Raw genomic sequence first — 43,184 nt, forward strand, 5'->3', positions numbered from 1 at the left:
TCAGTAGCTTGCTAAAAAAGAAAAAACAGCGAGCTTATTAAAGTACGCCTTAAAACAGGTAGCTGGCATTTTTCACGAAAATGAAAAATGCCAGCTATTGTGTTAGTTATGGGAAAGAAGGAAGGCTGCAACAAAATGAGCAAAAAAACTCATTTTGTTACAGCCCCTTTTTCTAGAAAAATCGTCCGATAAGGGGCATTTTGGCTGCGTCTTCTTTGGTGACACCGCCGTTGAGGACCATGCAGCCGATGTAGATGGCCGACCCGACGATGCAGGTCAGGAAGAGGTCCAGGAAGAGTCCCAGGTAAGGGAAGAGGAAGGCGTACATGAAATACATGGCCACGCCCATGATGGCGGCAGAGACGATGTTTTTCATGACGACTTTGATGTCGATAACGTAACCGATTTTACGGTAAATGAAGAACATGTTGAGGACGGCAGCGACGCCGATGTCGGCCACTGTCGCATAGGAAGCCCCGGTGATGCCCAGGGTCGGGATGGCGACTAAGAACCAGTTGCACAGGACCTTGGCGACACAGGCGACAGCCATGTTGATGACCGGGATCTTCGGTTTCTTCAGGCCCTGAAGGATAGCCGTCGAAATCTGGTGCAGGCCCAAGAAGCAGATGGCGATGGCCACGGCCCGCGTGGCATCCGTAGCGGCCGGCGCGTTGTAGATGAAGGTGACAATCGGTTCGGCCATGACGTAGAGGATGACGCTGAAGGGAATGGTGACCAGGAAGGAGATGCGCATGGACGTCGCCGTCCGTTCGCGGATTTCATCGTATTCCTTCAAGGTGAAACTGTGGCTGATGGCCGGCACCAGGCTCAGGGCCATGGCTGCCGTCAGGATCGTTGCCAGGTTGATGAGCGGTACGGACATGCCCGTCAGGTAACCGAACAGCTCCGTGGCCTGATGGGTCGAATAACCGGCTACTTCCAGCCGCCGCGGTACGATGAGCAGGTCCAGGTTGGATACGACGGGGAGCATGATGCTCGACAGGGAAATGGGGATAGCCAGGATGACCAGGCGCTTGAGGATGTGCTTGATGCTTTCCTGCTCGAATGTCGGCCCGTCGACGGGGAGGGTCCGCTTCAACTTATAATAGTAATAGACCAGGACCAGCCAGGCTGCAAACCCACCGGCGCCGGCGCCGAGACTGGCACCGCCGGCGGCATAATCGAGGCCGTACGGCAGGAGGAGCGCGGCGAAGCCGAGCATGACGACGACGCGGACCAGCTGTTCAACAATCTGGGAAATGGCTGTCGGTGTCATCTGCTGCCAGCCCTGCAGATAGCCGCGGTAGCCGGCAATGATCGTCGTAAAGAAGATGGCCGGTGCCAGGGCGATGAGCGAATAATAGGCCCGGCTTTCGCGGATGATGTGTTCATCGATGAGGAAGCTGGAACCAAAGAACATGAGGATACTCAAAAAAAGTGCCGTCGTACAGAGCATGGACAAGGACACGTGGAAAATGCGCTGGGCGCCGAAATAGTCCTGTTTGGCTACTTTTTCAGCTGTAATGATGGAAATTGCAATCGGCAGCCCGGCACTGGAAATATCGAGTGCCAGCAGGTAAATCGGGAAAGCCATCTGATAGATGCCGATGCCTTCACCGCCGAGAATACGGGACAAGATGATCCAGTTGATACTGCCAATGGCTTTGACGACAAAGCCCGACAAGGTCAGGATCAATGTGCCGGAGATAAACTTGTTTGCCATGATAACCCCTTAACTCTATAAAATTTTTACCAACATAACAATTAATTTTAGCACATTTGCCAGACCTTGTATATAGTGAAGTGTTAGCCGTTCGTGGGGGCCGTCCCAAAGGGGAGTCAGCCGATAGCCACGTATTCGCCATTATTCATGGCGGGCGCCCCACGTGGCGCCCCTACGAGCCACGAACCACGAACCACGAGCTACGAACCACGAGCCACTAGCCACGAACCACGAGCCACGAGCCACTAGTCACGACCTGCGGTCTGCGCTCTCAAAATATCCATGAATTCTTTGCCGGTAATCGTTTCTTTTTCGTAGAGGTATTTGGCCAGGGCATCCAGGGCCGGGCGATGGTCTTCGAGGATTTTCTTGGCCTTGGCGTGTTGTTCCTTGACGACAGAGACGACTTTGGCGTCGATGTATTTCTGCGTTTCCGGCGCGCAGGCCAGGGACGTATCGCCGCCGAGGTATTTATTGGTGACTGTTTCCATGGCGACCATGTCGAATTCGTCGGTCATGCCGTAACGGGTGATCATGCCCGGGCCAGCTTGGTCGCCTGTTCGATGTCGTTGGAAGCGCCTGTCGTGACCTGGTTGAAGACGACTTCTTCCGCAGCCCGGCCGCCGGTGAGGGTGGCAATCTTGTTTTCCAGTTCTTCCCGGGACAGGATGTATTTATCCTGCTGGTCGACCTGCATGGTGTAGCCCAGGGCGCCTGATGTGCGGGGGATGATGGTGATTTTCTGGACCGGTGCCGAATGGCTCTGGAGGGCAGCGACCAGGGCGTGGCCGATTTCGTGGTAGGCGACGGTCTTCTTTTCGTCGTCCGACAAGATGGCGTTCTTCTTCTGGTAACCGGCGATGACGACTTCGATGCTTTCTTCCAGGTCGGCCTGGCTGACGGCGTCGCAGTGGTCGCGGATGGCGCGCAGGGCCGCTTCATTGACGATATTGGCTAGTTCGGCGCCGGAAGCCCCGGCGGCCATGCGGGCGATAGTGTGGAAGTCGACGTCGTCGCCGAGGGCGACTTTCTTGGCGTGGGCCTTGAGGATGGCTTCACGGCCAGCCAGGTCCGGCAGTTCGACAGGGACGCGGCGGTCGAAACGGCCTGGCCGCAGCAGGGCCGGGTCCAGCGATTCCGGCCGGTTCGTCGCGGCCAGGATGACGACGTTGTCATCGGCGTTGAAACCGTCCATTTCCGTCAGCAGCTGGTTCAGCGTCTGTTCCCGTTCGCTGTTGCCCATGGCATTGCCCGTGCGTTTCTGGCCGATGGCGTCGATTTCGTCGATGAAGATGATGCACGGCGCCTTCTGCTTGGCCTGCTGGAAGAGGTCGCGGACCTTGGAAGCGCCCATGCCGACGAACATTTCGACGAATTCCGACCCGGCAATGGGGAAGAAGGGCACACCGGCTTCACCGGCGACGGCCTTGGCCAGCATGGTCTTGCCTGTGCCCGGCGGGCCGACGAGGAGGACGCCTTTGGGCATCTTGGCCCCGATTTTGGCGTATTTATCAGGATGATGGAGAAAATCGACGATTTCCGACAGGTTTTCCTTGGCTTCGTCTTCACCGGCGACGTCATCGAAATGGATGCCGTTAGCCGACGGGACGTAGACCTTGACCTGGTTCTTGGCGCCGAACATGAGCGAATTGCCGCCGCCGTGGTTCATGAGCTTGCGGTTGAAATAGTAGCCGACGCCGAAGAAAATCAGGATCGGCAGGATCCAGGCGATGAGGAAGTCCGTAAAGGGCGAATCCTTTTCCTTGATGACTTCATTGAAGGAGACATTGGCCTTGTGCAGCCGTTCCGTCAGCTGCGGGTCGTTGACGACGCCCGTGCGGTATTCGTTGCCGTCCTTGTCCTTGAAGAGAATCTGGTTCTCTTCGATTTGGACGTCGGCGATCTTTTCGTCTTCCGTCATGTTCATGAACGTCCCGTAATCGACCTGTTTGACACTCTTCGAATCATAATAAGGCCGGGCGATGGCGTTGAACATGAAAATGACAGCCAAAGCGACGATATAATAGAATAAAATCGGTTTCTTCTTTTCTTTGACTTCTTTCACAATTCCTCACATCCTTTGAAAAAATCAAGCTATACTTTTATTGTACACCCCTTGCGGGACCTGGCAAGAGGGGACTGCCTTGCATATTCCCGGTGGATGTGCTAGGGTAAAAGAAAATACACCAAGAAAGTGATGAAGCATATAATGAATATATTAACCGTAGAAAATGTAAAGAAATCCTATGGCCTGCGCGTCCTCTTCGACGACGTGACCTTTGCCATCGACGGCGGCCAGAAACTGGGCCTCATCGGCTTCAACGGCGCCGGCAAGACGACACTCCTGAAAATCATTGCCGGCCTGACCGACACCGACAGCGGCACGATCTGGCGCAATCCCAAGGCGCGCATCCATTACCTGCCGCAGGAACCGCAGCTCGTGTCGGGCCATACGGTCCTGGAAAGCGTCCTCGACGGCGACCTGCCGGTCATGAAGCTCCTCCAGTGCTACGAAGAAGCGGTCCAGCGCGATGACGATGCAGCCGTCGTCGCCCTCAGTGCCGAAATGGACGAACAGCAGGCGTGGGAACTGGAAGCCCATGCCAAGATCATTCTCAGTAAGTTGGGCATTTCCAATTTTTCCCAGTCCGTCGACGAATTGTCCGGCGGCCAGCGCAAGCGCCTGGGACTGGCCCGGGCCTGATCATGCCCTGCGACCTGCTCATCATGGACGAACCGACGAACCACCTCGACGACAAGACCATCATGTGGCTCGAAGAATACCTGCGCGACAGCAAGGCCGCTATCCTGCTCAGCACGCATGACCGCTATTTCCTGGACTGCGTTGCCGATTCCATGATCGAACTCGACCGGGGTCACGTCTATACCTATACCGGCAATTACGGCCAGTACCTGGAACAGCGCCAGGCCCGGCTCGAACGGGAAGAAGCGAGCGAAGCCAAGCGGCGCAACCTCATCCGCCGTGAAAAGGCCTGGATCCAGCGCGGCGCCCAGGCCCGGTCGACGAAGCAGAAAGCCCGTAAGGAACGGTATGAACAGCTCTGCGCCATCGAAGCGGGCAAACCCATCGGCGAAGTGGAAATGTTCGACACGTCCGTCCGCCTGGGCAAGACCATCATCGACATCGACGACATGGCCTTCGGCTACGACCCGGCCCATCCTTTGTTCCAGCACGTGACCTATCACGTCGTCAAGCACGACCGCATCGGCATCATCGGCGAGAACGGCGTCGGCAAGTCGACACTGCTCAAAGTCCTGGCCGGCCAGCTGGCGCCGACGGAAGGGACAGTCACTATCGGCCAGACCGTGCGCTTCGGATTCTTTACCCAGCAGCTGCCCCAGTTCGACGAAGGCATGCGGGTCATCGACTACGTCCAGGAACACGGCCATTTCGTGACCAACCAGTTCGGTCAGCGCATTTCGGCGACGCGCCTGCTGGACCAGTTCCTGTTCACTGAAGAAATGCAGTATACCTACATTGCCAAGCTGAGCGGCGGCGAACGGCGGCGCCTGTACCTGCTGCGCCTGCTCATGGACCAGCCCAACGTCCTCCTCCTGGATGAACCGACGAACGACCTGGACATCCCGACCCTGACCGTCCTCGAACGCTACCTCGATACCTTCCAGGGCGTCGTCCTCGTCGTATCCCATGACCGCTACTTCCTGGACCGGGTGGTTGATAAACTTTTCACATTAGAAAAGGGGACATGGGACCGCTTTTACGGTGACTATAGTGAATACTTGGAAGAAAAATACAGTCATCACCAAGAAAAGAAAAGCGAAAAGCCCGTTTCACCTTCTATTACTAAAACGAATATTACGCCTACCAAAGCAAAAGCCGGCCTGACGTCGCGGCAGGAAGAAGAATTGCGGCGCATCACGGAAGAACTGCCGCGCTACGAAGCCATGCTCAAAGGCCTCAATGCGGCTATTGCCGCCGCCGGGAGCAATTACGAAGAAGTCGAATCCCTGCTGGCCGAGCAGAAGGAAACGCAGGATAAAGTCGATACGCTGACCGAAAGATGGTGTGAGTTAGAAGACTTAAAATCATAGATTACGGCGATTTTTTTAAAATATTACAAAAAAGCATAGAAATTATGGAAAAATAGGCAGATGAATTACACAAAAGTAATGGAAATCCATGCCACTTTGTATTATCCTATAGGTAATGAAGTTTGTGATAAAATGTTACATAGTTACTGATTTTCAAACTTACTGAATTTCTGACCGAAAAGGAGTATCTGCATATGCCTGAATTTCATTCCCGTTTTGAAAAAATTGACCGTCGTGTTCCCATTGATGAACACAACTGTGCCGTTCAATTTGATGTGACGAAGTGTAAGAACTGCACCTTATGTCGCCGGGCTTGTGCCGACACACAGACTGTGTTGGACTACTATTCCCTGTCCAGTACAGGCGACATGCCCATCTGCGTTCACTGCGGCCAGTGTTCGTCTGCCTGCCCCTTTGGTGCCATCGTCGAAGTCAACGATGTCGACAAGGTCAAGGCAGCCCTGAAAGACCCTGAAAAGATCGTCATCTTCCAGACGGCTCCGGCTGTCCGCGTCGGCCTGGGCGAAGCCTTCGGCATGGACCCCGGTACCTTTGTCGAAGGGAAGATGGTCGCTGCCCTGCGTACGCTCGGTGCGGACTATGTCTTCGATACCGATTTCGGCGCCGACCTGACCATCATGGAAGAAGCGACGGAACTCCTGCACCGCCTGCAGTCCGAAGAAATTCCTATCCCGCAGTTCACCAGCTGCTGCCCGGCCTGGGTCGAATTTGCCGAAACCTTCTACCCCGACCTGCTCCAGCATCTGTCGTCGACCAAGAGTCCTATCAGCATCCTCAGCCCGGTCATCAAGACCTATTTCGCCCAGCAGAAGAACATCGACCCCAAGAAGATCGTCAATGTCTGCGTCACGCCGTGCACGGCCAAGAAAGCGGAAATCCGCCGTCCTGAACTGAGCGCAGCCGGCCTCTTCTGGGATGAACCGGAAATCCGCGATACGGATATCTGCATTACGACGCGTGAACTGGCTCAGTGGATCCAGGACGAAAACATCGATTTCGCCAACCTCGAAGACGGCCAGTTCGACAAGGCCTTTGGCGAAGCTTCCGGCGGCGGCCGTATCTTCGGCAACTCCGGCGGCGTCATGGAAGCGGCTATCCGCACGGCTTACCACATGTTCACGGGTCGTCCGGCACCGAAGGACTTCATTCCCTTTGAACCGGTCCGCGGCCTGCAGGGCGTCAAGAAGGCAACGGTCATCTTCGGCCACTTCGTCCTTCACGTCGCTGCCATCAGCGGCCTGGGCAACGCCCGCGCCTTCATCGACGACCTCATCAAGAACGACTCCTTTGAAGACTACTCCTTCATCGAAGTCATGGCCTGCCCCGGTGGCTGCATCGGCGGCGGCGGCCAGCCGAAAGTCAAACTGCCGCAGGTCAAGAAAGTCCAGGAAGCCCGGACGGCATCGATTTATAAGAGCGACGAAGAAACGGACGTCAAAGCCAGCTGGCAGAACCCGGAAATCGAAGAACTTTACGAAGCCTTCCTCGACGAACCGCTGTCGGAAATGGCCGAATTCACCTTGCACACCTACTTCTCCGACAAGAGCGACCAGCTGGGCCGCATGAAGAACCTCACGCCCCAGACCAACCCCATGTCGCCGAAGTATAAATCCCCGACAACAGAAGAATAGCCTCCCTTGTTAGGGGAGGTGGCCCAAAGGGCCGGAGAGGTTGAATTTCTTAGTAAAAGCCTGCGTAGGGGTCGCCACGTGGGCGACCCGTTAGGGATTTGGATGTTTTTTTAGCAAACTAGTTAGGGAATCTACATATTTCATAGCGGGCGCCCCACGTGGCGCCCCTACAGAAAAAGGACCTGTCGTATAAAAGACAGGTCCTTTTTTTGCTCCCAAACAAGATATTGACAATTAATATCATGAAATGTATAATGACTATGTACTCATTGGAACAAGTCATGTGATAAATGGGACAATGTGGGCAAAACCTTTGTGTAATGCGAGAGGAAACTAGGCACACTCGACCGCAGCGGATAGGGGGACGCCTTCATCGTGTCATGCTTCCAGGCTTTTACACAGAGAAAGAAGGTCATATTGATGAAAAAGAAAATCGTTACATCCTTAGCCGCTATGATGGCTGTCGGCGCAGCCTGCGCTTTTGCAGCCAACCCCTTCGTCGACGTACCGAGCGACAGCTGGGCTTATAAATCCGTCGTCGAACTCGCTGACGCCGGCATCATCCAGGGCGTAGACGGCTCTTATTTCCAGGGCGAACGCAACATCACCCGTTACGAAGCCGCTGAAATGGTCGCCAAAGCCATGGCTCACATGGACAAAGCGTCCGTTGAACAGCGCGCCCTCATCAACAAATTGGCTGATGAATATGCTGACGAACTGAACAACCTCGGCGTCCGCGTCAGTGCCCTGGAAAACCGCGTGGGCAACGTAAAACTCAGCGGTGATGCCCGTATCCGTTTCCAGCATCAGGACACCAGCAGCGAGGCCAGCACGGGCTATAAGAAAGACGCTTCCTGGGATTACCGCGTCCGCGTCCGGGCCAATGCCAAGGTCAATGACCGCACGACCGTAACCTACGGCATCAGCACGGATGACATCAACTTCGCCGATAACGGCGCTGCCAGCGATAACGGCAACATCTTCACGGACGATGCCAAAGTCGACTACAACTTCGGCGGCAACCATTGGAACCTCAGCGTCGGCCGTACCGATACGTACGTCCTGGGCGGTGAAAACGCTTACGGCTTCCAGTATGGCGACGTCTTTGACCGGGCTGAATTGAAATACACCAACGACCACTTCGCAGCTACGGCTGGTTATGGTAAATTCAAAGCCGGTGATACTGTTGAAGATGCTGCAGTTGAAGGCAATGGACTTCTTGGTGTTAAAACCGGTTATGGCGAATTGGAAGGCTTCTTCGGCGGCGGCCGGGCAGCTGGTTCGGCTGTCGGCGTCTACTATAATGATTTCAATGGTATTAACGGTTTTAAAGCTGATGATCTCTGGGGGGCTTATGCCAGCCTCAACTTCGGCAAATGGAACGCCCTGGCTAACTATGAAAAAATCAATAATGACGTTACCAATGATCCGGAAGTATGGATCGGCAAATTGACCTACGGTTCGGCTGCCAGCGATGCCCGCGGCTCCTGGGATGCCTGGGTCGAATACATCAACTCCGACAAGGGCGCGCTCCTCGGCGGTGCGACCAACTCCTGGCGTGATGACAGCGTCCTGGATAACGTCAAATCCTGGGGCGTCGGCATCGACTACACCCTGGCCAAGAACGTCATCCTCACGGCAGCCCAGACCTTTGGCACTCAGACCAAACACGGCAATGCCGCTGACCCTGACGAATTCACCGACGTAGAAATCAACTTCTTGTTCTAAAAAAGGCTCGCCTCATAGGAGAGCTGGCCGCCGAAGGCGGTCTGAGAGGTTGTCTTATAAGGACTGTTTCATAAGGGTATCTGCCATCATGAAACAGTCCTTTTTCGCTAACTGCTGACTGCTAACTGCTAACCCCTAGCCACGAGCCACGAGATAAAAATGATTGCTAATTTTTTATATTATGTTTTGTAGGGGCTCGCGCGTGGCGAGCCCGCCGGGTACATGTGAAATACTTGTGAACCGGATTTGCGTGAACGGGCGCCCCACGTGGTCGCCCCTACAGAAAATAATTGCCAATTCCGCCCGAATCGTTGTATAATGAATAAGTTGAAACAGTTTAGGATCGTAAAGGAGAAGATACTGTGTTGAAAAAATTGTGGATCCTTCCGCTTATGCTGCTCGTCTTCCTGATACCGATGGTATCGGCCCAGGCAGCGGCTAAGCCGGAAATTACCAATGTGCGGACGGCAACGCGAACAGATGCCAACACGCCTTTTGTTCGGACCGTCCTCGATGTCAGCGGTAAGGCCAATCCCAAGCTATACATCGATAACTCCGGCGAGTATGTTTTCGTCACTTTGCCTAACACAGGGATTGGCAAGAATGTGGCTAAGAGCTATAAGCCCAACAGCAACGTCATTTCCCGTGTCACCTTATCGTCTCGCTCGTCGAGTACGGACGTGACCATCAAGGTCCCGCGGGCCGTCACCAAGAATGACGTCAAAGTCTTTACCCTTCCCGGGGCAACAGGCAGTAAAGTATCGAGCCGTGTCGTCATCGACATCAACGATAAATCGGGCAAGCTCAAGCAGTGGAGCCATTGGGGTGATACCAATATCGGTATCAAAGGGGCGACCAAGCCATCTCAGAGCTGGAAACCGTCGTCTACCAAGCAGCCGGCAACCAATGTCCCGGCCTATAGCAGCAGCAAGACCTACAGCCTGACCAAGGGCCTCCAGGGCAAGACCATTGCCATCGACCCCGGCCATGGCGGTTCGGACTCCGGCGCTGTCGGAACGTATTCCAAGGAAAAGGACATTACCCTGGCCATTTCCAAGAAAGTCGCATCCCTGCTCAGTGCAGCTGGTGCCAATGTCATCATGACCCGCACGACTGACGTCGATGTCTACGCACCGTATGATGGCGCTGTCGAAGAACTGCAGGCCCGCTGCAACATCGCCAATGCAGCCAAAGCCGACGTCTTCGTCTGCATCCACATCGATTCCTTCGATTCCCCGTCAGCAGGCGGCGTCACAGCCTATTACAACAGTAAGACCCCGTATGACTACGGTCTGGCCAACTACATCCACCTTCAGAACATGAAGGCGACGAACTTTGCCGACCGCGGCGTCAAGACGGCCAACTTCTACGTCCTCTTGCACACCAACATGCCGGCAACCTTGCTGGAATTGGGCTTCATCTCCAACCCGAACGAAGAAAAAGCCCTCAACTCTGATGCCCAGCAGCAGAACTTTGCCGAAAGCATCGTCAAAGGCCTGGCCGACTACTTCAACCATAACGGGAATTAAGAGAAAAGTTTGTAGTTCAGAGTTTGTAGTAAAAACGGGGCTGTCGCACGAAGACTTCTACCATCATGCGCGGCCCCGTTTACTTTATAGTTTGTAGCACAGAGTTTGTAGTTTGCAGAGAAAACCTTTAAATTTAAACCCATCCGCTAACAACTAACAACTAGCCACTAACAACTTTAAAGGGCTTGTCGTCGTGCGACAAGCCCTTTTTTTTTGAATCATGGAATGAACGCAGTTCGCCGGCCGCAGGTGGCAGGTCGCCGCGATCCTGCGTACCGCAAAAAACACACGACTATTGGCCGTGTGCGTAGGGGCCGCCTGGGTAAGGCGGCCCGCCGTGAGATTTAACCACAACCCATTCGGGTATAATGGCGGATTTTACGAGCTACGAATCACGGGTCACGGCTTTTTCACGGACTCAGATGCGGCTATGCCGCGACAGACTCAGGATTGTATTACGACCGGGTGTCATCTGTCATAAATTCCGGCTATGCGCAGGATTCACGGCGGCCTTTTTGGCCCGTCAGGTGCCGACCAACGGAAGGCGCAGGACGGTTGCCAAAACGGACAGCCGTGGCTGGACGCCTTTCAGGGCGTCCCCCTACGATATCGCATACAGGCGATGAATGAGAACTCTGGTTACATGACAAAAAAAATACACGGCCCATGGCCTTGTGCGTAGGGGCTCGCATGTGGCGAGCCCGCTAGGGAGATTTCATCACAGCCCATGCTGGTATAATGGTGAGGGTTTACGGACTACGAGCCGAGGGTCACTCGAGGCGATGTCGTTCTTCTGAATCTGTTGCCGCGTAGCGGCATTTGAATCCGAGGCGGCCTGCGACCTGCGGGGCCGCCAGGCCCCACGAACCACTAGCCACTAGCCACTAGCCACTAAAACATTGACATCACTCCTTGTTTATGGTATATTAGAGAAGTCGTAGCATAAGTGGCTATGGATAAGCCGCGTGGAGAGGCTCACAAGTTCCCGCAAGGGACGCCGTATTCAGCGAGTATATTGATGAGGAGGTGTCACTCATGTACGCTATTATTAAAACAGGTGGAAAACAGTATCGTGTCCAGGAAGGCGACAACATTTTCGTCGAAAAACTGAATGCCGATGTTGATTCCAACGTAGTATTCGACCAGGTATTGGCAGTCGTTAACGACGGTGATGTTAAAGTAGGTACTCCCGTTGTTGAAGGCGCTAAAGTAACTGCAAAAGTATTGGCTCAGGGCAAAGAAAAGAAAGTCCTCGTTTTCAAATACAAAGCAAAATCCAACTACCGTCGTCGTCAGGGCCATCGTCAGCCGTTCACGAAAGTTACAATCGAAAAGATTGAAGGCTAATGATTACCATTACGATGCATCGCGATAAGAGAGACCGCTACACGGGTTTTACCATAAAAGGCCATGCCGATTATGACGAAGCCGGCAGCGATATTGTCTGTGCCGCCGTATCGGCATTGTCGCAGACAGCCTTGTTGGGTCTCATACAGTATGCTTCGCAAGACGTACCGTATGAAGTAAACGATGGCTTCTTATCCGTCCAGGTCCCCAAGCCCTGTGAAGCCTCACAGATCATCTTAGGGACTATGGTAGCAGGTTTGGAACAAATTGTACGGCAGTATGGAGAATACGTCGTACTCGACTCATAGACGTCAGGAGGTGGACGGAATGTTCAATTTCAACTTACAGCTTTTCGCTCATAAAAAAGGGACAGGCTCCACGCGTAACGGCCGTGATAGCGAATCGAAACGCCTTGGTGTAAAATGCCATGACGGCGTCATCGTTAAAGCCGGCAACATCATCGTTCGCCAGCGTGGTACGCACTTCCATCCGGGCACGAACGTAGGCATCGGCAAAGATGATACCTTGTTCGCAACGGCTGCAGGTAAAGTTGCTTTCGAACGCGCTGGTAAATACAACCGCAAAGTTAGCGTATACCCTGTAGAAGCATAATTAGCTTATAGTACAAAACTTGTAGGGCTCGCTCGTGGGCGACCCGTTAGGGATTTGGATGACTCTTTTCCCGGAGCGGGCGCCCCACGTGGCGCCCCTACAGAAAAAAGGCTGTCTTGATGAGACAGCCTTTTTTTTTATGCCAAAAAAACACTTGTCGTCTTCTCAAAATCCTGTATAATAGAGGATGTATGTACTTTGATTAAACTTAAGCGGAGGTGTTACGCCATGCGCGTTAGTGTCAATGGAGAAAACCGTGAGCTCCATGTCTATGACCGGTCTACGGGCGTCGATTATGCCAAACAGATCCTCTGTTCCCAGGAACAGCTGGTCACGGACATGTACGGCGAGTTCGTCCTGACCGAAGAAGAATACAACCACTGGACCGAACTGCTGGCCATCCAGCAGGAATCGGAAGACCTGCTCTTTGAACTGAAAGACGTCCTGGTCAAGCAGGAACTGGATGATTACATGTATGAAGAAACGAAATACATGACGACGACCATCGAAACGATCCATATGGAAAATATCTGTATCAAAGAGCTGAAAGAAGCCCTGGAAAAAGGCGATGAAAAATGGCTGACTGAGAACCATTTCATCAAGACCCTGAAAAACGTAACAAAATAAAGGAAGTCTTATGTTGAAGAAAATATGCTCGTGGATCATCGGCGTCATTCTCACCGTCCTGGTCCTCCTTATCGGTATCTTTGCTTTTTGGTATTTCGGGTCGACGAACTATCACCTGACAGGCGTCCCGGTCCTGAACTACCATCAGGTCAATAATAAATTCAACACCGTGCTGACCATGAAGCCGGCTAACTTTGACGAACAGATGAAATATCTGCACGACAACGATTACCATTCCATTACGCTGGAACAGTTCGATGCCTACATGCGCGGCGAAGGCGACCTGCCCGACCGGCCAGTCCTCATCACCTTTGATGACGGCTACGTCGACAACTATGAAAACGCCTATCCCATCCTGAAGAAATACCACATGCGCGGCACCATATTCCTGATCATCAACCTCATGAATACGCCGGGCTACCTGACCTGGGACCAGGTCAAGGAAATGTCCGCCGACGGCATGGAATTCGGGTCCCACACCATCAGCCATAAGCCCCTGACCAGCTTTGACCGGGCTGGCGTGCGTCACGAACTGCAGGATTCCAAAGACATCATCGAAAAGATGACAGGGAAACCGTGCCACTTCATCGCCTTCCCGGAAGGCAAATATAACGATATGGTCATGGAAGAAACGCGGGGAGCCGGCTACCGCTACGCTTTCACCGTAGAAACAGGCCGCGACTTCCCCTGGGACGACCCGTATGACCTGGACCGCGTCCCCATGTTTGAAGGCCCTATCAGCTTCAAACACTTCCGGTTCCGTCTGACCTTCAGCGCCTTCAGCGCGCTCCTGTGGAAGACCCATAAATACTTTGAACACATAGAGATGACCAAAGATTTGGCCCAACATATCCCGCAGCCGTAAAAAAGTCGCAGTTATTCAAAAAAAGAGCATTTTATGAAACCCTTGATAAGGGATTTCATGGAATGCTCTTTTTTTTACAAAAATTTTTGTGTCATATTTTGTTTCTACAATGTTAATACTATATATTAACTAATTACAAAATAAAGAATAAAAATATAATTACAAACAAGAGCAATGACTGCTGCAAATAACAGATAAATCGCGTAATAAAGCCTTTTAAAAAGAAAAATAAATGCTATAATGATGTCACAAAATACACATATTATTTACATAAAAATGCAAAATAATGAAAGAAGGTGCATCGAAAAAATCTTACATGATATATACGGTGAAATCATTATCAGCAAAGGATGCGCGAACACATGAATAAGATATTTAAAGTTATTTATAGCAAAACCAGACACTGCTACGTCGTCGTTTCAGAACTGGCTAAAAGTCACTGCAAAACGGCAGGTAGTCATACGGCAAGAAATAAAACAGCATTGACGGCAGCTGTGCTGCTGGCACTGGGGACGTTCTCAGTTGCATCGGTATTTATGCCGATGACCGCAGAAGCGGCCGATAAAACCAAGACTGATGGTTCTAACTTTGTTGGTGTAGAACGCACGGATGGACTGTTGGACGATAGCAAATATGCTAACTATGGTGGCAAAGGAGCAGGTGGGGCTGATTCCATTACTTTGGGCTTGAATGCACAAGCTGGAGCCGGAACAATCACAATCGGCGACCAAATTCCTATCGTCCCATTGATGATACGAAGGCTGCAGCCATTTTGGGTAGTGTTAATGACCCCGTTAAACTTGGCGAAACCATGAAAGATGCTGTCAAGGAAAGTGGCGGTCAGGTCATGGTCATGGGCGGCGGCAACACCGTTGACAAAGCCTACATGACCCAGGTCACCGGTGTCGGCAACACGGTAAGCGGTAAAGATAGCACCTACGCAGAAGGAACATCGACGCAGTACAACTTCGTCAACGGCTTCCAGAATGAACTGTCCAACGGTAAACACGACTATATCATCGGTTCGAACAACAAGGTCAGCGGCGAAAGCGTAGATAAGAATCAGTCTAACATCATCTTCGGTGATAACCATAAGCTGACGGGTCAGAATAACAACGTCATCATCGGTTCCTCTGATACCGCTGATGATGAAACAAAAGTTTCTAATGCTGTGATAGAAGTTGGGTGACAACACGGTTCAGTATGATTTAAATACCAATAAGGATAAGATTACTCTTGCGGGTCAACAAGGTACGACAATTACCAATGTAAAGAGTGCCCTCGATGGTGCTAAAGATGCAGACGGTAAGAAGGCCACGATTGCTACAGCAACCGGCAATGTTCTGAAGAATGCAGCAAACCTTGGCGATTTGCAGAAAGTCTACAACGATGTCAATGCAAAAGCTGATAAAGCCAGTGCTTCGCATACGGCCTTGACCGTAGAAGGTGGCACGCCAGCCGGTAAGGATGATGCAGAGAATAAAGACGTCTATGCTGGCAAGAATATCCTGCTCCATGAATCTACAGGTACAAATGGCAAGGTCACGTATGATCTGAAGCTGGCCAAGGACATCACAATCGGCGAGCCGGGCAAGGACGGTAAAGTCGGCATCTCCGGCAAGGACGGCAAAGATGCGGTCTCCATTTCCGGTAAAGACGGCGTCGGCCTTATCGGCCTGACAGGCCCTGCTGGCACCAATGGCATGAATGGTGCAGATGGCAAGCCGGGAACTTCCATCGATATCACGGTCAAGAATGGCTATGATGGAAAAACTGGAACGGATGGCAAGGATGGTGTTAAAGGTGAAAAAGGTGTGGATGGAACGAGCTTGACCCGTATTGTCTACACCGACAAGACTGGTGAACACCAGGTTGCTACTCTGGAAGATGGCCTGAAATTCAAGGGTGATAATACGACCGTTATTTCCAAGAAGCTCAACAACACCCTCGATATCATCGGTGGTGCAGACAGCAAGAACCTGACGGATAAGAACATTGGTGTCAATAACGACGGTGGCAAGCTGAAAGCCCAGTTGTCTAAGGATTTGACAGGCATGAACAGCACTACCTATACAACCACAACTGGCGAAGGAGAATCGGCAACGACTTCTACGACAGTAGTGAATGGGAATGGCCTGACAATTACGAACGGCCCAAGTATCACCAACAAAGGTGTTGATGGTGGCAACAAAGTCATCACTAATGTTGGCAGTGGCATTGAAAATGATGCAAATGGTAAATATACCGTTACAGATCAGAACAAAGGCAACGCCGCCAATATCGGTGATGTCCAGAACATGGTCAACGATGCCAAGAAGGATTTGACGGATGGAGCTAACGGCCTGAACAGCAAAGCCAACATCGATGCATCCAACATCGGTGCTAACTTGAAAGATGCTGATGGTTCCGCTGCTTCAGCAGATGCTCAGAAAGCTAATGCTGAAAAGTGGGGCAGTGCTATCGGTACCGGTGAAATCAAAGCTGATGATGGTCGGATGGTTACCGGCAAGACCGTCTATAATGAAGTCCGTCCGAAGGAAGATGGCAACTATGTGAAGAAAGATATGACCACCGGCGAAAATCTGTCGGCTCTCGATAGTAAGATTGGCAAACTGGATGAATCGAAAAAGTACAATTACATTGATTCAGGTAAAGATGTTTCCATTTCGGATAACCTGACCAAACTGGATACGCAGGTCAAGAAGAATGCCGATGATATCACTAACATTAACAAATCAATTAGTACGCTTGACCAGAATGTCGTGAAGTATGATGATTCCAACAAGTCGAAAGTCACGCTGGGCGGTGAAGGCGGCACCACCATCACCAATGTCAAGGATGGTGTTCTGAGCGATAGCAGTACAGAGGCTGTCAACGGCAAGCAGCTCTACAATGAACAGCAGGCTCGTGAAGCAGCAGATAAGGTCATCACTGAAAAGGTGACGAACAACACCACGGAAATTACTAAGATTGAAAATGGTGAAGGCTTTACTGACAAAGGTAAGGAAGTTATCCGTGAGTTGGCCAAAGGCTCGGTCAAAGTTATCGCGGGTACAAATACAACTGTAACACCTGGCAGCGACAAAGACGGTGCAAAGACCTACGCGGTCAATGTCGAAGGCAATGGCAAGGTCGCTTCTGACGACAGGGGCTTGATTTCCGGTGACACGCTTTACAAAGAAGTCCATGTCGACAAGGATGGCTCTTACATCAAGGGGAGCAACACAGTCGGTCAAAACCTGTCCGCTTTGGACACAGGCCTCAAGACCACCAGTGACCTCATCCACACGAACGACAAGGACGACACCATCCAGATTGGTGGCAATAGCACGGCCACGAAGATCGATGTCAATGGCAAGGATGGCAAAGGCCGCGTCATCACCGGTGTTGTAACCGATACCGGCGACCCGAACAGCGCAGCTAACGTCGGCTACGTTAACGGTCTCACGGCTGCCAATACGCAGCAGATTTACCGCGACATGAACAACGCGTACAGCCGTTTGGATACGAACATCAACAGAGCCGCAGCCGGCAGCAATGCTTTGGCAGCCCTCCATCCGCTTGATTTCGACCCGGCTGATAAAGCAAGCTTCGCCGTAGGCTATGGACATTACCATAACGCCAACGCAGCTGCTGTCGGCGCCTTCTACCAGCCGAACGCCAACACCATGGTCAACATGGGCATTTCCCTTGGCAACGGCGACCCGGGCTTCAATGCCGGCGTCTCCTTCAAGATTGGCAAAGGCTCCACATACAACGGCGTCAGCAAGGCCGAAATGGCACAGACCATCCATGACCAGGCTGCAGAAATCTCGACTATCAAAGCCAACGATGCAGCTAAGGATAAACGGATCGATGCCCTGGAAAAAGAAAACCAGGAAATGAAGAAACAGATCCAGGAAATCCTGGCCCGCCTGAATGGATAAAAGATAGTGCTGATGCACTGACATAGCCAAAAGAAACCAGCCACAGCGTGAGAAATCACACTGTGGCTGGCTTTTTGTCTCAGATGCGGCTTCGCCGCGACAAAGGCTACAAAAAATGCAATAATTTTTTTTGTTTTATTATATTCATATTTTTATAATTAATTATATTTAAAATGTATTAATATTGTAAATAAGAGGGATAAGTAATCGATTGATGGCTTGAGAATGGCTTTATAACGCTTTATTTTGTCGTTTTATATGCTATAATAAAGTCACAGATTTGTTAAAACTATGATGCCTGTTGTTTGTATAAAATGAATATAATAGGAAAGGAGACTTTTGTTATGAAGCTAATGCATAAAACATTTTTGAATAAGGGTGAATGCCAATACGACTTGACTATTGAGAATGGACAAATAAACGAAAATGTTCATCGGGGGGGGGGATTCTCAATGCTGTCATCGCCAACCTGCCAGGTCGTAGCAAAATGAGTGATTCTCCTAGATGCTGAGTTAGAGACTTTACCAAAAAAAATAAAGTAAAATGATTTGGCAATGTGTAAATCAGGATAGGAGTAAACTATGGCACAGACAACGATTTGTATTCGCATTGATACGGATGTAAAAAAAGAATTCGAAACATTTTGCGACTCCATCGGCATGAGCATGTCGACAGCAATCAACATCTTCATCAAGAAATCCGTCGGGGAACAACGGATCCCCTTCGAGATTACGGCTAAACGGGATAGCGAAAAGTCGTAAAATAAAACAGGGTCTTGTCGCATGTGTGACAAGACCCTGTAAGTGGCTAGCAGATGACTTTAAATTTAAAGGCTTTCTTTGCAAACTACAAACCCCGTACTATAAAGAAAGGGACCACGCACGATGGTAGAAAACTTCGTGCGTGGTCCCCTTTTTTGTCCGCTTTTCCTCGGAATCAGATGCGGCGTTCCGCCGCGACAGACTCATGAAATAAACGCAGATGGCAGGCCGCAGGTAGCAGGTCGCAAAAATAACCCCAATCGGGGCATTCGTAGGGGGCGACTTTTAACCTCTCAGACCGCCTTTGGCGGCCAGCTCCCCTATAAAGGGAGCCTTGTGCGGCCCGTTGCGAGATTTCATCACATCCTATTCGAGTATAATGGCAGGCTTTTACGAGCCACGAGCCACGAGCCACGAACCACGAGCCACGATTTTTTCCACGAGCCGAGGGTCACTCGAGGCTATGTATTCAATTTGAGTTTGTTGCCGCGCAGCGGCATTTGAATCCGAAAAAGTGAATCTGGAGGTGTGACGTCATGTCCGATTCGGCACAACAGGCCAAAGCGCAGAAAAAAGCGTATGACGAGGCGTGCAAGAGGGTTCTTTCAGAGCGGGGCATTATGGCTCATATCCTGAAGGCCTGCACGGAAGAATTCAAGGATTGTGATTTGCAGGATATTGCCCAACGCTATATCCAGGGCGAACCGAGCATCAGCCGTATTGCGGTGGAACCGGAAGCTATTTCACCGCGCATCGAAAGCGAGCAGACGGAAGACAAATCCGGAACGGAAGGAACGGTCTATTACGATATCCGGTTTCATGCTGTAGCTCCCATTGATGGAAAGCGCATCCAGCTCATCATCAACCTGGAAGCGCAGAACGATTTCAATCCGGGTTATCCCTTGTTAAAGAGGGCCGTCTACTATTGCGGCCGCATGATTTCCAGTCAGTATGGTACGGTTTTCGTGAAATCCCATTACGAAAAAATCCAGAAGGTCTATTCCATCTGGATCTGTACGATGCCGACGAAAAAATGGGAGTACAATATTTCCAGTTACCAATTGATTGAGAAACATCTAATCGGTCATACACAGGCCGAGTGGAGCCATTACGATTTAATCAATATCGTCCTGGTCTGTCTGGGAAGCAAGAGCCATAAACAGCTAAAAGGCATCCTACGGCTGTTGAACATGCTGCTCTTGGATAACATCAGCTCTCAAGAAAAACAGAAACTATTGGAGAAAGAATTTGACGTAACAATGACACCGCACTTAGAGAAAGGAGTGGCAGCCATGTGTAACTTGAGCGAAGGTATCGAACGGCGTGTAGAATTACGTGGCCGTAAACTAGGTGAAGAAGTGGGAGAAAAACGTGGAGAACTACGCGGCAGGAAAATTGGAGAAAAAATTGGACAAGAACGCGGAGAAAAAACGGGAAGAAAAGCGCTCAGTGTATTGCTCCAGAAACTGATGCAAGAAGGCAGAAAAGAAGACGTCGACCGCGTCTTGCAGGACGATGAATACCAGGAACAATTGCTGCGGGAATATCATTTGAAATAAGAGGGTAATCATTTATGACGGCGTTGTCATATAAGACAGCGCCGTTTTGCGTTCTTCGGATTCAGATGCGGCTATGCCGGAAATAAACGAAGTTCGCTGGTTGCAGTTAGCAGACCGCAAAAATAGCCCCAATCGGGGCATTCGTAGGGGCCGACTTTTAACCTCTCAGACCGCCTTTGGCGGCCAGCTCCCCTATAAAGGGAGCCTTGTGCGGTCCGTTGCGAGATTTCATCACATCCTATTCGAGTATAATGGCAGGCTTTTACGAGCCACGAACCACGAGCCACGAGCCACGATTTTTTTCACGAGCCGAGGGTCACTCGAGGCGATGTTGTCAATTTGAATCTGTTGCCGCGCATTGGGGATGTACATAGGATTCACGCGGGACGCCCTTTGGGCGTCCCCTACAAATGCGACCGGCGGGGTCGTCAGGCCCCCCTATTCTATTTTCTCTTTCCAGCAGAGGAAGATTTCGACGGCCAGGGCGGCGAACCAGATGTTGCGGGCCAGGACATTGATGATGCAGTACCAGCCGGATTTTCCCAGGTCGTGGTAGCGCCGTATCATGTAGGAGAAGTCGACGGGGATGAGGAGCAGGGCGATGAGGCACGAGGCGATGGTGTATTCCAGGGCCTGCGGTCCGCCTTGCGAGGCCAGGTGCTGGAGCCAGATGATGAGGCAGATGGGCAGGATGCTGAACAGGCGGAAGTGGAGATAGCGTTTGCGGCTGACTTTGCCTTTGAAGTCTAAATGGTTGCGGATGAGTACGCGAATAGGCGCGTCTTCGGCTATGATCAAGAGAAGGACCTCCTTTAGGGATAAGGGATTTTTCTCTACTATAGCACGAAAGACGCGCCTATTTCGATAGGGACGGGTAAAGTGGCCATGGCTGTCACGAAATGCCGGAAAAGTCAAAATTCTCCGGCCGCTGCCGCTTTCTTGAGGAGCGCCACGTTGTCCGTATCATATTCGATTTGTTCCGACCAGCGGCGTACCGCTTCGGGCAGATCGCCCGTGGCGGCGGCTGTGAGGGCGATGAAGTCCGTGCTGCGTCCGGCATAGGTGGCCAGGAAGTCTGACGGGACGTCGGCAAAGGTTTCCAGCTGGCGGTAGAAGATGTAATCGTATATGCGCTGATAGCGTCCGGCCGTCCCGGTGTTCTCGGTGAGGGCTGTGGAATCAGCTGAATTCGCTGTCTGCGCCTGTAAGGCTTTCAGCTGGGCCGTCCAGGCATCATCAATCGGTTCGGTACGGTCTAAGACGGCCAGGAGCCGTTCATGGTCCTTTTCAGCCGTGGCCGGTTCATACGTAAGCCCTTTGCGGGGAAGGGGATAGTCCAGCCATTTCAGCAACTGGGCCAGGCTGCCGATGGAGCGGCCTGTTTCACTGTCGCAGAAGGTGAGTGGCCCCGTTTCGCTGAGAAGCAGTTCACACGCCGCCTCACAGCAGAGGCCGACGCCACCGAGCTCGATGGCCTGGCTGCTGCCGTTTTCGACGACCTGGAAAAAACGCGGATGGAGAGCGCAGATATCGCAGAGGATATCGTCCCCGGCCTGGCGGATGAGCTGGCACAGGCCATCTGGGCGGAGAAAGGGACAGTTCCCTTCCGCCGTGAGGCAAAAATGCCAGCCGTCCGGTCCTTCGGCGATATGTTGGCGGATGGCCCCGCCTAAGGGGCCTTCGAGCTGCTGGTAGTAATCGGCCGTCACGTCGTCGATGTCGATGTCCCAGCCCCGGCAGCACGTGTGTTGGCAGGCGCTGGCTTTGCAGCGGAAACGTCCGTAGAAATCAGGAAGGATCATGATTAGAATTCATACGTAGTCCCCGGGTCGACGACCTGGACGGGGATGTTGTATTTCGCTTCCGTGAGCTTCTTGTATTCCTGAGGGTCTGCTTCGATGATCGGCCAGGTCTTGTAGTGGACGGGGATGACGAAGCGCGGCTGGACCCAGAGGGCGGCCAGGGCGGCGTCATCCATGCCCATAGTGAAGTTGTCGCCGATAGGCAGGATAGCGCAGTCGATTTGTCCGAAACGGTCGAGGATTTTCATGTCTGAGAAGAGGCCCGTATCGCCGGCATAGTAGATGCGTTTGCCGCCGAATTCGACGATAACACCGCAGGCCAGCCCTCCGGCAATGCCAGACCCGTGGAAGGCCGGGGTCAGCCGTACTTTGCCAAAGGGAAAATCCGCACTGCCGCCGACATGCATGGCATGGGCTTTACAGCCTGCTTCGCCCGCTTTGCCGGCTACTTCGGCGGTGCTGATGACCGTCGCGTCATTGGCTTTGGCAATGGCTTCGGTGTCGCCGTAGTGGTCGCCGTGGCAGTGGGTGACGATAATATACTGGCAGGCAATGTCTGTCGGACAGACCTGGGTCCAGGGATTGTCCGTAATGAACGGGTCAAAAAGAATCGTCGTCACGTCATCGGAAAGTGTGAATGCGGAATGACCGTAGTAAGTGAATTTCATGATAGCCTCTGCTCCTTAAAGACGAATTAGTCTTTTTCTGTACTGTTCAAACTCCATTTCTTCCATTCTTCGAACCAGCTCTTGACGTGTTCCTGCGGGAGGGAGCCACAGAAGGTGTTCTTCAAGGTCTTGCGGAGTTCACCTTCTTTTTCGCCCAGGGGATAGACGTCCTTGTATTCGTCATAGACGTTCCAGAAGTCGCGCATGTGCAGGTTGGCGTAGGTTTCGCCGTAAATCTTGTAGCACGTGTCGCAGAGCGTGATGAAGACGGCTTCGTCGTTGTGCTGGTTGGCATCGTCGAGGCCGCAGCAGCGTGTATACAGTTTGATTTTGCTGCCGAAGAGCTGACGCAGGTAATCGTAGACGTCGGAAACCATCTGGGGCTGCAGCTGCAGCAGCTTACAGCCGGGAGCGAAATACATGGGGTACTGGGCAATGTTGTCAAAGTTATCCATAATAATTGACACCTCTTTCTAAAATAAACAGAAACTTTACATTTCTATTAAATAATAACTATTATTTATAAGTATATCATAAAAAGGTCGGAAACGCAATGTTCCTCTTGTACTTCCTGCATAAATCCTGTACAATATCCCTTGGAGAGTGATATAAGTATGCATATCGTAATGGTAGAGCCGGAAATCCCCGGCAATACGGGCAATGTCGCCCGTTTATGCGCAGCCAATCATATTACGCTGCATTTGGTCAAGCCCCTGGGCTTTTCCATTGATGACAAGCATTTAAAACGGGCCGGTCTCGATTACTGGTCGCTCGTCGATGTCCAGATCCATGAGAATTTTCAGGAAGTCCTGGACAAATACAAGGATCATCGCTTTTTTTATTTGACGACGAAATCGGAACAGTGTTATGCCGATATCCAATTCCAATACGATGATATGCTCGTATTCGGGAAGGAAACGAAAGGCCTTCCGGAAGACCTCCTGAAAGCCAATCCGGAACGCTGCTTCCGCGTACCGATGGTCGAACAGGCGCGCAGCCTGAATTTGTCGAATACCGTCGCTATCGTATCGTATGAAGCGATGCGCCAGCTCGGTTTCCCGGGCATGGGCAAGAGCGGCATCGGTATCAAGAATCTTTAGCATTACAGAAATGATGAGGTGTAGAACGTGGAAATTTATGATAAAGCCCATGAGTTAGAGGCAGCTATCAAGGAATGTCAGGAATATAAGGATTTCGTCGCTGCCGGTCAGGAACTGGCCAAAGACGAAAAGACCAAGCATCTGGTCCGCGATTTCCTCATGCTCCAGGCCCAGCTGGCCTATGCCCAGTCTATGGGGGACAAACCGATCCGCAAGAAGATCGACCATCTCAACCAGATGGCAGAGTTCATTAAAAACAATCAGACCGCTGTGGAATATTTGAACCATTATAATAAATGGCAGTCCATGGCTGGCGAAGTGTTCCAGATTATTCAAAATGCAATGGCAGAAGGAATGAGCATCCTTGATCAATAAATATGCACTGACGACTTTCGTCTCCGAATTAAGTATCTCCGTTCCCATGGAACGGATCCTGCTGGACGAACCGATGAGCGAACACACGACCTTTGCCGTCGGCGGTCCGGCTGACGTCCTGATCTTGCCGGAATCGGTCAAGGAAATGTCGCTGGCCATCCGGGCAGCCCGGCGGCTGGACCTGCCGGTCACCGTCCTCGGCGGCGGCTCGAACGTCCTCGTCCGCGACGGGGGTATCCGCGGCGTCGTCATCCAGCTGAACACGATGAAGAAAGTATTGGCCTGCCACGACCGGAAGATCATGGCCAGTGCCGGTTTCATGCTGAAGGACATCTGTCAGTTCGCCCAGGAAAACAGCCTGACAGGCATCGAATTCGCCTGCGGTATCCCTGGGACCTTGGGCGGTGCCGTCTTCATGAACGCCGGGGCCTACGACGGGGAAATGAGCCACGTCGTATCGCGGGTCCGCACGGTCAACAGTACGGGCGGCGTCCATACGTATGATGCACCGAACCTGGGCTTTTCTTATCGCCAGAGCCGTTTCCAGAAATCCAAGGAATTCGTCGTCGAAGTCGAATTGACCCTGCGCAGCGGCGACCCCAAGGAAATCCAGGCCCGCATGGATGACCTCATGAACCGCCGCCGCAGCAAGCAGCCTTTGGAAATGCACAGCGCCGGCAGTACCTTCAAGCGGCCGCCGGGATACTATGCCGGGACCCTCATCGACCAGACGGGCCTCAAAGGCCTCTCCTGCGGCGATGCCCAGGTCTCGATGAAACACGCCGGCTTCGTCGTCAACACGGGGCACGCATCGGCCCGGGATGTCCTCAACGTCATCCACGAAGTCCAGAAACGCGTCGAAAAGGCTCACGGTGTCCACCTGGAACCGGAAGTCCGCATCATCGGCGAAGACTAAAAATTTAACTCCATCCACTAGTATGGAGTTTGTAGGGGCCGCCCGTGGGCGGCCCGTTAGGGATTTGGGTGATTCTTCTAGCAAACTGGCTGGGAAATCGTACATATTTTGGAGTGGGCGCCCCGCGTGGCGCCCCTACAGAAAAAGGGGCTGTCGCATTAAGCCATTTTGGCTTCGTGCGACAGCTTCTTTTTTTTCTTTCTTGCAATATGCGAAGGACCTAAAAGAGCGGCGAAGTGCCAACTGCGGTCTGCGAACTGCCTCATATCCATATTGTTTTCTCATAGGAATCATGCTATGATGATATTAGAAAGATACGTGATACGATTTACGTTATGATACCTATTTATAGGAGAAAGCAGGGATAATTATGGATAAAAATGCTATGTGGAACAAGATGATCGGCATCATCAAGCAGGATGTGACGCCGGCGACGGGCTGTACGGAACCGATTGCCCTGGCTTATGCGGCGGCGACGGCGGCCCGGGAATTGGGCGAAGCCGTGCGCTTCGTCGATGCCCGCGTGTCGGCGAATCTGATGAAGAACGGCATGGGCGTCACCGTACCGGGCACGGGGACGCCGGGGCTCTATATTGCCGCTGCCGTCGGCGCCCTCGGCGGGGACGCCGGAGCGGGATTACAGGTCCTGAAGGCCTTGACGCCAGACGTCGTCGCCTTGGGCAAACAGTACGTCGCCGATGGTAAAGTCACTGTGTCCGTCCGGGAAGATACGCCTCATGTCCTCTATGCCGAAGCCGTCGTCTATGGCGAAAACCACCGCGTCCGCGTCGTCATCACCGACGACCATACGAACATCGTCTTCGTGGAAAAGGATGGCCAGGTCCTCTTGGACCAGCGGACGGAAGCGGGGAGCGGGGAAGACCCGAAAATCGCTTTTCTCCATACGCTGACCCTGGCGGATATCGTCGATTTTGCCGAACACGTGCCGCTGGCCGACATCGCCTTCCTGCAGGAGGCGGAACGGCTCAACGACCAGCTGTCGCAGGAGGGCCTGACGGGGAAATATGGCCTGAAGATCGGCTATACCTTGCAGCAGATGGTCGATAAAGACTTATTGTCCGATGATTTGTCCCATCGCATCCAGATCCGCACGGTCGCCGCTTCCGATGCCCGTATGGGCGGGGCGGCTTTCCCGGCTATGACCAATTCCGGTTCCGGCAATCAGGCATCGCCGCGACAGAACCCGTGACGGTCGTCGCCGATTCGCTCGGTGTCACGCCGGAACGGCGGCTGCGGGCGCTGGCCTTGTCCAGCATGGTCGCCATTTATGCCCACGGCTATCTGCCGAAATTATCGGCTTTCTGTGCTACCGTCACGGCTTCCATGGGGGCGGCTGCCGGCATGGCCTGGCTGCTGGCCGAAAAGGACCCGCTGCAGGTCATCGAAAAGGCCCTGGCCACCATGTCCGGGTCCATCGTCGGCATGGTCTGCGACGGCGCGGCCAACAGCTGTTCCATGAAGGTGTCGGCGTCGGTCCATGCGGCCTATGAAGCGGTCCTCCTGGCCCTCAATGACGTGCGCGTCCAGGGTACGGACGGCTTAGTGGCCAATGCAGCCGAAGAATGTCTGAAGAACGTCGGCCTCCTGGCTTCCCGCGGGATGCAGCAGACAGACGATGAAATCTTAAAGATCATGCTCCAGAAGAATAAAGCTTAGGCAGAAACTATCTGATATTTTACCGCCTGTTGACAATAAATTCAGCAGGCGGCTTTGCATTTCTGAGCAATCCATGCTATACTAACCTAGTTATATACAATCTAATATTTGTTAATGAGAGAGAGGACATTAGATGGAACGCAAAGATATTCGTAATATTGCAATTATTGCCCACGTCGACCATGGCAAAACGACACTGGTCGATGCCATGCTCAAACAGAGCCATGTTTTCCGTTCTAACGAAAAAGTCGAAGAACGTGTCATGGACTCTGGGGATATTGAACGTGAACGCGGCATTACAATCTTGTCCAAAAATACATCTGTCATGCACGAAGGCGTCAAGATCAACATCGTCGACACCCCGGGGCATGCTGACTTCGGCGGCGAAGTAGAACGTGTACTGAACATGGTAGACGGCGTACTGCTCCTCGTCGATGCTTTTGAAGGCCCGATGCCGCAGACGAAATACGTTCTGCGCAAGGCTTTGGAACAGAAATTGAAACCGATCGTCGTCATCAACAAGATCGACAAACCCGGTGCCCGTGTCGCTGAAGTCGAAGACGAAGTACTCGAATTGTTCATGGAACTCGACGCTACGGACGAACAGCTCGATTTCCCTGTCGTCTATGCAAACGGCCGTGACGGCATTGCTAAATACTCCATGGATGACGACAGCGACAACCTCGAACCGTTGTTCAAGACCATCATCAAATACTGCCCGTGCCCGAAAGGCGACGCTGAAGGCCCGCTGCAGTTCATGGTCACGACCTTGGACTACGATGATTATGTCGGTAAAATCGCTATCGGCCGTATTGTCCGCGGCAAGATGTATCCGAACCAGGCTGTCGTCGTCACTGACGGCGAAAGCCAGCGCAAAGCTAAGATTGGCCGCGTCTATACCTATGAAGGCCTGAAACGTGTCGAACAGGATGAAGCCGCTATGGGCGAAATCGCCTGCATCGTCGGCATCCCGGACCTCAAGATCGGCGAAACCGTTACGGACCCGCAGAACCCGGAAGCTTTGCCGAAAATCAACATCGACGAACCGACGCTGTCCATGATTTTCTACGTCAATGACAGCCCCTTTGCCGGCCAGGAAGGGGAATACGTCACCAGCCGTCACCTCCGCGACCGCCTGTTCCGCGAAGTCCAGACCAACGTATCCCTGCGCGTCGAAGAAACCGACAGTGCCGATGCCTTCAAAGTATCGGGCCGTGGCGAACTCCACATCGCTGTCCTCATCGAAGAAATGCGCCGTCAGGGTTATGAACTCCAGATCGGCAAACCGAGCGTCATCACCAAGGAAATCAACGGCCAGAAATGCGAACCGCTGGAAGCCCTCACCATCGACGTTCCGCCTGAATTCATGGGCGCTGTCATGGAAAAACTCGGTACCCGTAAAGCCGAAATGGTCAACATGACCGATATTTCCGGCTACACCCGCCTGGAATTCATCATTCCGGCCCGCGGCCTCATCGGCTTCCGCAGCGAATTCCTCACCGCTACCAAGGGCAATGGCATCATGTACCACGTCTTCCACGGCTATGCTCCCTGGAAAGGCGAAATCCCGGGCCGTACCCGCGGCAGCTTAGTTGCCTTTGAATCGGGCACGACGACAAGCTATGGCATCTTCAACTTGCAGGACCGCGGCACGATGTTTATCAAACCGGGTGAAGAAATCTATCTTGGCCAGGTCGTCGGCGAAAGCAACCGCGACGTCGACATCGACGTCAACCCGTGCAAGAAGAAACACTTGACCAACACCCGTTCCTCCGCATCGGACGAAGCACTCCGCCTCACGCCGCCGCAGGAAATGGGCTTGGAAAAATCCCTGGAATGGATCAACGACGACGAACTCGTAGAAGTTACGCCGAAGAGCATCCGTATCCGTAAAGCCATCCTCGACAAACACGATCGTAAAAAAGCAATGCGCCGTGCGCAGCAGTAAGCTTTTTACTAAAAACTATAAACTGCAAACTTAATACTCAAAAAGAGGGTCTGTCGCACGTAATCGTGCACAGGCTCTTTTTCTGTATGCAAAAATATCATAGCTTTATGGTCATTTTTCAGGGACTGTTTGCTCGGACTCAGAAGCGGCTTTGCCGTAATAGACTCTGAAAATCAGGCGCAGGAGCGCCCAAAGGCTCCCCTTCATAGGAGAGCTGGCCGCCAACGGCGGTCTGAGGGGTTCTTCGGAAGAGGTTGGCATCGGCCACCTGGCCCCTGGCGGGTTCGCGTGCTCCACTCCTCTTGCCGAGAGTGCCATTTGCTGGCGTGCTGAAACTCGCTGCGCTCAAACAAAGCAGCACGCCGGACGCAAATAGCACGCACGGCATCCGGCACGGCCTACCCGGACCGTGCCGGACCGAGGACGTTCCCGCAATGTCACCCACCAGGGGCCAGGCAGCCGTATCCATTAGGGCTGAACAAAAAATCTGAAAAAAAACAAATCCGGCTGTCTTCATGCGACAGCCTCTTTTTTTGATGCTTGAATAGTAAATACTTCGTCAGTTGTGATATACTTATTTATAGTAAGTTAATATCACTTATAGTGAGTAAGAATGTATGTAAGGAGATGAATGTCATGAATTTATCTAATACTGCCAAAGTAATCAAGGAATCTGAGACAAGAAAACTTCTTACCAGCAAAGGAAATCAAGAAATAAAAGAAAAAATCCGTAAGGCCTCTCATCTCATGTTTCAACGCAATGAAAAAGCCTATAGGGACTTAGAAAATCGATGAAACACGAGCAAATATTGATAGAAATTATCCTAGAAGATGTACTTGTTATAGAAAAAACGCACTGATAAGTTCCATGAATGGCTTATCAGTGCGTTTTTGATTTGGCGGAGCGGGTGGGATTCGAACCCACGAGACCTTTCGGCCTAACTGATTTCGAGTCAGCCCCGTTATGACCACTTCGATACCGCTCCATAAGGTACTTTACTAGTATAGCATGGTATGCGCTATCCGTCAAGTTTTTTTGCATATTTATTTTTGACATTTGGTTTACAAAGAAAATGTTGACTTAGAGTGTACTTCAGGTGGTACAATGAAAGTATCTTATTGTTAGGGGGTAAAAATATGGAAAAAGCCAAGGTATATTTCACGGACTTCCGCTGCCGTCCGGGGAAAAATAATTTACAGAAACTGCAGAAGCTCTGCAAGAAGGCTGGTATTGAAAATATCAATTTTGAAGGAAAATTCGTCGCCATCAAGATGCATTTTGGGGAATTAGGCTGTCTGGCTTCGCTGCGCCCGCAGTACGTCAAAGCCGTGGCCGATTTGGTCAAGGAATTAGGCGGCCGGCCGTTCCTGACGGACTGCAATACGCTCTATCCGGGCAGTCGTAAGCACGCTTTGGAACACATGGATTGTGCCAACCTCAACGGTTATAATACGGTCACTACGGGCTGTCAGATCATCATCGGCGACGGCCTGCGCGGCACCGATGAAATCGAAGTGCCGGTCAAGAACGGCGAATACGTCGAAAAAGCGAAAATCGGCCGGGCCATCATGGATGCCGACGTTTTCATCAGCCTGGCTCACTTCAAGGGCCATGAAATGACGGGCTTTGGCGGCGCCATCAAGAATATTGGCATGGGTTGCGGCAGCCGCGCCGGCAAGATGGAACAGCATTCGTCGGGCAAACCGAAAGTTGACGAAAGCAAGTGCAAGAACTGTCATCGCTGCGCTCAGGAATGCGGTTCTGACGCCATCACTTATGAAGATAACGTCGCCCACATCCACGAAGACTTGTGCAAAGGCTGCGGCCGCTGCATCGGCGCCTGTGCTTTTGATGCCATTCAGACTGTCGAATGGGATGCCAATGAAAAACTGGACCGCAAGATGGCCGAATACGCCCAGGCCGTCTGCCAGGACCGCCCGTGCTTCCACATCAACCTGGTCATGGACATTTCGCCGAACTGCGACTGCCATGCCGAAAACGATGCACCTATCCTGCCGGACATCGGCATGTTCGCTTCCTTCGACCCGGTCGCTCTCGACCAGGCTTGTGCCGATGCCTGCATGAAAGCCGCTCCTATGCCCAACAGCCAGTTGTCGGATAACCTGGCTAAACCCGATTGGCAGCACCATCACGATCACTTCCTCGACAGCAATCCTAATGTCGACTGGAAGACGACCCTGGAACACGCTGAAAAAATCGGCTTAGGCACACGGGAATACGAACTCGTCCGCGTCCGCTGATTAAAGCTAACTACTAAAGTTTGAGTTAAAATCTATGATTACTATTATAGCAAGTATATTGCTATAGTGTAATTCCATAAAGGATAAATGTATATTCACGATTCGCCTTTTAGACAGTGGAGTCTATAAATACGCAGGAACTAAACCGGAAGGGGCGCCGGTTTGGTTCCTGCGTTTTTTTATGTGAAGATATACTTCTTAAGAATACGTTACCAAGCTGAAACAGGCCGGTATCCTGACGGGTTATCCCGATGGGAACTTCGACGGCGACCGCATGATGACGCGTTATGAATTTGCTGCCATCGTGTACCGGGCCATCATGGCCGGTGCCGCTTCCAACCCGGCTTTGAGCCAGGACGGCACGCTGGATAAATTAGCGAAAGAATTCTCGCCGGAAATGAAACACATCCGCATCGATACGATTGCCAAAGATAAGAATGGCAAACCGACGATCGAACGAGTCCGCGTCATTCCCGAAGCAAAACAGTAGAGGAGGGGAGTATCATCGCACAGATAGGATTGTCTTTTCGTATCGATTCAGACCTCAAAAAGGAGTTTGAAGCATTTTGCGATGCTGCCGGCATCAGCATGACGGCAGCCATCCATTTGTTCATCAAGACAACCGTCCGGGAACAACGGATTCCCTTTGAAATAAAGGCTTCGAGCAAAAAATAGAATCGAGAGAGTAAGGAGAAAGGGCTTGTCGCACGGCGACAAGTCCTTTCAAGCTGTTAGTAGCTAGGGGTCAGGGGTTAGCAGATATCGTTCGTCATAAATCCCGGCTGGGCACAGGATTCACGGCGGCCTGCGAACTGCGACCGGCGGCCTGCGGGCCACGAGCCCCTAAAAAGCCCTTCACAGGGGCGGCCTATATATGGTATTATATACTGTAAACCCTAAATTATGATTTTTGTGAAAAACGGAGAGAATACATGGATTTTCAGAGCAATCGATTTTATCATATTATTTCTTATGGCTGTCAGGCGAATATGTCTGACAGTGAGCATTATGCCGGTCAGTTGGAGGAGCTGGGCTATCACAATACGGAAGATTTGGATACAGCCGATGTCATCCTCATCAATACGTGTTGTGTCCGCGAAACGGCGGAAGACAAGACGCTGGGGAAAATCGGCGAACTCAAGCATTTGAAGAAGCAGAACCCCGATTTGATCATTGCCGTCACGGGCTGCATGGCCCAGGAATGGCAGGATAAGCTCTTCAAGCGGGCGCCGCACATCGATTTGGTCATCGGTACGCACAATATCCACAAGCTCATCGAGCTCATCCGGGAACGGCGCAGCAAGGCCGACCATTATATGGCTGCCGACATGACCCTGCCGGCTTTCCATGATATGCCGGTCAAGCGCTTCCAGAAATTCTTTGCCTGGATCCCCATCATGAACGGCTGCAACAAGTTCTGCACGTACTGTATCGTGCCTTATGTCCGGGGCCGTGAAGTGAGCCGTCCCATCGACGCCATTGTCGAAGAAATCAAGAAGGTCGCTGCTGAAGGCTACAAGGAAATCACCCTTCTCGGCCAGAATGTCAATTCCTATGGCCTGGACCTCAAGGACGGCACGGATTTCTCCAAGCTCGTCGCCGCTGTCGACGATATCGACGGCATCGAACGGGTCCGGTACATGACCAGCCACCCCAAGGATATGACTTTTGCCATGATCGACGCCATTGCCGACAGCAAAAAGGTCGTCAACCACATGCATCTGCCCATCCAGTGCGGTTCTGACGAGCTCTTGAAGAAGATGAACCGCGGCTACACGGTGGAACATTACCTGGAACTCGTCGACTATGCCCGCAAGCGCATGCCCGACCTGGTCCTGACGACGGACATCATCGTCGGCTTTCCAGGCGAAACGGAGGCCATGTTCGAAGATACGCTGAACCTGCTCAAGCGCGTCCAGTACGACATGGCCTATACCTTCATCTATTCGCCGCGGACGGGGACGCCGGCGGCCAAGATGGAAGACCAGATCCCGCAGGAAGAAAAGAGCCGCCGTCTGCAGCGGCTCATGGATGTGCAGAACGTCTATAGTTTAGCAAAAAATAAAGAAATGGAAGACCACGTCTATGACGTCATCGTTGAAGGGCCGACCAAGAACGATGCCAACCACTGGTTCGGCCGGACGACGGGCAACAAGATGATCATCTGGGAAAATGACGGTTCCGTCGCCATCGGCGATACCGTGCCGGTCCAGGTCGACAAAGGCCAGACGTGGGTCCTCAAAGGTCACTTAGTGCACTAAAGGAAGGTGAGACTTTGGCAGGAAAAAAATTAACGCCTATGATGCAGCAGTACATGGAAGTCAAAGAGCAGTGCCAGGATAAGATTCTCTTTTTCCGCCTCGGCGATTTCTATGAAATGTTTTTTGACGATGCGCTGACGGCGTCACGCGAACTCGACCTGACCCTGACCGGCCGGGCTGGCGGCAATAAAGAGAAGGTCCCCATGTGCGGCGTACCTTTCCATTCGGCCGACACCTATATCGAACGGCTGGTCCACAAAGGCTATAAAGTCGCTATCTGTGAACAGATGGAAGACCCGAAGCTGGCCAAGGGGCTGGTCAAGCGCAAGATCATCAAGGTCATCACGCCGGGGACGATTACCCTGGAGAATGCCGTGGCGTCGAAGAAGAACAATTACATCGGCTGCCTGACCGAAAGCGATGCCATCCTTTCCATCGCCCTCATGGACGTCACGACGGGCGAATGTTTGTGGGCCGACTGTGCGGCGTCGGTCATGGAAGATTCCCTGTTCGACATCCTGGCCGTCTACGAACCGAGTGAGCTCATTTACGCCCACATGGGGAAGGATATGGATGCCGTCCGCGAATACCTGCGCAGCCACCTGGCCCAGTGTACGGTTACGGAATTTCCTGCCGATGACAGTGTCGATTACCGGGAACAGGCCCGGTCCTATTTCCCGCCGGAAGACTTTGCCGCTGCCTCGGTGGCCGGCGAGTGTATCGGCATGCTCCTGGCCTATGTCAGTGACGTCATGCAGTCCGATATTTCCCACATCAATTCGCTGGAACATATCGATAATGAACGGCGTCTGGTCGTCGATGCGGCCAGCCTGCGCCACCTGGAAATCACGCAGAACGTCCGCGACGGCGGCCGCCGGGGGACGCTCCTCGATGTCCTGGACAAGACTAAGACGGCTATGGGCGGCCGGCTCCTGCGCAAGTGGCTGGAAGCGCCGCTCATCCGCATTGCCGACATTACGCGCCGCCAGGATGCCGTCGAAGATTTCGTCCTCCACGAAATCATGCGCCAGGACACGGCAGACGTGCTGGACCGGATTTACGATTTTGAACGCATCCTGACCCGCATCGAAACGGGGACCGTGAGCCCCAAGGACCTGGTAGCCCTGCGGGAATCCCTGGCCGTCATCCCGCAGCTGAAACAGGTCCTGTCCGGTGTCAGTGCCGACCTCCTGCACAGCCTCAATGACCGCTTGCAGACTCATGACGACGTCTATGACCTGCTCTGCCGGGGCATCAAGGACGAACCGGGCCTGGTCATCCGCAACGGCGGCGTCATCCGCGACGGCTTTTCGCCGGAACTCGATGAAATCCGCTCCATTGCGGCCAACAGTCATGCCTTTTTGCAGGAACTGGAAGAGAAGGAACGGGAAAAGACGGGCATCAAGATGAAAATCGGCTATACTAAGGTCTTTGGCTATTACTTCGAGATTTCCCATGCCAATACCAAGCCCATCCCCGATTACTACGTGCGCAAGCAGACGTTGGTCAATGCCGAACGCTACATCACGCCGGAATTGAAGGAATTTGAAGTCAAAGTCCTGACCAGCCAGGAACGGATGCTGGCGCTGGAATACAAGCTCTTCGGCGATATCCGCCGCCAGATCCAGGGCCATATCCCGGCCATGCAGGAAACGGCCCGGGCCATTGCCTGCATCGACTGCCTGTACAGCCTGGCCTGCGCGGCCTATGACAACCGCTACGTCCGTCCCAGCCTCAATACCAAGGCGACGATTTCCATTAAGGACGGCCGCCATCCCATTATTGAAAAGTATTTGAAAGACGAATTGTTCGTGCCTAACGACGTCACCTTGAACCATGAAGACCATGAAATCCTGGTCATCACCGGCCCCAACATGGCCGGCAAGTCGACGTATATGCGCCAGGTCGCCGTGCTGGTCCTCATGGCCCAGGCCGGCTCCTTCATTCCCGCCAAAGAAGGGTCTATCTGCCCGGTGGACCGCATTTTTACCCGTATCGGTGCCAGCGACGACATCCTCACCGGCCAGAGTACGTTCATGATGGAAATGAAGGAAGTGTCGTACATCCTGAAACACGCCACCAGCCGCAGCCTGCTCATCCTCGATGAAATCGGCCGCGGCACGAGTACCTTCGACGGCATGTCCATCGCCCGGGCTGTCATCGAATACTGCCTGAAGCACATCCACGCCCTGACGCTGTTTGCGACGCACTACCATGAGCTCATCGCCATGGCTGACGATTCGCCGAAAATTAAGAATTATACCGTCGCCGTCAAGGAACGGGGCAAGAACATCAAGTTCCTGCGGCGCATCATTCCCGGCGGGGCCGACCGCAGCTATGGCCTGCACGTCGCCCGTCTGGCCGGGCTGCCCGAAAGCCTGCTCAAGCGGGCCGACGTCATCTTGGAAGACTTGGAAAAGAACGGCGGAGCACCCGTCCCGGCCAAGGCGCCTGTGAATCCGGCGCCGTCACCCATGGGAGACAGCCTCTTTTCCAGTCCCGTCATCGACAAGTTGCTCAGCGTCGATGTCAGCAGTATGACGCCGATTGAAGCGATTTCTTTCTTATATAATCTGCAAAAAGATGCCAAAGAAGGAAGTGGGATCCAGTGAGTTCAATCATTCATGTCTTAGATGAAGCAACGCGCAATAAGATTGCTGCCGGCGAAGTCGTCGAACGGCCGGCATCGTGCATCAAAGAACTCGTAGAAAATGCCATCGATGCCGGTGCCCATGCCATTGAAGTGGAAATCGCCGACGGCGGCCAGTCCTATATGCGGGTCACTGACGACGGCTGCGGCATGAGTCCGGAAGATGCCCATAAGTGCATCATCCGCCACGGTACGAGCAAGATCAGTTCCGTCGAAGATATTTTTGCCATTACGTCTTTAGGCTTCCGCGGCGAAGCCGTGCCCAGTATCGCCGCCGTATCGCACATGCAGATCACGACGCGCCAGGCCAGCGATGACTTTGCGACGCACCTCATCCTCGACGGGGGCGAAATCACGGCAGAAGACCAGGCCGGCGCACCGGTCGGGACGACGATGGAAGTGAGCGACCTCTTTTACAATACGCCGGCGCGGCGCAAGTTCCTCAAGAGCGAACGGACGGAAAGTTCGAAAATCTCTGAAATGGTGACCAAACTGGCCCTGGCCAATCCGGCCATTGCCTTTACTTTTACCAATAACGGCCGGACGACAATGAAGACCGGCGGCACCGGCGATTTGCGGGAAACCGTTGCCAATATCTACGGCGCCAACGTCGCCCGCGATGTCTTTGCCGTCACTGCCGACCAGGACGGTATCAGCCTGGAAGGCTATGTAGGCAAGCCGTCGGTCTTAAAGAGCAACCGCAACTGGCAGACGTGCATCGTCAATCACCGCATCGTCCATAATCCCTTGATGTTCAAGGCCATTGACAATGCCTATCATGCCATGCTGCCGAAATCGGGCTATCCCTTTGCCATGCTCCACCTCCACGTCGACCCGGCGACGATTGACGTCAACGTCCATCCGGCTAAGACGGAAATCAAATTCTCTGATGAACAAGCCGTCTACCGCGCCATCTACCACAGCATCGTCACGGCCCTGGTGGCCCAGGAAAAGCCCGAAGCCATCGCCAAGACCATCGGTGATGCTGTAGGGGCCGTCCCAGAGGGCGGCCCGCAGCAAGTCCATGTAGGGGCGCCCACGTGGGGCGCCCGCTCGCAGGAGAGTGGCCAGGCAACCTCCGTAGGGGCCGTCCCAAAGGGCGGCCCGCAGCAGGCCCATGTAGGGGCGCCCACGTGGGGCGCCCGCTCGCAGGAGAGTGGCCAGGCAACCTCTGTAGGGGCCGTCCCAAAGGGCGGCCCGCAGCAAGCCCATGTAGGGGCGCCCACGTGGGGCGCCCGCTCGCAGGAAAGTGGCCAAGCAACCTCCGTAGGGGCCGTCCCAAAGGGCGGCCCGCAATGGGAAAAGGCAACCTCTCAGTCCGCTACGCGGACAGCTCCCCTATCAGGGGAGCCTCTTGCGGATGGTTCTTCCTTGTTTTCCCAGGCTTTGGCCCAGCATGGCCAGGGCGGCCCGTCGGAAGCGACGTCGGTCGTTTCCGAGGCGTCAGCGCCTAAAATCGTCTTTGACGGCGATGACGACGTCTTCATTCCCTTAGGGGAAGTGGCGGACTGCTTCATCATTGCCAAGAAGGGTCAGGATTTATACATCGTCGATCAGCACGCGGCTCATGAACGGATCCGCTACGATACGTTCTGCAAGCGTGTCGAACGGATGCCGAGCCAGCAGTTGCTGACGCCGGAGTTCGTCGAAGTCGACAACGAGGATATGACGCTCTTATTGGAACGGCAGGATGTCTTCAACGACCTGGGCTATACCTATTCCGAAGCCGGGCCGACGACGCTGCGCGTCGAAGAAGTGCCCTGCGATTTGCAGACCAGCGATATTGCCGATTCTTTAAAGGATATCTGCCTGCTCCTGCATGACCAGAAGGAACCGGATAAAGCCATGGTCCGCCATCGTTCGCTGGCCTATCTGTCCTGCCACGGTGCCGTCAAGGCCGGAGACAGCCTCAATATCCGCCAGATGAAGCAGCTCCTGGATGATTTGTTCCATACGGAAAAACCCTACGTCTGCCCTCATGGCCGGCCGACGATCATCCGCTTTACGCCAAAAGAATTAGCGCACTTATTTAAACGGACATGACTCATATGATTTACGTCGTGCCTTCATTGAAGGCCAAAGAAAAATTACAATGTGAAGGGAAAGCCTGGGCCGAAAGCCAGGGCTTTGCCTATGTGCCGCGGGGAAAGCGGACCATACAGGATTTGATGGATGAATACGGCGAGGATTTCCTCGTCTATTCCTCACGGGGGCCTCAGATAGACCGCCCGGAAGGCAGCCATTTCTTCAGCCTCAACATGGCTGAACTGCGCATCCAGAACCTGCGGAAAGGCCAGCGCGACCATCTCCTGGAAGCCTGATGGGGGTGAAGGAGTACGACCTGCGGCCTGCAGCGGCACAGCCGCCCATTTCCGTCCTCGATTGTACCTGTGGTTTTGGCGCCGATGCGGCCGTCGCCTCTTTCGGTCTGCCGGCTGGCTCCCGCGTCGATGCCCTGGAAGTATCGCCTTTGCTGGAAGCCGTTACGGCCTGGGGCTTTTCCCACTTTGTCCATAAGAAAGACGACGTCACGGCGGCGCTGCGCCGGATTTCCCTGCGCTGTGGCGACTATCGCGATTATCTCTTATCCGATGACGGGCCTGTGTACGACGTCCTCTATTTCGACCCCATGTTCCAGCGGCCTGTCGAGGCGAGCTGCCAGTTCCAGCCCGTCCGGGCCATCATGGAACACGGCGGTCTGACGCGGGACCTCATCGAACGGGCGCTGCAGAAAGCCCGGCGCCGGGTGGTCATCAAAGAACGGGATTTCCGCCAGCTCTGCCGCGATTTCCCGGATGTTGCCTTATATGGCGGCAAATACAGCCGCATTGGCTATGCCGTATTGGAGTGTGATTCATGGAAAAAGTAATTGCCATCATCGGTCCGACGGCGGTCGGCAAGACGGCCCTCAGTTTTGCCCTGGCCGAACACTACGGGACCGACCTCATTTCCGGCGACGCCTACCAGATTTACCGCCATATGGATATCGGTACGGCCAAGCCGACGGCGGACGAACTGGCCCGCTATCACCATTATCTCATCGATATTGCTGAGCCCGACGAACCCTATTCGGCAGCCCGCTTCTGTGATATGGCGGGAAAGGCCATTGCCGAAGTCAACGGAAAGGGGAAGATACCCATTCTCGTCGGCGGTACGGGCCTATACGTCCAGTCCCTCCTGGAAGGCTATGATTTCCAGACGGCCCGCATGACCGAAGCCGACAAGGAAGCGGCCCAGGCGCGGATCGACGCTCTCAGTCAAGAGGAACTGAAGGCCTATATCGAGACAGAAACGGACTGGCAGCCGCCGGACTGGCACGAGCTGTTTTCCAACACGCACCGCCTGACCCGCCTGGTCAGCGCCATCGAGCAGGGCGAAGGAAAATCTTTCGTCCGGGCCGGCAAGGCTCGGGATGTAGTCTATGACGCTTACGTCATCGGTCTGCGCCTGCCGCGGGATGTCTTGTACCGGCGCATTGAAGAGCGCGTCGACGCCATGATTGCCGCCGGCTGGGTTGATGAAGTGCGGTACCTGCTGGACAAGGGCATCCCGCCGGGCTGTCAGTCCATGAAGGCCATCGGCTATCAGGAACTGGCCCTGTATCTCCAGGGACAGATGCCCCTCGATGACGCCGCAGCCCGCATCAAGACCCGGACGCGGCGCTTTGCCAAACGCCAGCTCACGTGGTTCAAACGCATGCCCTATATCCACTGGTACGACAAGGACCAGTACGATGGAGAAGAAGCATTGATACAGGCTGTGCTGGGGGATGTGCCTTTCCCATGACGGGAAGGCGCAGGCGGCAAGTAGAAAAGCAACCTCCGTAGGGGCCGTCCCAGAGGGCGGCCCGCAGCTGACAGCTCTCCTATGAGGAGAGCCGAAAGCCTCCCCTGATAGGGAGGTGCCGTAAGGCGGAGAGGTTTCCTTCAGCGACCTGCGACCTGCGAAACAGCGGACTGTAAGGAAAAAAGCAATCTCCGTAGGGGCCGTCCCGGAGGGCGGCCCGAAATGAAAAAAGGTCCTGAACGGTATAGCGTCTCATTGTCTGGAAGAACCTCTCAGTCAGCAGAGCTGACAGCTCTCCTATGAGGAGAGCCACTAGCCCCTAACACCTAACTACTATTCACTAACCACTAGCCACTAACTTATACATTCATTATAGAAAGGAATCATGACATTGTCTTTGGATTTAGAAACATTACGAAAAGAAGCGCTGGCCGAATGTGCGGACCAGTTTGAACGCATTGATACGATTTGTCTCCATAATACGGCGAAAGTCCTGGCCGCTTATAAGGAAGCCCAGATTTCTTCGTACCAGTTTGCCGGTACGTCGGGCTATGGCTACAGCGACATGGGCCGGGAAAAGCTCGATGAAGTCTTTGCCCGCGTCTTCAAGGCCGAAAAGGCCATTGTCCGGCCCCACTTCGTATCGGGGACCCATGCGCTGGCGACGGTCCTGCTGGCCCTGTTGCAGACCGGCGATCTCATGATGAGCCTCGTCGGGGCGCCTTATGACACGATGCAGGGCGTCATCGGCTATGCCCATGAAACGCCGCACTCTTTGAAGGAAAAGGGCGTCCGCTATGAGGAAGTCCCCTTGAAGGACAACGCCTATGATTTGGCCGGCATTGAAGCGGCCGTCGCCGAAAAGCAGCCGAAACTGGTCCTCATCCAGCGTTCCCGCGGTTACAGCACGCGGGCATCCTTGACGATTGATGATATCCGTTCTATTATTTCCGTCGTCAAGAAGGTCAGCCCCAAGACGATTTGCTTCGTCGACAACTGTTATGGCGAATTTGCTGCTGAAGAAGAACCGATTGAAGCCGGTGCCGACATCATCGCCGGGTCGCTCATAAAGAATCCCGGCGGCGGCATTGCTCCCACAGGCGGCTATATTGCCGGCAAGGAAGAACTGGTCCACGCCGCAGCCGACTACCTGACGGCTCCGGGCCTGGGCGACGAACTCGGTTCCTATGCAGCCGGCTACCGCCTCTTTTTCCAGGGCTTCTTCATGGCACCGCACGTTACGGCTCAGGCTATCAAAGGGGCCGTCTTTGCAGCGGCTGTCTTTGAAAAGATGGGCTTCAAGGTCTCGCCGGCCGTCCAGGACCCGCGCGTCGACCTGATCCAGACCATTTACCTGGAAAACGAACAGAACATGTGTCTCTTCTGCCAGGGTATCCAGTCCTTCTCGCCTGTCGACGCCCACGTCACACCCATTCCCGACGATATGCCGGGCTATGCCGATAAGATCATCATGGCCGCCGGTGATTTCGTTCAGGGTTCGTCTATCGAATTGTCGGCCGACGGCCCGATCCGCGACCCGTACATGATTTATCTCCAAGGCGGCATCGTCTTTGAACACAATGTCCTGGCCATCCTCAGCGCAGCCCAGTACATTGCCGAACACCGGGAAGGAGCCGCTCATGATTAAGGAAGTCCTCGTCGTCGAAGGCCGGTCCGATGTCGCCCGCATCCGGGCCAGTCACATCGACGTCGATATGATTACGACAGATGGTTTCAATTTGAAGCCTCACACGCTGGAACAGATCCGCTGTGCTTATGAAAAGCGGGGCATCATCATCCTGACCGACCCCGACCGGGCCGGCGAACAGATCCGCAAGTTCCTGACCGACCGCTTCCCTAATGCCAAACACGCCTTTATCCCCAGGAAAGATGCCATTGCCAACAACGACCTGGGCGTCGAACAGGCCTCGCCGGAAGCCATCCGCCTGGCCTTGTCCAAAGTCCGCTGTGCGACGTATGAACCGCAGGCGACCTTTACCATGCAGGACATTTCCGCTGCTGGCCTCAACGGGACGCCTGATGCGGCCGACCGCCGGGCCGAAGTCGGCGCCATCCTGGGTATCGGCTATGGCAATGCCAAACAGTTTTTGAAACGCTTGAACCATTACGGCGTCACCCGTGACGAATGGGATGATGCCCTCCGTCAGATCCACGAGGTGAAATAAATGAAAGAAGTCGACTTGTCCAATCCCGACGTCGTCCGCTACGTCGTCAAACGCTTTGGCCTGCGCATGAATAAGAAACTGGGCCAGAATTTTCTCATCCGTCACGCCGTCGTCGACGACATTGCCGACGCTGCCGAAATCGGGGAGGGCGATCCGGTCCTGGAAATCGGGCCGGGCATCGGCACCCTGACCCAGGCCCTGGCCGAAACGGGCGCAGCCGTCACGGCTGTCGAACTGGACGACCATCTGTTGCCCGTCCTCGACAAGACCTTGGAACACTATGACAACGTGCGCGTCGTCCACGGCGACATCCTGCGCATCGACATTGAAGAAGTCATGAATCACCAGCCCTTTACGGTCTGTGCCAATCTGCCCTACTATATCACGACGCCGATCATCATGAAGCTCCTGGAACAGAAGCTACCCATCAAGCGCATCGTCGTCATGGTCCAGAAGGAAGTGGCCGAACGCATGGTAGCCGAACCGGGCCATAAGATTTACGGGGCTCTGTCGGTGTCGGTCCAGTACTATACGCAGCCGCAGATGCTCTTTGAAATCTCGCCGAAATGCTTCATGCCGGCACCGGAAGTCACGTCGGCCGTCGTCGCCATGGACGTCCGCCAGCAGCTGCCTGTCGATTTAATCGACGAAAAGCGCTTCTTCCAGGTCGTCAAAGCGGCCTTCCAGCAGCGCCGCAAGACCTTTTCCAACGCCTTGAAAAACACGGGCATGAGCAAGGAACAAATCGCCCAGGTCCTGGAAAAAACAGGCATCGACGGCAAACGCCGCGGGGAAACACTGTCTCTCCAGGAATTCGCCGACATCGCCAACGCCTGGAGCGAGATTATTCGTGGCTAGTGGTTCGTAACTGGCCTTTCCTGATAAGAGAGGTGCCTGGAGGGCATTTGTAGGTGCTCGCTGTAAGACGTTTGTAGGGGCTCGCACGTTGTCAAGAATAACATCGTTTACATTTTGTGCAAGGACATCCTTTACACTTTATGCAAGCACATCGTTTACAAATTTCTTCTTATTGAAGCTTTAATTTTCCTTCTAAACGAGGATCGTTGTGAATCAGATAAGCCCGTTTCATCAGGAATACTTGCTTATTTACGTCAATCTTCCCGATGATGAATTGCCTAAAGTACACTGA

36 protein-coding genes, 1 tRNA gene and 3 pseudogenes are annotated in these 43,184 nt (G+C 53.3%); 33 read left to right on the forward strand and 7 right to left on the reverse strand.

Annotation, left to right across the window (positions count from 1 at the left end; genetic code table 11):
• Positions 1-172: 172 nt before the first annotated feature.
• Both NM10_RS08640 and ftsH read right to left on the reverse strand, forming a co-directional pair.
• On the reverse strand, positions 173-1,723 hold the full coding sequence (locus NM10_RS08640) for a putative polysaccharide biosynthesis protein (protein WP_020311199.1): 1,551 nt from the start codon (positions 1,721-1,723) through the stop codon (positions 173-175).
• Between the two features lie 245 nt (positions 1,724-1,968).
• A pseudogene (gene ftsH, locus NM10_RS08645) lies at positions 1,969-3,719 on the reverse strand (ATP-dependent zinc metalloprotease FtsH).
• Between the two features lie 213 nt (positions 3,720-3,932).
• Here ftsH and NM10_RS14660 point away from each other — a divergent pair.
• From NM10_RS14660 to NM10_RS08715, 15 genes are all read left to right on the forward strand, one after another.
• Positions 3,933-4,427: an ATP-binding cassette domain-containing protein gene (locus NM10_RS14660; RefSeq protein WP_020311200.1), complete on the forward strand. Its 495-nt coding sequence runs from the start codon at positions 3,933-3,935 to the stop codon at positions 4,425-4,427.
• A gap of 2 nt (positions 4,428-4,429) precedes the next feature.
• Positions 4,430-5,797: an ABC-F family ATP-binding cassette domain-containing protein gene (locus NM10_RS08650; protein ID WP_020311201.1), complete on the forward strand. Its 1,368-nt coding sequence runs from the start codon at positions 4,430-4,432 to the stop codon at positions 5,795-5,797.
• 194 nt (positions 5,798-5,991) lie between these two features.
• Positions 5,992-7,449, forward strand: coding sequence for a [FeFe] hydrogenase, group A (locus NM10_RS08655; protein ID WP_020311202.1), 1,458 nt, complete (start codon positions 5,992-5,994; stop codon positions 7,447-7,449).
• 420 nt (positions 7,450-7,869) lie between these two features.
• Entirely contained in the window at positions 7,870-9,177 is a 1,308-nt protein-coding gene (locus tag NM10_RS08660; protein WP_020311203.1) for an S-layer homology domain-containing protein, read from the forward strand.
• 362 nt (positions 9,178-9,539) lie between these two features.
• Positions 9,540-10,706 (forward strand): N-acetylmuramoyl-L-alanine amidase family protein, encoded by a 1,167-nt coding sequence (locus NM10_RS08665; RefSeq protein ID WP_239639679.1) that lies wholly within the window; start codon positions 9,540-9,542, stop codon positions 10,704-10,706.
• 1,035 nt (positions 10,707-11,741) lie between these two features.
• On the forward strand, positions 11,742-12,053 hold the full coding sequence (rplU, locus tag NM10_RS08670; RefSeq protein WP_020311205.1) for a 50S ribosomal protein L21: 312 nt from the start codon (positions 11,742-11,744) through the stop codon (positions 12,051-12,053).
• Positions 12,053-12,361: a ribosomal-processing cysteine protease Prp gene (locus NM10_RS08675; protein ID WP_020311206.1), complete on the forward strand. Its 309-nt coding sequence runs from the start codon at positions 12,053-12,055 to the stop codon at positions 12,359-12,361. The genes rplU and NM10_RS08675 overlap by 1 nt, the downstream gene beginning before the upstream one ends.
• A gap of 19 nt (positions 12,362-12,380) precedes the next feature.
• Complete coding sequence (gene rpmA / locus NM10_RS08680) at positions 12,381-12,665, forward strand: 50S ribosomal protein L27 (RefSeq protein ID WP_020311207.1); 285 nt, start codon at positions 12,381-12,383, stop codon at positions 12,663-12,665.
• Between the two features lie 228 nt (positions 12,666-12,893).
• Positions 12,894-13,292: a hypothetical protein gene (locus NM10_RS08685; RefSeq protein ID WP_020311208.1), complete on the forward strand. Its 399-nt coding sequence runs from the start codon at positions 12,894-12,896 to the stop codon at positions 13,290-13,292.
• A gap of 10 nt (positions 13,293-13,302) precedes the next feature.
• Positions 13,303-14,157 (forward strand): polysaccharide deacetylase family protein, encoded by an 855-nt coding sequence (locus NM10_RS08690; RefSeq protein WP_020311209.1) that lies wholly within the window; start codon positions 13,303-13,305, stop codon positions 14,155-14,157.
• Positions 14,158-14,519: 362 nt separating this feature from the next.
• A complete protein-coding gene (locus tag NM10_RS08695; protein ID WP_020311210.1) occupies positions 14,520-14,972 on the forward strand; it encodes an ESPR domain-containing protein in 453 nt (150 codons plus the stop codon).
• Positions 14,969-15,346 (forward strand): hypothetical protein, encoded by a 378-nt coding sequence (locus NM10_RS08700; RefSeq protein WP_020311211.1) that lies wholly within the window; start codon positions 14,969-14,971, stop codon positions 15,344-15,346. Before NM10_RS08695 ends, NM10_RS08700 begins: the two co-directional genes overlap by 4 nt.
• The gene (locus NM10_RS08705; RefSeq protein ID WP_020311212.1) at positions 15,339-18,083 is read left to right on the forward strand and encodes a YadA C-terminal domain-containing protein; all 2,745 of its coding nucleotides are present in this window, start codon (positions 15,339-15,341) and stop codon (positions 18,081-18,083) included. The genes NM10_RS08700 and NM10_RS08705 overlap by 8 nt, the downstream gene beginning before the upstream one ends.
• 581 nt (positions 18,084-18,664) lie before the next feature.
• Positions 18,665-18,844, forward strand: coding sequence for a type II toxin-antitoxin system RelB/DinJ family antitoxin (locus NM10_RS08710; RefSeq protein WP_020311213.1), 180 nt, complete (start codon positions 18,665-18,667; stop codon positions 18,842-18,844).
• A 620-nt stretch (positions 18,845-19,464) separates the two neighbouring features.
• The gene (locus tag NM10_RS08715; protein WP_239639680.1) at positions 19,465-20,403 is read left to right on the forward strand and encodes a hypothetical protein; all 939 of its coding nucleotides are present in this window, start codon (positions 19,465-19,467) and stop codon (positions 20,401-20,403) included.
• Between the two features lie 438 nt (positions 20,404-20,841).
• Here NM10_RS08715 and NM10_RS08720 read toward each other — a convergent pair whose 3' ends face one another.
• The 4 genes from NM10_RS08720 to NM10_RS08735 form a co-directional block, all read right to left on the reverse strand.
• The gene (locus NM10_RS08720; protein ID WP_020311215.1) at positions 20,842-21,201 is read right to left on the reverse strand and encodes a DUF805 domain-containing protein; all 360 of its coding nucleotides are present in this window, start codon (positions 21,199-21,201) and stop codon (positions 20,842-20,844) included.
• A 113-nt stretch (positions 21,202-21,314) separates the two neighbouring features.
• The gene (gene fliB, locus NM10_RS08725; RefSeq protein ID WP_020311216.1) at positions 21,315-22,205 is read right to left on the reverse strand and encodes a flagellin lysine-N-methylase; all 891 of its coding nucleotides are present in this window, start codon (positions 22,203-22,205) and stop codon (positions 21,315-21,317) included.
• A 2-nt stretch (positions 22,206-22,207) separates the two neighbouring features.
• A complete protein-coding gene (locus NM10_RS08730; protein ID WP_020311217.1) occupies positions 22,208-22,873 on the reverse strand; it encodes a metal-dependent hydrolase in 666 nt (221 codons plus the stop codon).
• Positions 22,874-22,899: 26 nt separating this feature from the next.
• The gene (locus NM10_RS08735) at positions 22,900-23,328 is read right to left on the reverse strand and encodes a hypothetical protein (protein ID WP_020311218.1); all 429 of its coding nucleotides are present in this window, start codon (positions 23,326-23,328) and stop codon (positions 22,900-22,902) included.
• A 159-nt stretch (positions 23,329-23,487) separates the two neighbouring features.
• On the opposite strand from NM10_RS08735, the gene trmL reads away from it, so the two are divergent.
• The 6 genes and pseudogenes from trmL (at position 23,488) to NM10_RS14030 (ending at position 29,684) form a co-directional block, all read left to right on the forward strand.
• A complete protein-coding gene (gene trmL, locus NM10_RS08740) occupies positions 23,488-23,973 on the forward strand; it encodes a tRNA (uridine(34)/cytosine(34)/5-carboxymethylaminomethyluridine(34)-2'-O)-methyltransferase TrmL (protein WP_020311219.1) in 486 nt (161 codons plus the stop codon).
• Positions 23,974-24,000: 27 nt separating this feature from the next.
• Positions 24,001-24,348, forward strand: coding sequence for a YlbF family regulator (locus tag NM10_RS08745; RefSeq protein WP_020311220.1), 348 nt, complete (start codon positions 24,001-24,003; stop codon positions 24,346-24,348).
• Positions 24,338-25,264, forward strand: coding sequence for a UDP-N-acetylmuramate dehydrogenase (gene murB / locus NM10_RS08750; RefSeq protein ID WP_020311221.1), 927 nt, complete (start codon positions 24,338-24,340; stop codon positions 25,262-25,264). Before NM10_RS08745 ends, murB begins: the two co-directional genes overlap by 11 nt.
• A gap of 550 nt (positions 25,265-25,814) precedes the next feature.
• Positions 25,815-26,941: pseudogene (locus NM10_RS08755) on the forward strand (L-cysteine desulfidase family protein).
• A gap of 133 nt (positions 26,942-27,074) precedes the next feature.
• Positions 27,075-28,889 carry a translational GTPase TypA gene (gene typA / locus NM10_RS08760; protein ID WP_020311222.1) on the forward strand — a complete coding sequence of 605 codons (1,815 nt, stop codon included), beginning with the start codon at positions 27,075-27,077 and terminating at the stop codon, positions 28,887-28,889.
• A 636-nt stretch (positions 28,890-29,525) separates the two neighbouring features.
• Entirely contained in the window at positions 29,526-29,684 is a 159-nt protein-coding gene (locus tag NM10_RS14030) for a hypothetical protein (protein WP_020311224.1), read from the forward strand.
• A gap of 102 nt (positions 29,685-29,786) precedes the next feature.
• On the opposite strand, the gene NM10_RS08770 is transcribed toward NM10_RS14030, so the two are convergent.
• Positions 29,787-29,875: transfer RNA gene (locus NM10_RS08770), tRNA-Ser, on the reverse strand.
• Positions 29,876-30,026: 151 nt separating this feature from the next.
• On the opposite strand from NM10_RS08770, the gene NM10_RS08775 reads away from it, so the two are divergent.
• From NM10_RS08775 to rsmA, 12 genes and pseudogenes are all read left to right on the forward strand, one after another.
• Complete coding sequence (locus NM10_RS08775; RefSeq protein WP_020311225.1) at positions 30,027-31,151, forward strand: DUF362 domain-containing protein; 1,125 nt, start codon at positions 30,027-30,029, stop codon at positions 31,149-31,151.
• A 214-nt stretch (positions 31,152-31,365) separates the two neighbouring features.
• Positions 31,366-31,641 (forward strand): annotated as a pseudogene (locus NM10_RS08780) (S-layer homology domain-containing protein); the annotation flags it as partial.
• A gap of 29 nt (positions 31,642-31,670) precedes the next feature.
• On the forward strand, positions 31,671-31,826 hold the full coding sequence (locus NM10_RS08785) for a type II toxin-antitoxin system RelB/DinJ family antitoxin (RefSeq protein ID WP_020311227.1): 156 nt from the start codon (positions 31,671-31,673) through the stop codon (positions 31,824-31,826).
• Positions 31,827-32,083: 257 nt separating this feature from the next.
• Positions 32,084-33,412 carry a tRNA (N6-isopentenyl adenosine(37)-C2)-methylthiotransferase MiaB gene (gene miaB / locus NM10_RS08790; protein WP_020311228.1) on the forward strand — a complete coding sequence of 443 codons (1,329 nt, stop codon included), beginning with the start codon at positions 32,084-32,086 and terminating at the stop codon, positions 33,410-33,412.
• Between the two features lie 38 nt (positions 33,413-33,450).
• Positions 33,451-36,024: a DNA mismatch repair protein MutS gene (gene mutS, locus NM10_RS08795; protein WP_020311229.1), complete on the forward strand. Its 2,574-nt coding sequence runs from the start codon at positions 33,451-33,453 to the stop codon at positions 36,022-36,024.
• Entirely contained in the window at positions 36,021-38,105 is a 2,085-nt protein-coding gene (gene mutL / locus NM10_RS08800; protein WP_020311230.1) for a DNA mismatch repair endonuclease MutL, read from the forward strand. Before mutS ends, mutL begins: the two co-directional genes overlap by 4 nt.
• Entirely contained in the window at positions 38,102-38,383 is a 282-nt protein-coding gene (locus NM10_RS14670; protein ID WP_239639681.1) for a hypothetical protein, read from the forward strand. The genes mutL and NM10_RS14670 overlap by 4 nt, the downstream gene beginning before the upstream one ends.
• Positions 38,383-38,931: a class I SAM-dependent methyltransferase gene (locus tag NM10_RS08805; RefSeq protein WP_051132254.1), complete on the forward strand. Its 549-nt coding sequence runs from the start codon at positions 38,383-38,385 to the stop codon at positions 38,929-38,931. The genes NM10_RS14670 and NM10_RS08805 overlap by 1 nt, the downstream gene beginning before the upstream one ends.
• Entirely contained in the window at positions 38,919-39,848 is a 930-nt protein-coding gene (miaA, locus tag NM10_RS08810) for a tRNA (adenosine(37)-N6)-dimethylallyltransferase MiaA (RefSeq protein WP_020311231.1), read from the forward strand. The genes NM10_RS08805 and miaA overlap by 13 nt, the downstream gene beginning before the upstream one ends.
• A gap of 397 nt (positions 39,849-40,245) precedes the next feature.
• Positions 40,246-41,496 (forward strand): methionine gamma-lyase family protein, encoded by a 1,251-nt coding sequence (locus tag NM10_RS08815; RefSeq protein ID WP_178138874.1) that lies wholly within the window; start codon positions 40,246-40,248, stop codon positions 41,494-41,496.
• Positions 41,489-42,034: a ribonuclease M5 gene (gene rnmV, locus NM10_RS08820; protein ID WP_020311233.1), complete on the forward strand. Its 546-nt coding sequence runs from the start codon at positions 41,489-41,491 to the stop codon at positions 42,032-42,034. Before NM10_RS08815 ends, rnmV begins: the two co-directional genes overlap by 8 nt.
• Positions 42,035-42,892 (forward strand): 16S rRNA (adenine(1518)-N(6)/adenine(1519)-N(6))-dimethyltransferase RsmA, encoded by an 858-nt coding sequence (gene rsmA, locus NM10_RS08825; RefSeq protein WP_020311234.1) that lies wholly within the window; start codon positions 42,035-42,037, stop codon positions 42,890-42,892.
• Positions 42,893-43,184: the final 292 nt, after the last annotated feature.

It is taken from the genome of Megasphaera sp. NM10 (genome assembly GCF_000417505.1).
In the GTDB taxonomy this organism is placed as follows: Bacteria; Bacillota; Negativicutes; order Veillonellales; family Megasphaeraceae; genus Megasphaera; species Megasphaera intestinihominis.

What these genes read in the sequence shown, in the direction of transcription:
- miaB (WP_020311228.1), top strand. Translation starts at nt 32,084, where the DNA reads ATGGATTTTCAGAGCAATCGATTTTATCATATTATTTCTTATGGCTGT.
- NM10_RS08735 (WP_020311218.1), bottom strand. Translation starts at nt 23,328, where the DNA reads ATGGATAACTTTGACAACATTGCCCAGTACCCCATGTATTTCGCTCCC.
- NM10_RS08640 (WP_020311199.1), bottom strand. Translation starts at nt 1,723, where the DNA reads ATGGCAAACAAGTTTATCTCCGGCACATTGATCCTGACCTTGTCGGGC.
- fliB (WP_020311216.1), bottom strand. Translation starts at nt 22,205, where the DNA reads ATGATCCTTCCTGATTTCTACGGACGTTTCCGCTGCAAAGCCAGCGCC.
- NM10_RS08775 (WP_020311225.1), top strand. Translation starts at nt 30,027, where the DNA reads ATGGAAAAAGCCAAGGTATATTTCACGGACTTCCGCTGCCGTCCGGGG.
- NM10_RS08675 (WP_020311206.1), top strand. Translation starts at nt 12,053, where the DNA reads ATGATTACCATTACGATGCATCGCGATAAGAGAGACCGCTACACGGGT.
- rplU (WP_020311205.1), top strand. Translation starts at nt 11,742, where the DNA reads ATGTACGCTATTATTAAAACAGGTGGAAAACAGTATCGTGTCCAGGAA.
- NM10_RS08730 (WP_020311217.1), bottom strand. Translation starts at nt 22,873, where the DNA reads ATGAAATTCACTTACTACGGTCATTCCGCATTCACACTTTCCGATGAC.
- rpmA (WP_020311207.1), top strand. Translation starts at nt 12,381, where the DNA reads ATGTTCAATTTCAACTTACAGCTTTTCGCTCATAAAAAAGGGACAGGC.
- NM10_RS08655 (WP_020311202.1), top strand. Translation starts at nt 5,992, where the DNA reads ATGCCTGAATTTCATTCCCGTTTTGAAAAAATTGACCGTCGTGTTCCC.
- NM10_RS08690 (WP_020311209.1), top strand. Translation starts at nt 13,303, where the DNA reads ATGTTGAAGAAAATATGCTCGTGGATCATCGGCGTCATTCTCACCGTC.
- NM10_RS08710 (WP_020311213.1), top strand. Translation starts at nt 18,665, where the DNA reads ATGGCACAGACAACGATTTGTATTCGCATTGATACGGATGTAAAAAAA.
- NM10_RS08715 (WP_239639680.1), top strand. Translation starts at nt 19,465, where the DNA reads ATGGCTCATATCCTGAAGGCCTGCACGGAAGAATTCAAGGATTGTGAT.
- NM10_RS08805 (WP_051132254.1), top strand. Translation starts at nt 38,383, where the DNA reads ATGGGGGTGAAGGAGTACGACCTGCGGCCTGCAGCGGCACAGCCGCCC.
- NM10_RS08685 (WP_020311208.1), top strand. Translation starts at nt 12,894, where the DNA reads ATGCGCGTTAGTGTCAATGGAGAAAACCGTGAGCTCCATGTCTATGAC.
- NM10_RS08700 (WP_020311211.1), top strand. Translation starts at nt 14,969, where the DNA reads ATGAAAGATGCTGTCAAGGAAAGTGGCGGTCAGGTCATGGTCATGGGC.
- NM10_RS08695 (WP_020311210.1), top strand. Translation starts at nt 14,520, where the DNA reads ATGAATAAGATATTTAAAGTTATTTATAGCAAAACCAGACACTGCTAC.
- trmL (WP_020311219.1), top strand. Translation starts at nt 23,488, where the DNA reads ATGCATATCGTAATGGTAGAGCCGGAAATCCCCGGCAATACGGGCAAT.
- typA (WP_020311222.1), top strand. Translation starts at nt 27,075, where the DNA reads ATGGAACGCAAAGATATTCGTAATATTGCAATTATTGCCCACGTCGAC.
- NM10_RS08660 (WP_020311203.1), top strand. Translation starts at nt 7,870, where the DNA reads ATGAAAAAGAAAATCGTTACATCCTTAGCCGCTATGATGGCTGTCGGC.
- miaA (WP_020311231.1), top strand. Translation starts at nt 38,919, where the DNA reads ATGGAAAAAGTAATTGCCATCATCGGTCCGACGGCGGTCGGCAAGACG.
- rnmV (WP_020311233.1), top strand. Translation starts at nt 41,489, where the DNA reads ATGATTAAGGAAGTCCTCGTCGTCGAAGGCCGGTCCGATGTCGCCCGC.
- NM10_RS08650 (WP_020311201.1), top strand. Translation starts at nt 4,430, where the DNA reads ATGCCCTGCGACCTGCTCATCATGGACGAACCGACGAACCACCTCGAC.
- NM10_RS14030 (WP_020311224.1), top strand. Translation starts at nt 29,526, where the DNA reads ATGAATTTATCTAATACTGCCAAAGTAATCAAGGAATCTGAGACAAGA.
- rsmA (WP_020311234.1), top strand. Translation starts at nt 42,035, where the DNA reads ATGAAAGAAGTCGACTTGTCCAATCCCGACGTCGTCCGCTACGTCGTC.
- NM10_RS14660 (WP_020311200.1), top strand. Translation starts at nt 3,933, where the DNA reads ATGAATATATTAACCGTAGAAAATGTAAAGAAATCCTATGGCCTGCGC.
- NM10_RS14670 (WP_239639681.1), top strand. Translation starts at nt 38,102, where the DNA reads ATGACTCATATGATTTACGTCGTGCCTTCATTGAAGGCCAAAGAAAAA.
- mutS (WP_020311229.1), top strand. Translation starts at nt 33,451, where the DNA reads ATGATGCAGCAGTACATGGAAGTCAAAGAGCAGTGCCAGGATAAGATT.